The organism is Vibrio sp. R10-SG3-ISO10 (genome assembly GCF_059834185.1).
In genome coordinates, this window is the sequence record NZ_JCBDHG010000002.1 from 455,220 (window position 1) to 512,402 (window position 57,183).

A 57,183-nucleotide genomic window follows, 5' to 3' on the forward strand; every position below is an offset into this window, starting at 1 on the left:
TCGAGATATTCATACCTGCGAAGTATGTGGGTAAAGGCAAACCAACACGCGCATGCACCTCTCCTACATCTCGGCGCTGTTTAACATATTCGTCGTCTACTTTGGCTTTGAAAAATGTACTCCAATACTCAATTTGCGCATTCTGAACCCGTTTCAACTTTTTATCGTCTGCAAAAAACTGTGTATATTCGGGTTGATTCTCTAGCCAGTCATAAAAGTGACCCACATAGTCATGCAGTTTAGGCAACATTAGATCGCCAAACTTACGGATAAGCGCCAAGTCAGCCTCTGTTAAATCGTGCAACTTAAGTAAGCTGTCCGCACTTGTATATGAACCAACCGACTTATTGTTTGACATCCTTGCTTCCTCATCTTTACCCGCCACTTCGTGAAGGCTTCAACTAAAGTCGTAACAATTGACTATGCAATTAAGCTTAGACCACATAATTGACGTGACAAATAACAAAAGAATCAAAAACAAAATTAATCCCTAGTAATTAGGTCAAGTATTCAATTTGTTCATATACTGAATGGAACTCGGTCATTAGAAATCGTTTTATAAAAGGAAGTAATAGGGGAACCTTATGCGCGTAAACCAACCCGTAACCCAAAGGGAAATCACGTATCCGCCAGAATACAATTTACTCTCTATCACTAAGCCAAGCAGCCATATCACCTATGCAAGCCAGGATTTTTGCGAAGTCGCTGGATATACGTTGGATGAGTTAGTGGGCCAACCCCATAACATCGTCCGACACCCAGATATGCCACCAGCAGCCTTTGAAAACATGTGGGGTTATCTAAAACAAGGTAACTCATGGATGGGATTGGTGAAAAACCGCTGTAAAAATGGTGACCACTACTGGGTTGATGCTTTTGCTTCCCCGATAAAAGAGAGTGGCAAAACGGTCGAGTATCAATCGGTGAGACTTGCGCCTAAGAGAGAGCACGTCAAAAATGCCGAAAAGATTTATGCGCAGCTCAATCAAGGCAATACCCCTATTCAGCTTAAACTACCTCGAACTCGGTTGTGGCAACGAATGGCAAGCGTTATGTTGTTGATAGCCATAGCAGCAAGTGCTATCGCCTCCTTTTCCCCCACTACTGCTATCTGGGTATTTTTTGCTCTTAGCACCGCCACTGCCTACGCACAAACAAGGCGCTTAGAAGAACTCTCGGCCCAAGCGCGGAAAGTTTTCGACAACCCTTTAATGGAGTTGGTATACAACAAACGGGTAGACGATATTTCAGAGATTCAACTTGCATTTAAGATGCGCCAATCAGAAATCAATTCCATAGTTGGCCGAATTCAAGACTCCAACCAACAAATATCAAAGGCGGCGAGTTCCTCGGCTAAAAACTGTGAGACAACCGCAGAGAACCTTGTTGGTCAAACTTCGGAGACAGAACAAGTTGCTGCTGCGATCAATGAAATGCACTCTACCGCTAACGAAATAGCTCAAAATGCGCAAAGCGCTTCGGATGTCACAGAACAAGCAAGTACCGCTGCAAATGAAGGTAGAGCTTCCGTTACTCAAACTATCGATTCAATCAGTGAGCTGTCCAAACAACTGGGTGTGGCTTCTGAGGTTATCCAACAGTTGGTAGAGCATGGTAGAACTATCGGCGAAGTTCTGGTCATCATCCAAGGTGTCGCAGAGCAAACCAACTTACTAGCACTCAATGCAGCGATTGAGGCAGCGCGCGCGGGTGAACAAGGTCGAGGTTTTGCCGTAGTAGCAGATGAAGTCCGCCAATTAGCTCAACGAAGCCACGAGTCAACAGAGGAGATCCAGAACATCATCAAGCTCATTCAAGCCAGCACTGAAAAAGCAGTTCAAGCCATGAATGAAGGCAATCAACTTTCAGACATCTGTGTCGATTGTGCTAATACTTCCGGAGATAAACTGGATGCCCTACTTCATCAAGTGACAGATATCTCTGACCGGAACAATCAAATCGCTACTGCGATTGAAGAAATGGCGCGAGTGACAGATGAAATGAACTCTAGCGTTCAATCAATCAGTGATGTTTGCGCAGCAACCAATGTGTTAGCAAGTGATACTAAAGACGAATGTGAAGGACTGGTCGAAAACTTAGACTCACAAGGAAAGCTTGTAACCCAGTTTAGAAAGCTATAGTTACCGATAGTAGGTTTCTATAGGATCAAAAAAGCCTTCCGAAGAAGGCTTTTTTTGACTATTGAGCCATTCGAATCAGTGAACGACCAATTAACCACTCAAGTTCTTTTGCACTACCATCACCGAGCTTCTCTTCACAAACCTTGTAAAGGCGCTCAATACCATTGCTGGCAAACTCATGTGTACTTTGAGAAGTCACAATGTGGTGGAATAGTAGACGTAGGATCGCACGAAACTCTTCGTTATCTAGCGCAGCTACCCAGCTAGATGAAAATGCTTCCAGTCCGTTTTCAAAATTAACGTGCTCGACAAACATTTTAAAAATGCGACCATCCAGTGCAGCAGTGAAGTCAGTCTTCTTCGGAAAGTGGTGACTAATACCTGTTCTTGATACACCTGTCTGTTGGCTTAATGTTGTGTACGACATCTTGTCGTAACCGAGTCGTAATAGTTGGTCTACTACCGCATCCATTATTTTCTGGATGGTGATCTCAGTATCTTCTTTACTACGCTTTGGCATGTTTAGGCTCTTCTCTCTGTATATCCGTCTTTAATTATTGACGTCCAATGTCACTAACTTCCGTTTTAGTATCGTACGTCATTTTTCAACGTAAAAGACCAAACCACAATTAAACCATACGGCTTATCTAATTGTTGTGTAATGCAAGCTAATTTTCCATAAATAACCATTGACGATATTTATGAAATCAAAGGACGTTATCTTTTTGTTTATATAATATTGAGCGACCGATAATCTTACAATTTGTTGGTGCTTACAACTAACTGAATAGCATTCTGACGCGAGAATGACATGAATTTTCGTGATTTATTGATCTAAATCACACTTAGCACTAACCAATTCGTCGTGTTTATGTTTGCGCAAAATTTCAGCAAACAATAGATCATACTGTTATTTACTCTATTGCTAGCAGAGTCCTTTTTATGGATTCAGATCTAATTACTGGGTAATATAGCCCTATTATTTGTAAGAGGATTGATTTGAGATGAGCACTGAACCAGAACAAGTATGCGAAGCATGTGGCTGTGCAGGCGAAATGGGTTTCATCATTAAAGAAGGTGATGATGTTGCCGAAGTAACTATCTTTGCAGCTGGCCAAACACTACTACAGGCAGAACTGGATAGGTATGTTGAGTTAGCCAAGCAAGTTTGTGCGGCTGTTGAATTTGAAGTGTCTCCTATCACTGAAGAATCAACTGAGCTAACGGCTCGTTTTAAGTTTGAGGTAAGTGCTGAGAAACTGATCTTTGAACTAAAAACTCGCTCTCTAGCGCGATAATCAACTATTTGATTTTTATCTAAAACGGGCTATTCAGCCCGTTTTTTTATTTCAACAAGCCAATATCATTGCACTATTTAAGCCTAGACTTAATATTAGGTATCACTCTTACAAACCTCGTTCGACTATGCTGCGTATTCTGTTTTCAATCTTGTTAGTCGTATTCTCTCTGAATACCCATGCTGTCGCTCTAGATCAATTTCGTATTCTTAACCATCTAGATAACTATGGTAACTTAGATCTGCGCAATAAGCCCTATACCGAATTGCCCAGTGGCTTGGTGGTCAAAGGGAATCTGAACATTGCCAAAACCTCGATTAAACGTATCCCCAAAGGCGTGGATATTCAGGGCAGTTTGACTGCGACTAACTGCAGCCTAAGCAAGATTGATAAAGGGGTAAAAATCAAAGGTTATGCTAACCTGCTAGGCTCCAAAATCACAAGGTGGCCTTCTGGCGTAAAAGTCGGCGGCTATATCAACCTAACTGATACCCCGCTCACCTCTTTGCCGCCAAGATTGCGCGTAAAAGGGGATCTCAGCGTGATACGAACTCCGCTTGAAACGTTACCTGAAGGGATAACCATCGATGGCAATCTGTATATCGGCGGGTCAAAGATTACGACATTCCCCGACACCATGACTGTAAACGGCAATATTTTTCTTGGTGGTAACCGTATTTCGAAATGGCCGACGAATTTAACCTTAGGCGGCGCAGTCGCCCCTTAGTAGTAGATACACTTTACAGAATATTGTTTAAGATATTTAGGCGTTACGTAATGAAATGATACAACTGTCATCGCTCACATATCGCACAGCCAGTAGTTATCATGTATAATCTAACGCTAACGTAAGCCGCCACATTTCTGACTTACAATTGACTCAAACGACTAGATTGCATACGCGCTAGTCTTTACACTGTGGCAGAATAAAACATAAGCAATGTCTAAGGCGTTCCGTAGGTTCGCCTTTTTCCCGTCTTCATATTCATAGACGTATAGTAGTGTACTTAATATGGAACAAGATAAATTCACCAATATTTATCGATTGCCAACGGCCGTACAGATCCGTATAGGCAAATGGCAGCAGACGTTCAACGGCACCTCTGATCTTGTCATGCACCAAGCAATCGAAGTTAGGAATAAGCAATACCGCAAACCTAATTTTTTTCCGTCAGGTTGGAGTGTCCAACTTTTTGATAAAAACGATATCTCGATTACCAATCATGGTAAGTACATTCAAACTGCAATGCGCACCATGATGGACCGTAAAGTGTCATACAAGCGTATTTACTTATCAAGATTGCCTTTAGAAGAGGCTGAGCCGGGTTTGATTGCATTTAAACAAGAATGGATTTCGAAGCACAATCGCGTGGCACGTAAATACAATCAAATTAAGAAGAAGCAATTCATCCGCTTCGCTCTTGAAGAAGCAGAGACACTGTATCCTTCGATTGAGAAAGGTGAATTCGATCTTCAATTGTGGAACAAGTTGGTGGTTTCTGAACTGGGAAGCCCTAAAAAGTTCGACAACCCATACTTTGTCAAAAAAGCCAAAGTCTAACCGCATAAGGACAGCGCAACGCTGTCCTTAGTACTTATCGAGTATTTGTTGATAGCGACTGATACCCGACTCATCTTCTTTCTTCAGCAACTCAAGCCCTTTTTGTAGCTTATCGACGATTTCTTTGTCTGTATTGCGATTAACGGCAAAATATAAATCCCCTTCCTTAACCACATATACAGCTTCAAATATGCTTGGGTCTACACCTGCTTGACGCGACCACCAATAAGCAGCGCGATCGGCATAGACAAGCAGATCAATACGCTTTTTCATTAACTGTTCAGCCAAGACGGTGACGTAAGAGGCCTCTTGCATCGAGTTTCTCGGAATACCGAGTTCTAGTAAGCTTTGCTCACCGATATCGTCTCGGATTACACCAATACGGTACTTAGCCATATCAAGCGCATCGTTAATCTTGATGTTTGAGTCTTTTCTTGCAAGGACAACCACTTTGATATCAACGATCGGCCCCACCCACTGAAACAGCTTTTCACGATGTTCAGAACGTGTTGTAGAAAAAAGTACGGAATTCTTGTGTGTCAACACGGTGCGATACGAGCGAGCCCAAGGCTGAAGAGTCATTTGAGAGAGCGTGACAGGTTCGCCAACTAAGGCACTCGCTGCCATCAGAATCTCGACGGAATACCCAGTAATTATATCGTCTTGGAGAAAGTTGGCAGGCGGATAGGCCTCAGTATAAAACGAGACTTCTCGCAGATCGTTTTCCTTACTCAGCACGCTTGGAGATAACAACCAAACGGCAAGCACCATAAGCAAGTGGTAAACAGAGATGTTGTGAATCACAATGTTCTCCCCCTAATTGCCATCTAATACTAAAGTTAGTCTACGGATGACCAGTTCTAAAGGAGGAAAAAGAATTAAATTAGACCGTTTCGACTTAAGCCGCGCTTAACACTTGAGCACATTTTGCCAAATCGACGAATCTCATCGAACTGCGGAGTGATGCCTCTATCTATCGCTGACTCCCAATAACTCAGCTCAGAGTCCACCATTTCTAACAACTTCTTTGGACAACCGACGCAATTACCTTTGGTGCCACAGACAAACGTTTCTGGCGCATAAAGAGGTAAGGTATTTTTTACCTGCTCAATAATCCCTTTCATTGCGGCTACTCGATCTGGTTTTCTACTTTCTTTCACACAAAAAGCTCAAACAACATTAAGGAGCGGGATTATAGATCCTTCACCAGAATTGCCAATACCTACAAAGTGTGTGGCCGACTGAGTTTCTCTTTTCTGCGCTTGAAGATGCTAAACTCAGGCGCTTTGGCAACCAAATAAACCGCCAGAGCTGCAAAGGCAAAGCCAAGCACACCAAGTCCATCGAAAGACTCACCAAACATCAACCAAGCTTGGGCTGCGGTTGTTGGCGGTACTAGGTAAAAGACGGAAGCCACACTGGATGCCGCTCCATGCTCTACCATATAGAGCAGCAGTAAAATCGCAACACATGAAAGAACGACCACTAGCCAAATCATGGTAAGAACAAATGGAAAACTCCAATCCACCTGCATGGATTCAAAACCCACCGCGTAAGGGATAAACAACAGGCTTGCTGCAAAATACTGAACCGCCGCACTCCCTACCATGTCGACGCCTTGGCAGAACTTTTTCTGATACAGAGTGCCAAGGGTGATACCAACTAAAGAGATCAAACAAAGGATGATCGCCGCTGTCTTGTGCGCTTCAGATTGCCAACTTACTTTGCCCATCAAGACTAAACTTATCCCGACAAAGCCAAGCGCCAATCCCAACCATTGAGTAGCCTTAAACGACTGTCCAACGAAAGAGACTAATATTAGCGCCGTTAATATTGGCTGTAGACCGACCAAGAGTGAACTTAGCCCTGCAGGCATACCTAGGTCTATGGCGAGGTAGGTTCCGCCAAGATAGAAGCCATGAATAAGTACCCCAACCACTGCGCAATGCAGCAAAGCTTTACCTGCTGGTAATCGACGACGTAAGAACACAATCAAAACAGCGAACAAGGCAACATTCAGCACCATACGTAAAGAAAGCAATGTCGCGGGTTCGGCATACTGAAGCCCAAACCTTGCGCCAACAAAGCCTGAAGCCCAAAGAACAACAAACACAAATGGGATGAGCCGTACTAACATGAACTTTCCTCTGGATCTAATCGTTAATATAGGTTTACTTTAATAGGTACAGAAAAAGCTTAAAGATACAGATTTAGATTATTTATTGGGTACAGATTAATGAATGCGAGTAATAAGTATCTGATGGTAGAGCAATACATCAGACAGAAGATTGATACTGGCTTGTTGGCAGATGAAGATAAGCTACCTTCGATTCGCTCACTAAGCGATACATTAACCGTGAGTAAAAACACCGTCATTCGTGCTTATCAAGAGCTCGAAGCACAAGGCATGATCTATACGGTGCCTAAATCAGGTTATCGCGTGTCTGCTCGTCACTCTCAAGCGCCGTCGGTACATGCACCAAACAACGTTGATTTGCTTTCGGTTTGTAAAGAGATCCTTACTTACTCACACCAACAGGAGCTCTTGGCGACAGGTTCTGCTCATCCAAATATAGATACGCCTGCGATTAAAAGTCTTTATGCAGAAATAGGTCGCCATAGTCGACGTCAAAGCCATACCCCAAGCCACTATCAACTGCCTCCTGGCAACGAGCTTTTACTCAAACACCTGACTAAGATTAGCCAAGATCTCGGCGTAAATGCTGGCAAAAATGAGATAGCCATTACTCATGGTGCCCAACAAGCCATCAGTTTAGCACTTCGCGCTTTGACCAAGGCAGGAGACATCATTGCGGTTGAGTCACCTTGTTACTTTGGCAACCTACTTTTGATGGAATCATTAGGGCTAAAAGTGGTCGAGATTCCAAGCTGTCCTCGTACTGGTATCGATACTCAGTCATTGCGAGATGCTCTAGATAACTGGAATGTGAAAGCACTGCTCGTCACTCCCAACTTTACCAATCCGACCGGGGCGAGAATGCCTTTAGACAACCGTTTGAAATTACTAGAGGTAACCGGGTCTATTCCCATTATCGAAGATGACGTTTTTGGTGCACTTGCATTTGATGAAGGGATCCCGCCACTGAAGACTCTTGATACGCAAGATCGAGTCATCTATGTGAATTCGCTTTCAAAGATGCTTGATTCTCGCTTACGTATCGGCTGGATACTGGCAGGTCAATACCAAGCGCAAATTGAAAAGTTCCTTGTGTGTGACAACATGGGCAGCCTGAATCTAATGCAATCTGCCGTGGCTGATTTCCTTAGCTCAGGAAAGTATCGCCAACACGTACAAAGAATGAAGCGCTTGTACCAAGGTAACACTAAACTGTTTTATCAGCAGCTAAGCTACTGCCTCAATCAATACCCAAGTTTGAATGGAAAGTTTAAGTTACTCTTGCCGCAAGGTTCGTTTTTACTGTGGCTTGCATTACCAAGTAGTTTCGATAGCAACGCCTTGTATCAGCAAACAAAGTCGCTAGGAATCAGCATCTTGCCCGGAACTATTTTTGACACTTCAGGACAATACTCACATTGCATCCGTTTTAGCTGCTCCAACTTTTTATCGAATCCAGACTGGAAACTTGGGGTTGAAAAGCTCGCCACTCTTATTCATCATCAGTTGACCACCTCATTACACGGATAGAATCATGAGTACACTTCCCAATGCAACAGACGTTCTGAATTTTTGGTTCAACGAGTTAGAGCCAAAAGATTGGTTTGTCAGCAGCTCAGAGTTAGATAAGGCAATCACTTCGCGCTTTGAAGATTTACTGAATAGTGCCGCCCAAAGTGAACTGTTTACATGGAGGAGCTCTAGTCAAGGGCGACTCGCTGAAGTCATCGTACTAGACCAGTTTTCTCGCAATATCTATCGCAACGCACCTAAGGCCTTCGCTCAAGACCCTTTGGCACTCGCCCTCGCACAAGAGGCGATTTCACTTGGGCTGGACCAGGAGTTAGAAACCAAGCAAAGAAGCTTTCTCTATATGCCATTTATGCACAGCGAGTCAGCGTTCATCCATCAACAAGCGGTTGAGCTGTTTAACGCCCCGGGAATGGAAAACAATTACGAGTTTGAACTGAAGCATAAGGTGATCATTGACAGATTTGGACGTTATCCGCATCGCAATGACATTCTTGGGCGAGCGAGTAGCCCTGAAGAAGTGGAGTTCCTAACACAGCCCGGCTCTAGTTTCTAACAATGAGGGGCCTTCATAGCCTCCTACTATAATCCTTGTAATCTAGGTTTAGTAACTGCGACTGACAAACTCTACCTCTTCAACTTCATGAAGCAAATTGGTGTAAGAAGCTAATGTATACATCACGTTAGCGAGCAAGTTAGCGTAGCGGAATAAAATTGGTGCTGGGGACTTTTTACCTGAATGTTCAACAGCGACCAAAGCGCGGACTATTTTCTTTGCCTGAGTTCGGCATAGGTGCAGCTCTGCAGAAATGGGATGACCACCTGGAAGGACAAAACCTCGAAACCCGCCATCTAACTTATCTCGCAATAGGTTATAGTCTTGATAGAGTTCTTGGACTTGCTGCTCATCAATCGCTAATTTACCTCGAACAGAACCGTTCAAGTGATAAACATTTGGCTGCATACGGCTTAAAATATCACGGCACAGCGAGTCTAATTCCATGGTCAGTACTAAGCCGATTCGACTACACAGTTCATCAGCAGCAATTTCGAAATCACACACAGGGCTATCTTCATAGATAAATGGATAACAGATCTCTCCATGCTCTTTACTTACAGGGCGCATTATAAATCCTTGGCAAAAATAAAGGAGCCAATGTGGCTCCTTTGAATAGAAATAGCTTACTAGGCTCTTAAATTTAAAACAAATTTAAGCGTTTGATACCTTCTTATGCCCTTCTTCTAGGTGAACGAAATCTACTAAGTCATCACCTGAAACTTGATATGCCTGACCAAAACCTTTTACAAACAGGCCTTTCTCAGCCTTAAGGTTAAACAGAACGAAGTCTTGTAGCTGGCTTAGACCTTCGATGATTTCACCGAATCGGCCCTGCATTTGTGCAACAACTTGAGTCCACTGCTCGGTATCACGCTCAACTACAGAAGCCACTGCATCAAACGTTAAACGCTTACGTGCAAACAGCTGCTTAGAGGTATCTTCATCTTCAATCATCATGATCGAGACATTCGGGTTTACCTGCAGGTTACGTGCGTGACGAGCAATTTCAGAGATAAGCACGAAATAGCCATCTTGGTTTTGAACATATGGCGCGTAGCTTACGTTTGGACGACCATTTTCATCGACTGTCGCTAGTTGCAGTGTACGTCGCTCTTGGCGAAACTCTTTAATTTCAGGCTCAAGACGTCCTTGAAGGCGTTCTTGTTTAACTTGTTGATCCATGTTGAGGCTCCTAACTTTCTCTTACTATTATTATTCTGAATTACTTTCTAAACTCTTGCTGCCATTGTTTGAATGTCGCTACCTGCGATTCAATCAACTCACGCTTTTCATTACGACCTAAGTAGATCTTAAATATGTTATTTCCCGCTTCACAGAAGAAACCAAAGTAATGGCTTTCTCTACCCATGAAAGGTTTGCTCACTAAAGCAATGTTTTTAACATTATCTAGCTTCAAGTGGCCATGCAGTTCGCCTTCGCGCCCCATCAAGTTATAGTAACCACGCGCTACTTTTCCTTTAGGAAAAGGGGCTTTGACTTCAAAGATTGAGCCAAAAGAATGAACAATTGTCGTTACAGGGCCGAATCCAACCAAGCTCTCTAAGATATGTTGAGCTTGCTCTCCTGCTACTAGAGCAACCATTTCTTCAGGTAAAGCCGCTACCGCTTCAAATTCAGAGACATTCAGTTTCTCCGCAATGGCTGCGGGTAATAGAGTGGGTTCTTGCTCGATAAGCTGAGCAACCTGCTGTTTTAGTGCTTCCATAGTTTTTCCGTTTACATCGCGACTGATTCGAGCGCGTTTTTTTCTTGATACGTTGACTGTAGTACTTGAATGCATGCTTGAGCGAGGCTTACTGCCCAAAATTGCCCAGCCAAAGTTAAAGACAGATAATCACCTTCGACTCGAACTAGCCCTTTTTCTTGCCAGTGGTGGAATAAAGGTAATAAGAAATCAAATGATGATAAGCCTAAGAATTGTGGCATTGCCGCGCGTGATAAAACACCGCGGTCGAAGCCTGATTTCACGACAGAAAAAATCGGTTCCAACGTGTGCTGCTTAGTCATCATCGCGACTAGCGAGTCACCAGATTTCATTGCTGTCATGTAGGTTTCTAGTGTTCGATGATTCATCATACCGTAGCCACCGATGTTGCCGCCTGCCCCGCAGCCAATAGGTAAAACCTCGGCATAGGTTTTTGCTAACGAGTTGTATTGGCTACGTTCACGGTTGTCTCTAGCCCAATGGTTAACGCTTAGCTGTCGCATGTGATGTTTTTGCATAAACGCGGAACCTAGCTCGTACATTGACGCTTTATCAGGCGTTGTTGCTGGCGCGGGGATCTTTCCTTTCTCCACTAGGTTTAACATTGGTGCGTTACCACCAACAACTAGCTGGTATAAATCTAACCCGTGAGCTCCTGTCGACATGAAATCGTTCAGATCTTGCTCAAACACCTCTAAAGTTTGGTAAGGCAAACCATAGAGTAAGTCTAAAATTATTGGCGCTTGGTCAGTGGCACTTAAGGAACTCACACGCTCCAGTACCGCTTCTCGGTCATCAAGGCGTTTTGCACTGCGTCGAACCTGAGTGTTAAAGCTCTGAATGCCGATTGAAAACCGATTGAAACCACCCTCTAAAGCACGCTCAAACGTTTCATCGCTAAAGCGATTAATTCGTCCTTCTAGGGTGAACTCACAATCAGTCGATAGAGGGAAACGCGCTCGAATGGCTTTACCCAATCGTTCGATTTGCTCCGCCGACAGATCTGTTGGCGTTCCACCTCCGATATAAACGGCGTGAAATGTCCCCGATTGTGTCCAAGGCATTGCTGCTTTGTGCTGAATTTCAACCATCAAGGCTTCGAAATAGTCGTCGACAAGCTTTCGGCTGGCGGCATTTTGGAAAAAGTTACAAAACGTACAGCGAACTCGACAAAATGGAATATGAATGTATAAGCAGCGCTTATCTTTTTTTTCCCCTTGTGAGGCATAAAGTCTATTTAATACTTCAGCTTTCTGTTCAGGCAATAAAGGGGCTGCCATACCGCCTGCATGAGGGGAAGACTTTTTGGCAAATGCAAATCGAAGTGGATCAGGCGTATCTACTGCCAAAACTGATTCATCGAAATTATAAATATTAAGCATTTCATAAATCTCTCAGCGCTTGTCAGCTCTAGCCTCGCGCCAAATTCTTAAAAACTGGTAGCGATCATAAATTGGCGGTAATGATAATGCAATTGATAATTGATCTTATTTGCATTGTGAGTAATAATTCTAATCCGTCTGGTAACCGATATGAATCATGGAGAACTCTAGTGAACGTCAAGCGATACACCATTGCAGGTAGCATTTCTTTAGCTATCCACGCTGCGTTCGTGTTCGTTGCACAAGAGCCAAAAGCCTTTGCAATGCCAGCAGGGGCACAATCAAGCTCTGTGTCGATTAATTTTAAGGCAGTCGCAACCAAGCCTGCCACGCCAATAGAACAACCTGTAACACAATCAGAACCAAAAGCTGAACCAGAACCGAGTAAAAAAGAACCAGCTCCTTATGAGCCTAAAAAGGTAGTAAAGCAACCTAAGCCAGTTGAAAAGAAAGTCGTCAAGAAAAAGCCCAAGGTAGAAAAAAAGGTCAGCAAAACAAAACCCGTGCCGAAGAAACAACTGGAGGCTGACGAACCAAAGGAAAAAACTGCGCAAAAGGTGGTTGAAAGAAAACAAGCGCCTAAACAGCACGAATCAAAAGCCCAGCCAGAACTCGTCAATCAGGGCGCAAGCTCTCAACCAGTGATGGTCACCAAACCTTCGTTTCTCACTCGCCCTTCAGCACCTAAGTACCCACGTTTAGCAAGAAAACGCGGTATTGAAGGCATCGCCCTGTATGAAATCTGGCTTGATGAGGATGGTAAACAGGTTAAACAAGTCCTTATTTCATCTTCAGGCACTGACATGCTTGATAAGTCAGCATTAGCGGCCATCAAAAAATGGCGATTCTCACCTCATTCTGTCGATGGGCAAAACATGGCTCATCGCGTCCAAATCCCTGTTCGTTTTAAGTTGGATCGATAATGGAACAATTACAGCAATTGCAACAACAATTAGGTCTTATGGCTTGGCCATTGATCATCTGCTCAGCACTCACATTAATGATTATTGCCGAGCGTCTTTTTCAAGTCATGATTAGCCTAGGTGTTGGCAAACGAGCCATCCGCAGCGAACTAAAGCAGATTAGCCCTAATGACAGCTATCAAATCGAGGCGTTGGCAGAGAAACTCTCACCTCGCCGACCTTTGCTCTATAAAGGTGTGGCCATGCTGCTTGCTCACCACTCATTTGCCAAAGCTCTGCGTGAAGACGCCGCCGGTATGTGGTTACAGGAAAAACGCCACCAGCTTAATTCTGGATTAAGGTTACTCACTCTAATTGGGGTAATTAGTCCACTGATTGGCTTACTAGGCACAGTATTAGGTCTGATAGAGATGTTTAAAGGCGTCGCGGCCTCAACTGGTAACATTACCCCTAATGACCTAGCAGACGGACTTGGCTTGGCAATGAGAACAACTGCCGCTGGTCTTCTTATTGCCCTACCCGCTATTGCCGGAGCCCAGCTTCTCGGCTTGTGGGCCGATAAAGTCATGGCGAAATTAGAGCACACTCTCAACTACGTAAACCTATGGTTGGAAGGTATTAGCCTCCAGCATGTGTCGCCAGATAACGCTTTGACCGCAATAAAGCCATCAATGAACTTAGCAACTGAGGCAGTTCATGATCAAAGTTAAGCAGGAAGAAAATCGCTTCGGATTGACGCCTGATCTTACACCTCTTCTCGATATTATTTTTATCGTAATGGTGTTTTTGATGCTCACTGCAGCAGTAAAGCTCGACTCACTTGAAGTCGACCTGCCGACCACTGACTCTCAAGTTGTGTCAGAAGTAGATACTAAATCGTTAACCGTCAATATCTTGGAGGCAGAACCTCACTGGGCAATTGATGGAAAAGAATACATAGACTGGGAGAATTTCACCCTAGCGTTACTGGAAGAATACAAATCTAACAAACAGCCCATCGTGATAGGTGCGGATAAAACAGCCCAAGTTCAGCACCTAGTGAAGTTGCTCGCCTTTTTGCAAGAAAACGGTATTCAAGCGACACAGCTACTCACGGAAGAATCTAATTAATCGAGTTCAACATGTATAAAAAAGCCTTTTTAAAAACCGTAACAGCCCTTTCTTTATCGTTAATGGCTTCAACATCATTCGCTAGCGAAAGAATTGTCAGTGCAGGAAGTGCCGTTACAGAATTACTTATCGCTTTAAATCAGCAAGATAAACTGGTTGCGGTTGATGTTACTAGTGAACTACCAAGCTCATTGCAGTTGCCTAAAATTGGTTATCACCGACGCTTATCAGCAGAAGGCCTTTTGGCTCTCGGCCCAAATCGCTTGATTGGCTCGGATGAGATGGGACCAGAGACGGCGCTCAGCCAGCTTCGCTCAGCAGGTGTAGAAGTTGATATCGTCAATACAAAACCAACTCCAGAAGGCCTAATTGAGCGCATTGACGAAATCGCTGAACTAACTCATGCAAAGCAGCAAGCAAGCAAATTAAAAAAACAAGTGACAGAGCAGATTGCTCGTTTAGAAAAGAACAAATCCCATCAGAAATCAGCGAAAAAGGTGTTGTTCCTGCTTATTCACGAAGGTAGACCTGCCAACGTCGCCGGCCGCGATACTACACCTAACGCGATTATTGAACTCGCAGGCGGTGTCAACCCAGCCGCTAGCCAGTTAAGTTCATACAAACCACTTTCTACCGAAGCTATGGTCGAAATGCAGCCAGACATTATTTTGGTCAGCGGGCGCAGTTACAACAAACTGGGTGGTGCCGACGAAATATTGAAGAAAATGCCAATGCTCGCGGCAACGCCAGCAGGACAGAACAAACAGTTTATTCAAATTGATGGTCACGCATTAGTCGGCGGACTTGGACTAAAAAGCCTGTCTGAAGCAGATCGCTTGAGCCAGCTTCTGAAGTAATGAGTCACTACTATGCTTTTACGCCGTCTGCCGCTTAGTGCTGCTGTTGCCATATTTGGTTTTGCATTGGTTGCTACTGCGATCAGTTCAGTCACTGTTGGACCAATGAACATTGGCTTTTGGGAAAGTGTCCAAAGCCTAATGTTTCGATCAGAACAATTAGCCCCACACGTGAATTTGGTTATCCACGAAATACGTTTTCCGCGTACCATCTTATGCATGCTAGTAGGCGCTATACTTGCTATCTGCGGAACCGTGATGCAGGGTTTGTTTCGTAACCCTCTGGCTGAACCCGGAATTATTGGTGTCTCTGCTGGTGCATCCTTAGGGGCTGCGTTAGCAATCGTTATGTTTGCTGATCTCATTGAGCAGTACCCGCAGTTTATGAATTTTGCCGCCGTGCCTATATTTGCCTTTCTTGGCGGCGCGCTGACTACAGTTCTCGTCTATAAAATGGGGACAAGTAAGATGGGCACCTCTGTGACTATCATGCTGCTAGCTGGTGTGGCGATTAGTGCTCTATCGGGTGCGGGAATCGGTTACATGAACTTTAAAGCTGATGACCAAATGCTGCGCGACTTATCCCTCTGGTCGATGGGCTCGTTAGCAGGCGCAAATTGGACCAGCATCATTTTATGTGCCGTCACATTGGTTTTGTTGATGTTCATCTTTGTGCGTAAGGCGATGTCTCTTAACGCGCTTTTGCTAGGTGAAGCGGAGGCGAACCATCTAGGAATTCCCGTTCAACGCTTAAAGCGTCAGCTGATTCTGTTAACTGCTGTTGGTGTTGGTGTCACGGTGAGTGTGTCTGGCATGATTGGCTTTATCGGCTTGGTCATCCCTCATCTAGGTAGAATGCTGTCGGGCCCAGATCACCGAACCCTATTGCCAATCTCGGCACTAATGGGCGCTTTACTACTTACGCTTGCCGATATGTTCTCTCGTGTTGCCGTCGCTCCTGCAGAGTTACCTGTTGGTATTGTCACAGCACTCATCGGCGCGCCTTTCTTCATCTATCTACTCTTCAAGCAAAAAGGAAAAATCATCTGATGCGTAAAATTGTTTTATCAGGTAAGCATATTTCCATGAAGTTCGGCGCTCGCAAGGTACTGGATGATATTAATATCGATATTCGTGCCGGAGAAGTCACCACGCTACTAGGGCCTAATGGTGCAGGCAAGAGTACATTACTTAAACTGCTTTGCGGAGAAATACCATCACGCTGTGACATTCACTATTTCAACCAACCGCGACAGCAATGGAAACCTGCTGATTTAGCTAAGCACCTCGGAATGTTGCCACAGCACAGTACTCTGAGTTTTCCGTTTCTCGCCCATGAAGTGGTTGAACTTGGGGCGATTCCGTTGAACGTGCCAAACAAATCTGCACAACAGCTCGCGAATAAGTACATGGAAATGACGGACGTCACTCACTTAAGTGAGCGTTTGTACCCTTCACTGTCAGGCGGTGAAAAACAGCGTCTTCATTTAGCTCGCGTTCTAGTACAGCTTGATCAGGCAGGCGAAAATAAGATCTTAATGCTTGATGAGCCAACCTCCGCATTAGATTTAGCCCACCAGCACAATACGTTGAAGATTGCGCGTAAACTGGCCGATGAACACGATACTGCCGTTGTAGTCGTGCTGCATGATTTGAATTTAGCCGCTCAGTACTCAGATCGCTTAATCGTACTTCATGATGGCAAGCTAGTTTGTGATGATGCTCCATGGAAAGCTCTGCAACCGGAGATGATTAAACGTGTTTACGGTTATGACTCCATTGTTGCACCGCATCCAACGCTCGATTTTCCACTCATTTATCCAGCCGCTTAGGTAATTTAGATGGGGCAGTGAAGCTTGGCTATACTCAAGTTATCGTGCTTGTGGGACGCTATAAGATGGTTCGGATAACTGACCCCTTGATTATTGTTCTTAGCTTATTATTCAGTTTTGGGGCATATGCTGCCCCGAAAGCTGACCTTCCTCATATCCGCGTATGCGGGGATGCTATCGACTGGCCTCCATACACCTATGTACTGAACGACAAAGCACTCGGTTATGATATCGATATTTTGGACGAGGTCTTGACGCAGCGAGGCTTTAGCTATGATATCACTATGACCTCTTGGTCAAGGTGTCTGCGCGGGACAAAAAGCGGAGAGTTCGATCTAGCACTTAGCGCCTCTTTTAATGAGCAGCGAAATAAAGACTACCTTTACACGGATTGGTACTACTCAATTACGCCTCACTATGTCTATTCCAAAAAACGTTTTCCTGACGGTTTGAGAATCTCTGATGTCCAAGAACTTACCCAATTTAGAGTCTGCGGAAATCATGGTTACAATTACTCCGACTTCGGCTTAGGAGACATAATACGTGTAGGAAATTCTATTAACGAATGTATAGAAAAGGTAAAACAGGGCGAATGCGATATCTACCTAAACTGGGAGGAAATCCTATACGCAATTAAAGAGATGTGGGGCATAAACTTGATATCAGATGATTTAGTGTCTGTCGCCGTTCCCAACATGAAACGACACAAATTCCACATGCTAATCTCACGTCAATTAGAGCAAAGGCATGAACTAAAGCGTTATTTAGATCAACACCTTCGCACTATTCGACAACAAGAGTAATACCTATAAAAGCCTTCTTCTAAGTCCCGTTTTCTCTAGTACCCTAGTCGAAATCTCTTCGACCGATAAAGAAGAGGTATTGATGTAAGGAATCGCCTCACGACGAAACAAGGACTCTACCGTTTGAAGCTCGTGTAAACATTGCTCATTACTTGCATACTCACTACCCGCTAATCGGTTTTCTCGTATTTCTGTCAACCTTTCTGGATTGATAGTTAACCCAAATAGCTTGTGACGATGAATTTCAAATTCGGGCAAAAGCCTCATTCGCTTTAAGTCATCATCGATAAATGGGTAGTTGACCACGCGTAAACCAAACTGCATCGCCATATACAAGCTGGTTGGCGTCTTACCGCTTCGAGAAACCCCTAATAAGATGATGTCTGCCTCTTCCAGCCCCTTTAAGGTAATTCCATCGTCATGGGCCAAGGTATATTCAATCGCTGCAATTCGGTCAAAGTACTTATCAGAATCGCGCCCTACACTGCGCGAACGCTGTAACTTCGGCTTTGGCTGCATCTGAATATCATCTTGTACTTTCTGAACAATACTCTCTAACACATCATAACCATACGAGTTCGACTTGAGTAAACGTTGGCGAAATTCAGGAATAACAATTGAAAAAAACACCAACGGCTTTATGCCACTTCTTTGGTATGAAGTTTCGATTTCTTTTATCAGGTCAGATAATTTGTCTTCGCTTTCGATGAAAGGAAAGGTTTTCTCATTGGCTTTAAACGGGAATTGACCCAGAACAACGTGCCCTAATGTTTCACATGTTATAGCCGTTCCGTCAGAAACATAGAATACATCACGACTTTGAATATCAATTTGCATTTTTTTTTAAACTTTAAAATTCTTTTGAGTAGGATAGTAGCCATAATATCGACAATAAAACCCGGGTTGCTGTTACGGCCCCCACAGCTTTGAAAATTCCTTGTGAATTTTTTTAAGCTTTTACGTAATCGTTTGCCCAATCCCTACAAAGCTGCAATGTTTCTGGAGAAAGACATGCAAAAGAACACCCTCTGGTTCGATGGCCTATCCATGGAAGATGTCGACAAAGTCGGCGGTAAGAATGCCTCACTTGGTGAAATGGTTTCTAACCTATCCAATGCAGGCGTTTCAGTACCCAACGGTTTTGCGACCACTTCCTACGCGTTTAACCAGTTCCTAGATTTTGAAGGACTGGATGATCGCATTCACCAATTGCTGGATGAACTGGACGTTGATGATGTAGACGCTCTGCGTAAGACAGGTGCTACCATCCGTCAATGGGTTTTAGAAGCCCCCTTCCCTGCTGATCTAGAGCAGGATATACGTGAAAACTACCAAGAACTTATTGGCGGTAATGATGAGCTTTCAGTTGCTGTTCGTTCATCAGCCACCGCTGAAGACTTACCAGACGCTTCATTCGCTGGTCAGCAAGAGACTTTCCTTAATGTGAAAGGTATCGACGCTGTCCTTGAAGCAACAAAACACGTTTACGCGTCACTGTTTAACGACCGTGCGATTTCGTACCGTGTTCACCAAGGTTTTGACCATCGCGGGATCTCCCTTTCAGCGGGCATTCAACGCATGGTTCGCTCAGACAAAGCGTCTTCAGGTGTTATGTTCACCCTAGATACTGAGTCAGGCTTCGACCAAGTTGTATTTATTACTTCTTCGTGGGGCCTTGGCGAAATGGTTGTTCAAGGTGCAGTTAACCCTGACGAATTTTATGTCCACAAGCCGATGCTTGAAGCGGGTCACTACCCAATCGTTAAGAAGACCTTTGGTTCTAAACTGAGCAAAATGATCTACTCAACCAACCAAGAAATTGGCAAACAGGTAGACATCATTGATACCTCAGAGCAAGAGCGCCAAACGTTCTCTTTAAACGATGAAGAGATCAAAGAGCTAGCGAAGCAAGCAATGATCATCGAGAAGCACTACCAACGTCCTATGGATATTGAGTGGGCAAAAGATGGCATTGACGGCAAGCTGTACATTGTTCAAGCACGTCCAGAAACCGTTTGCTCTCAAAGCGAGCAAAATGTTATTGAGCGTTATGAACTAAACAATAAGGCTGACGTTCTTGTTGAAGGTCGTGCAATCGGTCAACGCATTGGTTCTGGCCCAGTCCGTTTAGTCGACTCGCTAGACCAAATGTCTTTGGTTCAAGATGGAGATGTACTTGTCACAGACATGACAGACCCAGACTGGGAACCTGTAATGAAGAAGGCATCTGCGATTGTGACTAACCGAGGCGGCCGTACCTGTCACGCTGCGATCATCGCCCGTGAGCTAGGCATCCCAGCGATCGTGGGTTGTGGCACTGCAACGACTAGCCTTCAAGATGGCGCGACCGTAACAGTCTCTTGTGCTGAAGGTGAAACCGGTTACGTTTATAAAGGTGAACTTGAGTTTGAAGTTAAGCGCTCTTCAGTCGACGAGCTGCCAATGCTGCCAACTAAAGTGATGATGAACGTAGGTAACCCAGATCGCGCCTTCGATTTCGCACAAATTCCTAACGAAGGTGTCGGCCTTGCGCGTTTAGAATTCATCATTAACAAGATGATTGGTATTCACCCGAAAGCGCTATTGAACTTTGATGAGCAAAGTGACGAGCTAAAAGCTGAAATCAGTCAGCGTATTCGTGGCTACAAAGACCCTATCGATTTCTACGTGAGCAAGCTGACAGAAGGGATTGCCACAATTGGTGCTGCATTCTGGCCTAAGCGTGTGATTGTTCGAATGTCAGACTTTAAGTCTAACGAGTACAGCAATCTAGTTGGTGGTAAGAGCTTCGAACCGCACGAAGAGAACCCTATGCTAGGTTTCCGTGGTGCATCGCGTTACATCTCGCCAGTATTTGAAGATTGTTTTGAACTTGAAACGCAAGCAATCAAACGCGTTCGCAATGAGATGGGTCTGAAAAACGTAGAGATTATGATCCCATTCGTTCGTACACCAAGCGAAGCAGCATCGGTTATTGACCTTCTTGCTAAGTTTGACCTACGCCGTGGCGACCAAGGCTTGAAAGTGATCATGATGTGCGAATTGCCATCGAATGCGGTACTCGCTGATGAGTTCCTAAAATACTTTGATGGCTTCTCTATTGGTTCAAACGACATGACTCAGCTGACGCTTGGCCTTGACCGTGACTCCGGTGATGTTGCCCATCTATTTGACGAGCGTAACCCAGCGGTGAAAGCCATGCTTCAAATGGCAATCGATGCGGCAACCAAAGCGGGTAAATACGTCGGTATCTGTGGACAAGGTCCATCGGATCATGACGACCTAGCTGAATGGTTAATGGCACAAGGTATCAGCTCAGTATCACTCAACCCTGATACGGTTATCGATACCTGGTTGAAGTTAGGTAACGTAAGTAAATAAGCTTGCTTGATATGAAGAAAGGCTTCCAATTGGAAGCCTTTTTTACTTTCTGGTTTAAGCTCGCTTAAAACTTGTAGCCACCACCGATCATAAATACCCAAGGGTCGATTTCGACTTTGGTCGAGTACTCTTGTCCACCAGCCTTATATTTCGCTGTCGTATCAATATCTGCATACCAAACTGAAGCATTTAAGAACCAGTCTTCATTGAGTTTATAATCCAAACCGATGTTTGCTGCTAAGCCCCATGAATCATCAAGTGATAAGTCACTTAAGCCAGCATTGGTTCCTGTACTATTTAGGCTCTCATCAAAGAAAACTGTATAGTTAATACCCGCACCTACATAAGGGCGAAAGTCACTGCCAGATTCACCGAAATAGTACTGAACCATAAATGTTGGCGGTAAATGCTTAGTTTCAGCAATGTCACCTAAGCCACCGTGATTGGTAGAAATTTTGTGCTTAAATGGTGTTGCAGCTAACACTTCAAAACTGATGCTATCAGTAAACATATAGCCTACTGTTAACCCAAGTTGGATATTAGAATCGACCGAAAACTTCGAGCCTGGATTGTCCAAAACATCACCGCTGCTTTCATTCGGTACCACTGCCGCTAAGCCACCACGTACAATAATATCACCCTCCTTATGAGCAAACGCATTTGCTGAAGCGAGTGTTGCTAGAACGGTTAGGCTTAAAAGTGTTTTTTTCATTTTGATTTCCTTTTGTAGGGTTTTGTTTTATTGATTGAAGGAATCATTGTTATTTGCGCCGCAAAGTAGCACATAAAAACCATACAAAATTGAGGGAAATCAATTTGTGAAATTTATTGAGTATGCAGTTACTTTTTTATCGAGACGATCACTAAAAGATGTAACATTGATGACATTTATGTAATGCAACTTTTATGTTCATCACGCACTAAAAAAGCTCCCGAAGGAGCTTTAAACTTAGCTAGTACTCGCACCACTCTGTTGCTTAGCGAGTTCGATTTCCCTTTGCTTGAGCATCTTATCCATATCATCTCGATGAGACTGAAATGATGCCATCTGTTTCTTCGGCACAGAGCTTGCCATGGGGATATTGGCTTTCATCGCATTGACAGGTCTACCACGGTCAATCAACTCATAGTGAATATGAGGGCCAGTGACACGCCCTGTCGCGCCCGATAAACCAATTCTCTGCCCGCGAGAAATCTTCTGCCCCTTACGCACCAAAATCTTACTCAGGTGAAGGTAACGCGTCTTGTAGCGGCTGCCATGTTGGATCACTACGTAGTTACCTGCATAAGGATGTTTACGCGTCATGATCACGACCCCATCACCCGTTGATACAATCGGCGTTCCCGTAGGGGTTGCCCAGTCTGTACCATTGTGAGGTGAAACACGTCCAGTTACCGGGTGCTTACGAGTCGGGTTGAAGTTGGAGCTTAGACGATATCGACCATTAACGGGTTTACGCTGGAAAGCCCGTTGCAGGCTGTCACCATTGTAGTCGTAATATTGCCCGTCACTATGTAGATAAGCAGATAGCACACGACCACGGTTATAGATTTTAATCGCTTGTATTTCTCGATTACCAGTAAGCTGATCTCCAACAAACTGGCGTGACTGAACCACTTCAAACTTATCGCCCGAGCGTAAATCTCGAGCAAAATTGATCTTATCTTTTAGTAGGCTAACCACTTGTTCAATTTCGCTCTTTCCTAAGCCAAGCGCATTGACTGACTGGGAGAAGCTGCCATTAATTTCCCCAACCATAGGGAATGATTTCCAAACACCAGGAATTTTAACGTCGGCAAACTCATAACTGCCATCTTCGAGTCGGCTATAGACCGCGCGTTCAACTAAGCTAAATTCAAGCTCCATTTTGCTTAAATTGCCCGTTTCTTCGTTACGCCAGAATCTCAATGTGTTTCCAGGTTTAAGGGTATCTAAAGCAAGGAAGTTAAGATCGGTTTCCATGATCTTCATGAGCTCGCTATAACCAAAACCTAACTGATCAAAGATCGTGCTTAGGTTATCGCCAGCTTGAATTACGTATTCGTAATCAGGAACGTCACGTACAACTTCATTGTCGAGTAAGAAATCGGATACAAGGGAAGACTCAGGAAGAGAAAGATCAATAGTGCGATGATACTTACCATGCTTAGGTACGCTAGAAATAACGACTGCAGCTAAGAGAGGTAAACTCACCACCATCATTTTTTTTGGTCTAGACAGCTGTTGGAAGCGGGTCTTCAGACTTCTAGTTAGCACAATTTGACCTATTACCTGATATAAACAAAGGCATAAGGTTACGAATTTATCTAGAAGTTGTCACCTGCGAAATGTCAGATTTAAACTAAAAAAGGCGCAGATTGCGCCTTTATTGGTCTAAATTAGCAGTTACTTCTAAAAGTATCGCTGCTATTGATAAGTCGACACTAGACCATTATCTTCACCAAATCCATTCGGTCGATACTGGTCTGCATTCGGATCATTGATCCATTTTTCTTTATCTACCAGATACCTAAATTCGAACTGACTATCTTTTGGCAAACGAGTCTTAAACTTGTAAGACTTCGATTTCGCCACTTTCTTCATTTCCGTTGGCTGCCAATCCAAAAAATCAGCAACGATAGCGACAGATTGACCTACTTCTTCCGCTGCAAGCTCAAAGGTAACTTCTACTTCATTTTTCGTTTTGAAAAAACGTTTATTGATCATAGTTTACTCCGTTAACGACAATTAAATTCCATCTCATAACTTGTTAGGTCAAATCATAAGCAATCTATCACACATACTCAATACTGAATTCAATGCGGATAACTTGGGTCTCTAAACCTATTGCTTTGCTAAGCTATCTTGCTCAGTTACCTTGAAAAGTATAGTGGTTAATTGAGAAGGTTCTTCTGACATTGCTTGATGTTCATCACGTTGTAAGAGTTTCACCGTCACTTGATTTTCATTGACAGAAATATCTTTGATTCGAACTCTATCTCCCAAAAATGCAGAGCCTTTTGTCACCATACGCTGCCGAAACTCATCGTATGTAGAACTGATTAAATAGTAAAACACGCCTGAACCTTGGTTACTTACTACTAATGGCGACACGTAGGTGGTCTCATTTACCTGCGTGATAAAGCGAGTTTCTATCGACACCTCACCACGCTCAGCCCCGTCTTCGTAGGTGCCTTTCACAATCTGTGGTTGCTCCATATCATCAATAAATGTAAAGGCACTACTTTCAGGTATTTTAATCGTCCAAGGATTGACCGTTTTAATCGAAAACAGGGATTGCATTACGCGATCTGACTGAGAGACTTGGCTAGGAAATTTGGCTAAAATTTCTTCATCAGTAAGACTGAACCGATAAACCCCTGCCACAGCAACTATGATTAGCAATACGATAGGAATCAAAAGGATAAGTGGGACAGGTAAAATGCGTTTTTTCATGTGAGTTAAGGTCTTATAAAAGCGATACGTTATTCGCCTCCATGTTAGCAGGACACTATTAGGAGTTAAAATGGAACATCAGAAGAAAATTCGAATCGCAGATTGTAGCTGTGGCCAAGTGAGCTTAGTTTGCCGAGGAGAACCCTCTCGTACTTCAGTTTGTCACTGTTTTGAGTGCCAAAAAAGAACGGGCAGTGTCTTTGGTGTACAAGCGCGATTCGAAAAAGAGCAAGTCTCTTTTAGCGGCGAGTTGATTGAGTACACGAGGATAAGTGACTCTGGCAATGAAGTGACCTATTCGTTTTGCCCTAAATGCAGCACAACGATGTTGCTCCGTCTACAAGCGGCACCTGATGTTATTGTTGTGCCCGTAGGCGTATTCAACGAACATGACTTACCCTCACCAAGCTTTTCAGTTTATGAAGAGAGGAAACATGGTTGGGTCAAATTTGATTGCCAAATGGAGCACTACGATTAGATCTTCTCGACTCATTGTCTCGGATCAATGTTCCCGGTATTTTTCTCCTACCGAACTCAGCATACTCGCTCTATAATTGCGCCCTAATCTAAGGAGTCAACTTTGATCACCAAACTCCCTCGCTGGGTAGAATATGGCGCTTTTCTACTCGCTTTACTCGCTGGCACCGTCAACGCAATCGGTCTGCTCGGCTTCCAGCACCAAGCCGTTTCACACATATCTGGTACAGTCACTCTCTTAGGCACGTCAATCGAAGCCCTCAATACGCAAACAGGCCATCTGTTTCTGATCCTGTTTAGCTTCCTATTTGGCGCGATTCTCAGTGGGCTCTTTATAGAGAGTACAGCACTGAAATTAGGCCGACGATATGGCATTGCCTTGTGCGTTGAAGGCTTTTTGTTGCTTGGAGCTTATTGGCTGCTTGATAACAACTACCTTGCCGGACAGTACTTAGCTTCTGCAGCTTGTGGATTACAAAACGCCATGATCACGACATTTAGTGGCGCTATTGTTCGCACTACGCATATGACAGGGATCATTACTGATCTTGGATTAATGATCGGAGCAAAGTTACGGGGAGAGAGCTTTGACTATCGTAAAGCTAAACTGTTTATGTTTATTTTCTGCGGATTTTTATTCGGTGGTATCGTTGGCGCAAGGGCATTTTCAATCTACTCAATAGCTGCTCTTTTAATACCTGTAGCTTTAGCGTTCCTACTTGCGCTCACGTACTGGCGCTTCCTTTCAAACCATACTGCACACAAATAATGTGCCACTGCACTTGAAACACACACACAAACAATTTAACATTCTCGACACATTTAACCACTAAATTATAAATATTCGACGCTTTATCTTGAATATTTAGCGATATTTATTGAATAGTATTGCAAGGATGCATAAAAGCCATTAATCTTGCGCCAATTTGATAATATATGGACGTTTAGTGAATATATATGCCACCCGATGGCTATACTATTTATCTAGTTGTAACTCGAGAAACGTATGCAAAACAGCGCTCAATCAACCGAACAGCCAAAAAGTAAAGGCAACTTTTGGATGTTCTTTATCCCTTCCTTGATCGGTTTGTTCCTTTTTATGGCTCCGATCAGTTACGAAGGTGATATTACTATCCCTGTCGCAGTACTAGCGAAATCTATCCAAGCTATTTTTGGCGACCACCTAGTTGGCATGGTGACAGCGATCATCGCCTTTATGGCTATTGCGTCTGCCTTGTGCCGTATCAAAACGCCAGCTTTTATTGCTAATAGCGAATTCTTAAACGGATTGTTCAATCCAAGCCCACTATGGTTAGCGGTACGTTTGATTGGTGGTGCAGCCGTTGTTATGACCTTCTTCCAAGTAGGTCCAAATGCGGTATGGGAAGAAAATACTGGCGGCTTAGTGCTAGAAGGACTACTACCGACGCTATTCTCTGTATTCATCTTTGCTGGTTTGTTGCTGCCACTACTATTGAACTTTGGCCTACTGGAACTATTTGGCACTTTGCTGAGTAAAATCATGCGCCCGGTATTCAACTTACCAGGACGCAGCGCTATTGACTGTATGGCTTCATGGTTAGGTGATGGCTCAGTAGGTATCCTTCTGACAAGTAAGCAGTACGAAAACAAATTCTATACCCAGCGCGAGGCAGCAGTCGTTGGTACTACCTTCTCTGCGGTATCGATTACATTCAGCCTTGTCGTAATCGCACAAGTTGAGTTGGAGCATCTGTTCCTGCCGTTCTATGGTGCGATTTGCCTAGCTGGCTTAGTCGCAGCAATCATCATTCCACGACTTCCTCCGTTGAGCTTTAAGAAGAACACCTTTATCGATGGTTCTGAACCTGCTAAGGATGCCGATGCCATTCCTCAAGGGCATACCGCGTTCTCATGGGGCATGGACCTAGCACTTAAGAAAGCAGCTCAGGTGAAGTCGGTTAAAGGCGTGTTTGGCGAAGGCGTACGTAACGCAGTTGACATGGTGTTTGGCGTGCTTCCTGTCGTTATGGGTCTAGGTACGATTGCCCTTGTGATTGCAGAATACACATCTGTTTTCAGCATTCTCGGTCAGCCTTTCATCCCATTCCTTGAATTGCTTGGTGTCCCAGAAGCGGCAGCAGCATCTGAAACCATCGTTGTTGGCTTTGCGGATATGTTTATCCCAGCGATCTTAGCGGCGTCAATTGATAACGAAATGACACGTTTTGTTATTGCAGCAATGTCGGTAACACAGCTTATCTACATGTCCGAGGTTGGGGCTCTGCTTCTAGGTAGCCGTATTCCAGTAAACATTTTTGAGCTGTTCGCAATATTTATCTTGCGTACCTTGATTACCCTGCCAGTGATTGCGGGTGTTGCTCACCTAATATTCTAAAGTAAACAGACTAAGCCCCTTCGGGGGCTTTTTTGTACCTAGTAAACAACCTCTACCACTAATTGGTTAGCCAATATTCTCCTTAGGAATTAAAATTCCCTTAACAATCATCTCATCATATAATTAATGATACATTACATAATAACCTTAGTTACAAGGAGTGCTTATGAGGTGGACGCTGGTATTTGTATCACTGTTATTGAACTTTCAAGCAATAGCTTCTCAACTGGTTATTCGAGTTGGCGATGAGCAAGCAGTTCATCTATCTTATGCTGATATTACAACCAAACTCTCCCCTGCCTCATTTACCACTAAGCTGCCTTGGTACGCCAACACCAATAAGTACACAGGTTTTAAAGTCTCTGAGTTATTGCAGTATCTTTCAATAAATGATGCTTTCTCCGTCTCTTTCATCGCCCTCAATGATTACGCAGCCAGCTCTCAAATTGAGGATATTTTAAAGTATGAGCCTATAATTGCATATAAGATGAACGATAAAAAGATGAAGGTCCGAAATAAAGGCCCGTATTGGCTGGTCTTTAACTTAGATGAAAACCCAGAGATCGATAACGCTGTTTTTCATTCGCAAATGGTATGGCAAATCGATGAGATAATGGTACATAGAAAACAAGATGTGGAAAATAAATAACGATAATGACCCATCCACCCTACTAAAACGAGCAAAGTACCTGCTGCTGTTGCTCAGTGTTATATTGATTGCTGCCAACCTTTACTTCCTTTCGGCTACTCGGCAACATGCGCATTCATATAGTGAGCAGCAAAATCAGGCCACTTGGTTCCTCCTACAGCTTACCAAAGAGTTTACTGAGCTCAATACCATCACTCCATTTGCCGCCGATGGCCAGAATTATCGCGATAAAGTCCTGCTAAAGTATGAATTGACTTGGTCTCGTTTCGATTTGCTTCTTACCAGTGGAGAAGCTGATTCTTTTATCTCACTACCAGGAGCGCGAGAGTTTTTTCTGACTTTATTTAATCATTTTCAGTCACTGGAGCCTAAACTGGAGCAGCTAAAAACTAAAGAGCAAGCACAATTGCTAGGAAGAGAACTTGATGCTGTTTACCGTTCAATGGTTAAGTATGTAAACACCAATTTCCGTGTTAAAAGCCCGCTATATGAACACCAACAGCGTGCAGCTAACGATTTAAATCAGTTCCAGCTGACCTCAATGCTCTTACTGATCGTTTGTGTTGTACTTGTCACGTTCATTTTACACAAAGAATCCGAATACCATCGTCAGCAATCTTTAACTGACTCTCTCACCGGCATTGCCAATCGCTTGGCATTGTTCAATGACCTAAAATGGCGAGTACATAACGACTATCCTTTCCATCTATTCCTGCTCGACCTAAATGCGTTTAAAGCCGTCAATGATCAGTATGGTCACCAAGCTGGTGATCGCGTACTGAAAGCTTTTGCTGAACGCTTAAGTAGCCTAGATACTCAATGCTATCGAATTGGAGGGGACGAATTTGCGATTATCAATGATAAGATCGCTGTGAATGAGCTGCATTCTATTACCGAAGCAATACACAACCAAATGAGAGCGTCCATAATAGTCACAGATGGCTGTGTGATTCATATTGGTACCAGCATTGGCAGTGCGCGATTCCCAGAAGATGCAGATGAGATCAACGACCTAATGCAACTCGCCGATAATAAAATGTATGTAGAGAAGCACACTGCACGTAGAATCAAGATATCTGAAACTATAGGTTAAAGTACTTGGTGAGTTTGCCTTGCGTATTTCTGCAATACCTCATGCTTAACGTCCTTGTCGCTTTGCGGTTGCCATATACCTCGCCCAATACCACCGACGATCATATGGATTACTGCCGCATCAATTGCTGACATCACGGCGACATTAACAGGTTCATTGTTGCCAACTAATACAGTTAACATGCTAAACCTAAAGCACCGGATACAAAAAAGCCCCTCACGAAGAGGGGCAAAGTACCATCGCTTATAGTTATAATTTTGTCTTGCCAGTATTCGATATCAACCAAAGTCACCGTTCACATAACCACGAGTTCGGTCGTCTTGAGGATCGCTAAATATCACTTGGGTATCATTGTGTTCAACCAATTCTCCCATTAAGAAAAAAGCGGTACGGTCTGAGATACGGCGTGCTTGCTGCATAGAATGCGTCACGATAACGATCGTATAGTTCTTTTTCAGCTCTTCCATCAGCTCTTCGATCTTATGCGTTGCGATTGGGTCAAGCGCTGATGTCGGCTCATCCATCAAGATGACATCAGGCTCCATCGCGATTGTGCGCGCAATACATAAACGCTGCTGTTGGCCACCAGACAAACCAAATGCGTGAGATTTCAAACGGTCTTTAACTTCATCCCAAAGCGCTGCGCCACGTAGAGATTGCTCTACAACTTGGTCGATGTGTTTTTTATCTTTAATGCCTTGAGCTCGTAGACCATATGCTACGTTCTCGTAGATGCTCATTGGGAACGGGTTTGGCTTTTGGAACACCATGCCCACTTTAATGCGCAGATCTGCGACATCAATGTTGCCATAGATATCATCGCCATCCATATCTAGGCGACCGGTGATTTTTACGCCTTCAATCAGGTCGTTCATGCGGTTCAAGCAACGCAATAGTGTTGACTTACCACAACCAGATGGACCGATCAGCGCCGTGACTTGACGCTCTGGTACTGGCAGGTTGATTGATTTCAGTGCTTGGTTTTCGCCGTAAAATAGATCTAGATTTTCAATATCAAATTTGTTCATTGTCTTAATCTCTTAAATTCTGTAATTCGTGTCTAACTATGCTGACTAGGGCTAGGTTTAGTAGGTGGCTTTATTAAAGCGGCTAGCGATAAATTTGGTTGTCATATTGATCAATAAGACCACGACAATCAGCACTGTTGCTGTACCGTATGCTTGATTCCACTCTTCAATAGTGAACAGCTCGGTAGTTAGCTTATAAAGGTGAACAGTTAGTGTACGTCCTGAGTCGAGAAGAGAATCTGGAACTCGCGCAACCATACCTGCTGTTAGGAACACAGGTGCGGATTCACCAATTACACGACCAATACTTAGAATGACCGAAGTTAAGATACCTGGTGTCGCGCTCGGTAGAATAAGACGCCAGATAGTATAGATTTTTGAAGAGCCTAGTGCATATGAGCCTTCACGATATGTTTGTGGTACTGCCATCAACGCCTCTTCCGTCGTACGGATAATGACTGGCAGAATAAGAATACTCAGAGTTAAAGCACCCGATAGAATCGAGAAGCCAAGACCAAGAATCGCCACGAAGAAGGTCATACCAAATAGACCAAAGATAATCGATGGAATACCGGCCAATGACTCTGTACAGAAACGAATAACCTTAACTAATCGGCTGCCCACCTTCGCATACTCAGTAAGGTAGATGGCCGTCATAATGCCGAGTGGCGCCGCAACCGCGATCGATGCGATAACCATGTATATGGTCGATACGATCATCGGGAAAATACCCTTTTCTTCGCCGGTCGCGGTGTAGTTATCGGTAATGAACGCCCAGTCCACATGCTGGAGGCCATTGGAAAGAATGTACCAGATAATCCAGAACAGGAATCCAACCGTTAGCGCCGCAGCAGCCCAAATGAAGGCATTTAGGATATTGTCTTTGGTCTGACGAGCTTTCTTAAGTTTTGCTGTATCCATTTGCGAGGCCTTTGTCTTATTAGGTGATTGATTTACTTGAGACATAGTCGTTACTTCGCTTTTTCACGGTTAAGGTAAAGCAGAACCGCATTCAGAGACATAATAAACACCAGCAGAACAACACCGGTTGCGTAGAGTGCGTTCGCGTGGACACCACTTGCGTAAGACATTTCAATCGCAATGTTCGCTGTTAGAGTACGTGCAGAGTCAAGGATACCCTCAGGCATCGCTGGCGCATTACCCATAACCATGATGATTGCCATGGTTTCACCCAGCGCGCGGCCGATACCCAAAATCACACCTGTCATGATACCGCTTCGAGCAGCAGGCACTAACAGTTTGAAGATAGTAAAGATCTTCGAAGCACCTAGTGCCAATGAGCCTTCTTTATAGGTTCTTGGTACTGCGCGAATCGACGTTTCAGATACCGTGATAACCGTTGGAAGAATCATCACACCTAGCACGATGATACCCGCTAGAATCGTGTTACCAGCCGGAACATTGAAGATATTTTGAATCAGAGGAACGATGATTACCAAACCGAAGAAGCCGTAAACGACCGAAGGGATACCCGCCAACAGCTCTACCGCAGGGCGAATAATGTCAGCAACACGTTTAGGCGCGATTTCAGCAATATAAATCGCCGTTAGAACGCCAACTGGGACACCAACCACAACCGCACCTAAGGTGGATACCACAGAGGCAACGATCATAGTAGCAACGCCGTAAAGCGCTGGTGGTAGCCAATCTTGGCCGAGGACGATGCCAGAAACGCCCGCTTCTTGGAACGCAGGGATACTTTCTTTAACAATGAAGTAAGCGATAACCGCTAGAGAGACAATACCGATAACCGCACTGGTTAAAAACAGGCCGTGGAAGATTCTTTCTTTCCAATCTACACGTTTTTGGGCACGCAGACCTGACTTGTTTAGTTGAGTCGCTTCAGTATTCATAAGCTTTTCACTATTTGCGATGGTCATATGAAAATCTCACAGTTCGAGCTGCAAAGCAGAGTCGAAATGGATTGAAAACGCTCAGCCCGAAAAGGTGGGCTGAGCAAATTTAGTAAGTGGGGTTAACTGTTATTAGTTAACTGAGATGTAGCCTTTGTTATCAACAAGAGCTTGTGCTTCATCAGAAACCATCCAGTCTAGGAACTTCTGAGTTTCAGCAGATGGCTTACCTTCTTTGTAAAGAACTAGGAATGGACGAGCAACTTTGTAAGAACCGTTCTTAACGTTGTCTACGTTCGCTGCCACACCGTCGATTGAAAGCGCGTTTACAGAGTTATCAACTGTACCTAGAGAGATGTAGCCGATAGCGTAAGGGTTTGAAGCAACCATGGTTTTCAGTGCGCCGTTACCGTTTGCAACTTGAGCACGTTGAGAGATTGCAGAAACCTTCTTACCAGAGATTTTCTTCTTAAGCTTCATGATGTCTTCGAATGCACCACGAGTACCAGAAGCTGTGTCACGAGTGATTGCTACGATTGGCTTGTCAGCACCACCAACATCTTTCCAGTTCGTGATGTCGCCTTTGTAAATCGCCGTTACTTGTTCAGCCGTTAGCTTGTCTAGACCATTTTTTGGGTTAACAACCACTGCGATACCGTCTAGTGCAACTGTTAGTTCTTTAAGAGCTGGCTCTTTTTCAGAATCTTTCAGGTTACGTGAAGACATACCAAGGTCAGCACTGCCGTTTTTCGCTGCTTTTACACCAGCAGAAGAACCAGGGCCTTGAACTTCGATAAACACGTTGTTGTGTGTCTTCATGTATGTTTCAGAGAAAACTTCCATCAGTGGAGTTACGCTGCTAGAGCCCACTGCAGAGATAGTTTCTTTAGCAGAAACTGAAGTCACTGCCATTGCGCCTAGAAGTGCGATTGCACCGATTACTGTCTTTTTCATCACAATTTCCTTAAGTGGCTTTATTGCCGTTGTGTTTCACTTGAACGGTGCCCACTTTAGGACTCAAATATGACAGTTGTGTTTCACTTCGTTGAAGCCTGTATGACAGATTAAATTTTTCTTTTTCGCCGTCCCAGAACGAATATTAGAGTAGATCGTACTGTTTGAAATTCGGCTGACTGTGTCCAAATGTGACAAATCGAACACATTTTAACCTAATGAAAAATATGAATAATTTAGTTGCATAATGCCTCTTCAAAATTTGTAAAAACCCTGCTGATTTCAACTTTGATTTATAGATCAAAGGAATTAGAATCACTCTCATTATAACAATTATAAAACTATTAATATTTCATCGGAGAGGACTATAAATGCGCCAGTTACTAAACGGCTTATCCATTAAGCTACAGGTCGTCGTACCTGTAGTATTCACATTGTTACTACTCATTGTCGGCATCACCTACAGCACCACCAGCTTAAAACATGCGTTCAATCAAGTGACCATTTCCACTGAAAACGTGGTTAAGCATAAAGACGAGCTGACAAAAATCATCGACAACACTTATGGCATGCGTATTAAAGCTATCTATAGTTTGTTTCGTGCCGAGGATGTTGCCCAGCTTCAATCTACTCTTCTCGCAAAGCAGAACGACAACTTACGCTTACTAGACTCTCTGCGTGATATCGATGGATTACAACGAGAAGTAAAACAGATGGAAGAGGCGATTGAAGGGTATGTTAGTTACTCAATCAATACCATGGTTCCACTACTCAATACTAAGCATGGTCAGTCATCAGTGTCTGCTGAGTTCCAGCGCAAATATGATCAAGCTTCTTCGCTCTATCGCGACAAAGGTAATCTCATGGTCAAAGCGATTGAAGACCTTTCGAGCAAGCTTAACCTTCTCGCTTTAGCAGAGGTAGAACACAACGGTGAAATCCATTCAGGCGTGATGACCAAATCTATCATTGGCTTGGGTTTTGTGTTGCTGGGTGCTTTTGCTATTAGCTGGGTCCTTGCGGGAATTATCGTTACTCCGATTAGAAAGCTACAAAAAGCGATGCAGGAGCTTGCTCAAGGTAACCTTAAGGTGAGCGTTGCCGAGCAAGGTAATAATGAGATCACCGCCCTATCAAAAGACTTCAACTCGACGGTGGCACAGCTTAAAACAACCGTCGATTCACTGGTGCGCATTAGTGTCGACGTTGCTTCGGCTTCAACAGAGCTTGCCGCTGTAATGACGCAATCAACGGCCAACTCAGATCAAGAGAAGAACGAAGTTGAACAGGTTGCTTCAGCTATCAACCAGATGGAAAGTACCGCATCCGAAGTTACACAAAATGCTAACCTTGCGGATCAAGCTTCTAGCAGTGCAGATAAACTGGCACGTGAAAGCCTTGCGATCTTTGAACAAAATACTCGCCAAAGTGAAAAGATGGCCGACCAACTTAACCAGGCCGCAGGCGTAGTAAACACATTAAAAGATCAATCGGAACAGATTGGTAAAGTGATCGAAGTGATCGAAAGTATTTCAGAGCAAACCAACCTACTTGCACTCAATGCTGCGATTGAAGCAGCGCGAGCAGGTGAAAGTGGCCGTGGATTTGCAGTGGTTGCCGATGAAGTACGTATGCTTGCGGCACGCACTCAAGAATCAACCAAAGAGATTCAAACCATAATCGAAGAGCTTCAAAGACAGTCTGGTAGTGCAAACGACAGCATGAACTCTAGCCTAGAGATGCTCTCTCAAAACCAGCAACAAGCTGCGCAGGTAAGTGAAGCATTAGGTAACATTAGCTCTTCGATATCGGAGCTTACCACGCTTAACGCACAAGTCGCCGTCGCTTCTGAAGAGCAAGGTCAAGTGACTTCTGACATCAACAAGAACCTTGGCAACATCTACGAGCTTGTCAGCCAAAACGTGACCGGTATTACTCAATCAGCAGCAGCAAGCCAAGAGCTGTCTAACTTAGCCGAGAATCAAAAGCAGCAGCTTGGGTTCTTTAAGGTGTAACTATCGCCACTCTAAAAAGAGGCTCTTTAGAGCCTCTTTTCATATTACTTTCTCGCGTACTTAATTACCGACAATACGCTACCGAGAGGGTCGCGAAATGAAGCAATGCGACCAATACGTTCTATATCCATCGGCTCGATGACCACTTGCGCACCATTTTCTAATGCTTTCTCTAACGTCGCATCCACATCCTCTACGGTCACATAGGCTTGCCAAAAACTTGGTACGCCACGCTCTTTTAAAGGCTCTGGCATCGTCAGAATGCCAGCAAACGGCTCTGAACTATTTTCATTCATGACTAAGGCATAGCGCGATTGATTTCGCCCAGGTACTTCTCTCAATGTCCAGCCCAACACATTTGAGTAAAACTCGAAAGACTTATCAAAATCGGTCGTCATCAGTTCACACCAACTAAACAAGCCGTGATCTTCGAATGGTTTATCCATTATTTTCTCCTAGTAAGTTCTCCACAAACATGTTGAGCAATTCGTGAAGTTGTTGTTGTTGTTGACTATCAAAATTGTGCAGCGCTTTACCCAATACACCAAATGCGACTTGTTTCGAGGACTCGATCATTGCTACCGCTTGTTGTGTCGCGACTATCGAATAACTTCTTCCATCTGTTTCTGAGGTAATACGGTGTATTAACTCGCGCTTTTCCAATCCTTTAATCAGACTAGTCACCGAACCCCGATTCTTTAGCAACCGCTTTGACAGCTCGAGCGGAGTAATGCGCTCTGCATCGATGACTGTCATCAAGAATATCCATTGCTCACGGGTCAAATTAAGCCCACTTTGGCTAAATTGCGCTTCAAGCTCATTAGTCAGTACTCTTGAAGCTAAGCCAACCAATCCGCCTATCGTATCTGTTGGTTTCATAGTGCTACACTTTAGTTTGAATTTAAACTAGTTTATTAGATTTAATGTCAAACCACAATGTTTTTGTGGAACGAGTTGGTGGAAGAAGGTGTAAGAAAGAAAAAAGGCACGCAATACGTACCTTTTGAAAGATTAGTAACGAGAAGAAGCGCTCAAGATTCTTTACCAAAGATATACTTATCCATCATGGTCACCATTTTACCTAACTCAGGTTTGGTGATTGTATCGTTCGCTCCCAAAGCCAGTGCTTTAGTACGATTATCCTCACTCATAAGAGATGAGAACATCACAATAGGAACAGACGAATAAGCGTCACTGTCGCGCAAGCGTTTAACTAAATGCATACCATCCATACGTGGCATTTCAACATCGGTCACTACACCGTCAATGAACTCGCTAACTGGAAGCCCTTCTTCTTTGGCAACGTCTATTAGACCCATTAATTTATCATGAGCCTCTCCACCATCTTTACAAGCAATAATGTTGTACCCAGCAGAGCTCAAGGTATCTTGGATCATAGAACGTATAAAAGCAGAATCGTCCACCACCATGATGGTTTTCGCATTTCGCTTAGCCACCATACGCTGATTTAAGTCGACACTTTTATCTAAAGTGACATCGTATTTTTCCATACTCAGTTCTGGGTTGATGTCAGCGATGATCTTCTCGAAGTCGAGAATCATGATTAAGTTGCCATCTTTGCGCACTACCGCGACCACACAGTCTTGCTCACCGGCTTCAAGGAATTGACTCGGAGACTCTACATCATTCCAAGAAATGCGATGGATTCGGCTAATACTGTCGATCAGGAAACCATTAGTCATATTGTTGAAATCGGTAACAATGACAAACTTTTTCTGCAGATCTTTCGACGTTGGTACACCCAACCAACCAGCGAGGTCGACTAAGGGTGTTAAAATATCCCGAGACGAGAATACGCCCACCATATGTGGCTGCGCGTTGGGATAATCCGTCGTGTCCGGGACTTGGATAACCTCTCTCACCTTAGCGACGTTAATACCGTAATAGCACGTCTTCTTGCTGCCGTCTGGCAGCTCCTTAACCAAATGGAACTCGATAATCTCAAGTTCATTGGTACCACTTTCCGTTAAAATCGTACTGGTTGATCCGCTCATAATTCTACTTTCTTAGTTTGATCACTTTATATTATCGTCATCAATTACAAATTCTTTTGCTCTTTTTATCTGTAATCCCGTGATTTGTAAATCAATTGCTCCGACATAGTTCAAACTTCTCTATATCCGCGCCTGAGCAAATAACAATTTAGTCAATTGAACGCCAGTGGGATGGCATTTCTATATTCCATCTCGCTCGCTCTGATTCTGCATAGATAGCCTTGCCCTGATTACCTGTCACAATAGGAATCGGTTTACTATGCCCATTGTTAATTATTTGAGTGACCAAGTTGGCAGCTTGCTCACCCTGGCTATAGCCAAACAATACTACGCCACCGACGGCTTTCTTTTCACCGACAGCAAAGTCCCAAAACGCAAAAATCGGTAACTCTGAATGTTGGTTGGTCCAATTAATGACCTGTTCGGCGGGAACATTTTTGCCTTGTTCATCGACAAGCGTTTGATACAAGCCAACAATGATGACCGTAAAACCGTCATTCTTTGCCCCTTTGACTTGGCTATGCCATTCATTTTTGGTCGAAATGGCTTGGATATCAACATCAATCCCAAGGTTGTCCCTAATCAAAGTGTACTGTTTTTCTATATAGCTTTTGGCGATTTGAGACGTCACACCTGAATCAAACAACACCTTCACCTTGAAATCTTGATCATCAAATAGCTTCCTAAGCTCCCCTAAAGATTTAGTAAAAAGTGGACGCTCCAGCACGCCCGTTACTTTTGCCTGACCGCGATACTTCGAGAGTAGCTTTCTTGGGTTGGAGTTAATCCCCAGAAACACAACTGATATGGGCTCATCAAACAGCTTAGGCAGCATATAGGACAAGGCATTGTCATCACCTAGCATGACAATATCAGGCTTATAGCTCTTATATTTAGCAAAAGCCTCCATCGCTTTTCCCGCATAATCTGCCTTAGGGATACGTTTGGTATCCATCTGAAAAGTTTCCAGCTCTACCGTGCTGGCTAGGGTAGCATTGATACCTTCCACATAACTTTTATCCCAAGGATACTCGGAATGATAACTTTCGATGAGCAATACTTTAGTTGCAAATACTTGGGACGAAAAAACTAAACAAAGTAATATCCAACGCATGAGTGTTTCCTCTTGCTTTACTATTAGTGTAGTTGTCTCCGCTCAAGTCTCCACTGGCATTCCCATTCAATTAGTCTTTGAACGTCTATACTCAAAAATAAACTTTAGAATTAATGCCATGACGCGTAGTAAAGACATCGAACAAAGCCAAAATAGCCCTTTTTATAGCAGGATCGGACGACGTATTATTCTGATCATGGTGCTTCTGAGCGGCCTTATCACTGTGTTTACCACATTACTGCAACTGTCGTGGGACTATAAAAAAGAGTTTGATACTGTTAAACAACGTCAGCTTGAAATCCGAGATATTCACGCCCCTTTAATCGCTTCTTCAGTCTGGGATTTTGACCTATTGGTTCTACAGCAAGAGATAGATGGCCTGGTGAACCTACCCAGAGTGGATTACCTAAGAGTAGAAAGCGGAGGATACACTTTTGAAGCGGGCACAGAAGTAATGGAAAACGCGCTAACCAAAAAATACCCTTTGGTCTACAAGCACCCGAATACTTCGCGTGTCGAGGAAATCGGACATATTTTTGTTCAGTCTGATGCTCAAGAGATATATGACTATCTAATTTGGCAAGCAGTTTACACTTTACTTCTCAATGCCGGCAAGACGTTACTGGTGTGTTATCTGGTGTTGATGGTATTCCATCGCAGTGTCAATCAAAGGATCTTCGCAATCGCTAAGTACCTTCGTAAATACAACCCGCGCCACCCCGCCGATCCTTTGGAACTTGAACATCAAGCTTGGATCTCTGAAAAGGATGACGAGTTGGACTGGCTTGCCGAAGAAGCCAATAAAATAACCAGTAACGTCACTCGTCTATATGACAATATCAAGCAAGAGCAAGAGCGTCTCAAAGAATTTGCCCATGTCTCTTCAGACTGGCTATGGGAGACTGATGAGTTAGGGCATCTTGTTTATTGTTCAGACAGCATGAGACAAGCGCTTGGCATAGACAGTCTCAGCAAGCCTCTATTGAATCAACTAACCGCGTTGGAGCATTGCACTTCACTTCATGAAAAGCTTCGCCAAAGAAGCACCTTTTCGATGTGTGAAGAGACCATCACACTAAACTGCATTACCCAATACCTGCTGTTTCAAGCAAAAGCGCGCTATGAAAGTGATCGTTTCCTTGGGTTTCGCGGCACTGCCATCAACATTACCGAGTTGAAGCTGACCCAAATCGAACTTGAAGAACTGAACCAAAATCTTGAACACACAGTGGCGACTCGAACCTTAGATTTGAAACAAAGCATGGAGCAGCTTAAACATACCCAAGAACAGCTTGTCGAGTCAGAAAAGCTCGCGGCCCTCGGTGGGCTTGTTGCGGGTGTTGCTCACGAAGTGAATACACCGTTGGGTATAGCAGTGACAGCGACATCAGTCATTCGCGATGTGACACATGAAGCGAATCAAGCTTTTGCCAATCAAACTCTCACGACAGAGCAGTTCAAATCCATTATGGAGCGAATGTCAGACAGCAGCACCATGTTGGAACATAACCTAAACAGAGCCGCGAAACTGATTCGAGACTTCAAGCAAACCGCGGTCGATCAAGTGTCAGAAAGCCGTAGCCAGTTTCAAGTATATCAGGTGTTGGATGCCTTAATCGCCAGTCTACACCCAGAGACACGCAAACTCCCTGTAGTTCCGGTACTTGAGGGCGATACCAAATTAACGATGAACAGTCTCCCGGGCGTATTAACTCAGGTTATTTCTAACCTAATTATGAACAGCATCAACCACGCTTTTCACGATCAAAGCACACCGCAAATATCGATTCAATTCCATGAAGACGAGGCAACTATGGTGTTTGAGTACAGAGACAACGGCAGTGGGATTGATGCCTCATTACATCAGAAGATTTTCGAGCCTTTCTACACGACAAAGAGAGGTAAAGGTGGCTCAGGCTTAGGGTTGAACTTGGTGTTTAATCTGGTTAAGCAGAAGTTGAAAGGTGAACTGATATTCGAATCTGAAGTCGGTCAAGGGGTTCACTTTGAACTAAGGCTGCCAAGGAACTTACCCGCTAATGACTCTCCCGAACACCATTTAGATTACAACATCTAGTCGGGCAGAGAGTTGCGGATTTCGATGAACTCCTCCCAATGGTTAATAAGCAATTCGACCAGTTGCGGCTCAAAATGCGCCCCTTTTTGTTTCACGATCTCCGCACGGATATCTTCATCACTCCACGGCTCTTTGTAACTTCGTTTTGCGCCCAGAGCATCAAACACATCAGCAAGCGCGGCGATACGTCCGCTAATTGGTATTTCCTCACCTTTCAGTCCATTAGGGTATCCCGAGCCGTCCCACTTTTCGTGGTGGTAAGCAGCAATTTCTTTTGCCATCACAATCAAACGTCGTTTTGAACGGCTTAATATTTCCACTCCGTAGTCGACATGTTTCTTCATGATCTCCCACTCATCAGCATCAAGTTTGCCGGGTTTATGAAGAATCGAATCTGGTACCGCGACTTTACCGACATCATGTAAAGGCGAAGCGTGCTTCATCATACTTGCTTCATGTTCGTTCAAACCATAAAGAAGTGCGAGTTTTTCACAGATAAGTGAGACTCGCTGAACATGCGCACCAGTCTCTCGGCTACGCGCTTCTACAGCGTTAGCGAGGTTATAGACAAGTTCTTTTGATGTTTCTTTAATATCGATAAGAAGACTCAGATTCTCGAAGGTTAGACCGATATTCTGCATGTAAATCTCAAGCAGCTGCACATCCAACTCGGAAAGGTCTTTATGGAAATTGACGTACAAGAGACTATCTACACCCTGCTCATCACTAGTATAGAGAATAAACGCATCGCCAAAATGTTGCGAATGTCGCTGCTCAAGGGCTTGTTGGCAACGATTAGCGACCTCTTCAGGCAACTTATTGAATGCGCACTCACTATAGCAATCGACATACTCACCCGTTGCGGCTAAAGTCAATGCTCGTGTCACTTCACCATTAGGCCTTGGCTTTACTAGACAGTAAAAGGCTGATTTCTCTAGCTGTAGTAGCGAGGTAAGCTGTTCCAAAACAGAGGCAGCATAAGCTTGTAACGTCGTAGTATTTTGAACTTTTGCGGAAGACTCAATCACTTTCTTAAGCCCTGATTTCTGTTGGTTAATAAGGCATAAGTCGCGATAAGAGCGCAGCATCGAATAGAGCAAGGTTTTGAGTTTTTGGGTAGTGAGCTCCGTCTTCTCTTTATAGTCGTCAATTTCATACTCACGAATAACGATATCTTCTGGAGCCTGGCCAGCCTGACCTGTACGCAAAACAACTCGCATCAAGCTGTTACCTAAATCTTCACGAATAAACTTAACAAGCTCCAGTCCAGCGTGTTCTGTTTCCATCACGACATCCACTAGAGCCAGAGCGATTTCACTATTTTGCTGGCAGACAGTTTTTGCTTCTTGCGCCGAATGTGCAGAAATAAGATTGAGCTTACGACCTTCAAAAGTAAAGCCAGATAATGCCAAGCGAGTGACTTGGTGCATTTGGGCATCATCATCTACAAGCAGTACTGTCCATGGTACTGAGGGAATAACCTCATCAATCGGGCCATCACTCAGAGGACTTTCTTGCTGTCTTTGGTCGGCAAACAACTCCATGTAGTACCTAATATCGCAAATGAGTTCATTCTTTAGGTTTAGCACAAATTTGCAGATATTTACTACTTACTCATTAAGCAAAGACTAATTCACTGTACTCATTGTTTGACGCTTGATTTTGCCTTTATCACAACTTAAGAACGGTTGCTCTGCTAACCAAAGTTGGTTCGAGTTGAACCACCTGAGTATCTGTTGATTCACCTTCTAATTTCTTGAGCAGTGCTTCTACGGCCGCTTTACCTAATCGGTATTTAGGTTGATGAATTGTGGTGAGAGACGGGCTCATAAATTTTGCGATATGGATATCATCGTAGCCAATAATGGACAGTTCCTCCGGAATCTGGATACCTTTCTCGTTTGCGGCATTGATCACCCCCATCGCCATCATGTCATTGCAGACAAAAAGTGCACTTGGTAGTGCTCCTTTCGCGACCATTTTATTGAACGCTTCGTAGCCGCCTTCACACTCAAAGTCGGACTCGATGATCCAATTGGCTTTGAACTCCAATCCGTGTTCGTTAAGTGCTCGTTTATACCCTTCATAACGCATTTGAGCTTGGTGTTTGACCAATGGGCCGGTGATACAACCAATCTGTTTATGGCCTGACTCAATTAAGTGCTTCGCCGCAAGGTATCCCCCGCGTAACGAGTTGTCTTGAATTTTATCGCTGGTAAACAGCATCGGTCCCCAGTCCATGACAACGACTGGAATGTCTTGGTATTGCTCAAAGACTTCTAAGCGCTCACCCTCGAGCGAAGAACACATCAAGATCAAACCATCGACACGTTTTTGCAGCAAGGTATTAATCGACTCACGCATCCGTTCGTGGTCACCCTCGGTATTACATAGGATCAGGCTATAGCCTTGTTGATAGCAACTGCGCTCGACCCCTTTTACCACTTCGCCAAAAAACGGGTTGGTCGAGGTTGTCACCAACATGCCGATGGTTTTGGTGCGATTGACTTTAAGGCTGCGTGCTAAAGCAGACGGACGGTAATTAAGCTCGCGAGCGGCGTTGTTAACGCGCTCAGAGATCTCTTCACTGACAAAACGAGATTTATTGATGACATGGCTCACCGTAGAGGTCGATACACCTGCAACTCTTGCGATATCTTTCATTGTCGCCATGTCATTCTCTCCTTGCTTATAGCGATAAGTTAGCTTCGCTCTGCTAAGAAGGCATCGACTTCGTCTCTAGATGGGATTGATGTCTGAGCACCAAAACGCGTCACTGAGATAGCCGCTGCTGCATGAGCAAATTTGATCGCTGATTCTAAAGGTAAATCTTCTAGCAAACCAGTGACCAATGCCCCATTAAAGGTATCTCCCGCCGCCGTTGTGTCTGTCGCATCAACCTTGAACCCAGAAATTAACTCTCCACGGCCATTTTGACTTAGCCAAACCCCTTTCGCGCCAAGGGTAATCATAACAATTTCAATCCCTTTACGATGCAGTTCATTCGCCGCTTCTTGCGCACTATCATTATCTGTCACTGTAACCCCTGTAAGGACTTCTGCTTCCGTTTCGTTTGGTGTGATCACATCGACACAGGCTAGCAGTTCATCAGAAAGTGGGCGAGCTGGCGCAGGGTTTAAAATCACATTGGTGCGCGCCTCTTTCGCCACTTTGGCCGCTTTTTCAATGCCACAAATCGGCGTTTCCAATTGGGTCAGTAGGTATTTGGCCGAACGAATCTGGTCCAAGTCTGACTCAATAGCGTCAGCAGTCAGTTTTGCATTCGCTTCTGCAGAAATACAAATACTGTTTTCACCGCTATCGGCAACCTGAATCATTGCAATACCTGTAGGGCAGTTTGGCTCCATTTTGACGCCAGCAATGTTGATATTATCCATCTTGAAATTTTCACGAATATTGATGCCAAACGCATCATCACCAACACAAGCAATAAAGCCGATATCCGCATTTAATCGCGCAGCCGCTACAGCTTGGTTTGCCCCTTTACCACCAGGAATAACTTGATAGTTTCGACCATGTAACGTCTCGCCAGGGCGAGGGAAAGAAGGCACTTGAAGAACATGGTCAGCGTTTACACTACCTAACACCACTAACTTATTCATAAGGTAATCCTCGGCTTGTTAGAGCCACTTATATGTGAACAGGAGTAATAGCGATGAGCTCTGTAATAAAACTCATGGCTATTCGCCCTTCTCCCCTAAACGACAGATATAAACGGAGAGAAGGGCAAAATTGGCTAACTCACTACTTAGTGATAACTTTCAGTGGTACCGGGATGTACTCTTCTACTTGAGAACCTTTCAGTACTTTGTCAGCCGTTTCGATACCTAGCGCACCGATAAGATCCGGTTGCTGTGCAATTGTCGCAGAAAGCTTGCCACGGTTAACGGCTGCAATACCATCATCTGTACCATCGAAACCAACGATCATCACATCTTTACCCGATGCTTGAACCGCGCGAAGGGCACCTAGGGCCATCTCATCATTTTGAGCAAATACCGCTTGCACATCTGGGTTAGCCGCTAGCAGGTTTTCCATTACGTTAAGACCTTTAGTACGGTCGAAGTCTGCAGGTTGGCTCGCAAGAACGTCCATGTCACTGCCTTTAACCGCATTCATGAAGCCTTCACCACGCTCGCGTGCCGCTGAAGTACCCGCAATGCCTTCAAGTTGAATAACTTTCGCTTTCATACCCACTTTTTCAACGATGTAGTTACCCGCCATTTCGCCGCCAACAACGTTGTCTGAAGCAATGTGGCTCACCACTTCACCACGGCTCGCACCACGGTCTAGTGTCAGTACTGGGATGTTAGAACGGTTTGCCATGCGAATCGCGTTAGATACCGCATCTGAATCTGTTGGGTTGATTAGAATCGCCTTAACACCACGGATAGTCAGATCTTCGATGTTTGACAGTTCTTTGCTTGGGTCATTTTGCGAATCTAGTACGATTAGGTCATAACCTAACTCTTTGGCCTTTGCTTCAGCACCATCTTTCATCGTAACGAAGAAAGGGTTGTTTAGCGTAGACAGTACGATTGCCATCGTGTCCTGAGCTTGCGCTGAAACGGAAACGGTTGACGAAAGTAGTGCAGCAGAGATAAGAGTCGTTAGTTTTTTCATTTTCTCAGTCCTTGTGTAGGGTGAGCCAAGACACGTCACTTGGCTCGATTTAGTTATGATTTACTTGTTTTTGTTGTCTACCAGTACCGCAAGTAGAATTACCACTGCTTTAGCGATCATTTGGTAGTAGGAGGAAACGTCGAGTAGGTTTAGGGCATTGTTTAGGAAGCCGATAATCAGCGCACCGATAAGTGTGCCCATGATGCGGCCCTTACCACCCATTAGGCTAGTGCCACCCAGTACAACTGCGGCAATCGCGTCTAGCTCGTAACCCATACCCGCAGTCGGTTGTGCCGACGAAAGGCGTGAGGTAACGATGATGCCAGCCAGAGCAGCAAGCAAACCACAGATGGCATAGACACCAATTTTTACGCGATCAACGTTGATACCAGATAGGCGCGTTGCTGATTCATTACCACCTAGGGCGTAGACATAGCGACCAAAGCGAGTGTGGTTAAGCAAGTACCAAGCGGCTGCAAATACGATAACCATTAGCCAAACTGGAACAGGGATACCTAATGCGTAGCCAGTACCAAACCAAGCGAATGCATCTGCCGTATCAGTAAAGCCAGTAGAAATTGGTCGACCGTCGGTATACACCATGGTCACGCCTCGTAGCAGCGTCATAGTCACCAAGGTAGCAATAAAGGCTTGAACCTTACCCTTAGCGATAATGATGCCGCTGATTGCCCCTAGCGCGGCACCGGCGAATAATGCGGTTGGTACTGCAATTAGAACAGGTACTTCCATCGCGATTAAGCTCGCAGCGAAGGCACCACAAAGGGCCAATACTGAGCCAACGCTCAAATCGATACCCGCGGTCAAGATAACCAGAGTCATACCGACGGCGATGATGGCGTTAACCGATGTCTGGCGCAGGATGTTGAGTATGTTATCGACCGTAAAAAAGTTCGGATTTAAAAATGATACGACAACAATCAAAAACAAGAGTGCAATCAAAGACTTCTGTTCAATTAACCACTCTTTGCTAAACAGTTTTTTGCTGTTTGTTTCCGTTGGTTTGCTCATGGTATTGGTACTCATGCTGCTTCCTCATTAATCTTTTTGCCTACGGCACAGGCGAGTAGTTTTTCTTGGTCGGCGTCTTTTGCATCGAACTCGCCGCTAATTCGACCTTCGTGCATCACGAGGATGCGGTCGCTCATGCCTAACACTTCGGGCATTTCCGATGAGACAAGGATGATGCTCATGCCATCGGCTTTAAATTTGTTGATAAGTTGGTAGATCTCTTTCTTCGCTCCGACATCAACACCGCGAGTCGGCTCATCCAAGATCAATACTTTAGGTTTGGTCATTAACCCTTTAGCAATCGCTACTTTCTGCTGGTTACCACCAGATAGGTTGCCTATGATTTGGTCGCGAGTCGGGGTTTTGATATTGAAAAGCTTGATGAAGTCTTCAACAGCAACCACTTCGTCATTGTGCTGAATGCGACCACCCTTGGTCAGCTTATCTAATGCGCAAAGAGACATATTCTCTTTAACCGAAAGCCCTAGTACCAAGCCATCCCCTTTTCGGTCTTCAGAGATATAGGCGATACCATTCGCAAGTCCATCTTGCGGGCTAACTGGATTAATGGTTTTGTTGTCGAGGTTAATCACACCACGTTCACTCGGCAGTGCGCCGTAGATGACTTTCATTAGCTCAGTGCGACCTGCGCCCATCAAGCCAGACACACCCAAGATCTCGCCTCGTTTAAGAGTAAAAGTAACGTCTTGGACACCTGAACCTGTCAAACCAATCACTTCTAGGCAGGTTTCACCATGACGAACGTCGATACGCGGATATTGCTCATCAAGCTTACGACCAACCATCATCTCGATCAGGCCATCTTCATCGGTATCAGAAACTTGGCATTCTCCGATAAATTTGCCATCACGAAGAACGGTAATGTCGTCGCAGATTTCAAAGATTTCTTTGAGACGGTGAGAGATATAAACAATACCGCAACCTTGAGCCCGAAGCTCGTTGATCACTTTAAATAAAGATTCGGTTTCGGTATCGGTTAAGGCATCCGTAGGCTCATCCATAATGATGACTTTGGATTCAAACGACAGTGCTTTCGCAATCTCGACCATTTGCTGCTCACCTAGGCTCAGGTCACCCAGTAAGGTCTTAGAGCTGTGTTTGACGTTCAAACGTGCCAGTAATTTGTCCGCTTCGTCATACATTTTTCCCCACTGAATGCCACCAAATGCGCTGGTAAATTCTCGACCAAGGAAAATGTTTTCAGCAATAGTCAGTTCCGGAATGAGGTTTAATTCTTGGTGAATAATACTGATCCCAGCTTCTTGAGAATCTCTTGGGCCTTTAAAGGCCGCGGTTTCACCTTGATATTGAATGCTGCCGCTGTCTTTGGTGTAAATGCCCGTAAGCACTTTCATCAAAGTCGACTTACCTGCTCCGTTTTCTCCCATCAATGCCATAACACGTCCGGGGTAAACATTCAGGCTTGCTTTGTCCAGAGCTTTAACACCTGGGAAAGCCTTTTCAATGGAGCTCAGCTGAAGAATGGCTTGAGTCATAATTCTTCCCTACGATCCCGCGGCTTAAAAAACCACACCTGCTTGAAATATAACGTTCGCATAAGGTGTGCATTCACCAGTACGAACGACCGCTCGACTCTGCTTTGTGCGAGCTTTGAAGTCTTCATGAGACACATACATCACTTCAATTTTCTTACCGCTTAGCTCACTTTCTGTCGCAAGCTCTTTAATTAAAGCCTCGTGATGAGCCGGGCTCACCTTGGCAAACTCCTCGGCAATAATAACGCCCTCAATCTGGGACTCTGTTAATAGCACTCTTACTGTTTCTAGAAATGAAGGAACACCATGTGTCAGTGCTAAATCAATACGTTGCACTTCATCAGGAATAGGTAAGCCTGCATCACAAACCGTAATCTCATCGGTATGACCCAATGTCGCCACCAAGTAAGAAAGTTCTGAATTTATAAGGGTACTTTTCTTCATCTCATCGACCTTTCAAAAACACGTTTATCGTACGGCAAGCTTTATTTTCTCTGCCTCGGCAGTTATTGAGAAAACACTCATCGAAACGTTTCGATAGCATAATAATCCGTCACTTCAGAAATTCGAGATTCGATTCTACAGAGTGTGAAATTGATCCACTTTGATAGTGACTATTCTATTATCAAAGTGACTAAGATCACCCATCGAAACGTTTCGATATGCCATTTTCTTTATTTATTGACTCTATTAAGCGGCGCTATGCTTGTTTTAAGGTATAGTGTGAGGCAGAGATAAGATTTGGAAGTTGAAATGAAAAAAATTGTATTTTCTTTCGTAACGCTGCTAATGCTAAGCGCCTGCCAAACTGAGGTGGGAACGCAAGCTTGGTGTGACGAGATGGCTGATAAGCCTAAAAGCGAATGGAATGCTCAGGGAGCGGTTGACTACGCTAAACACTGTGTGTTGCAAGACGCTGTCGGAAGTGAAGGATGGTGTAATGATTTAGAAGACAAGCCAAAGGGCGATTGGAGCGCTAACGACGCAACGAGTTACGCCAAGCATTGTGTGTTCTAACCACCCCTAGTGAGTATTTGTTCTCAAGCAAATGCTCACTCTTCCGGTTCAATTCGGTTTTCAAGAGTAATAACAAATTTCGTTCCCATGCCTAAGGCGCTCTCCACTTCAATGTTTGCGCTTAGTTTCTGAGTACATATGTTGTAAACCATATGCATCCCTAATCCCGTTCCTCCTTTAGCTCTAAGCGTAGTAAAAAAAGGTTGAAATATTTTCGACTGATCTTGCTCACTGATCCCTTTACCGTTGTCCTCAACGCAGATATAGGTATGTTGATGATCTTGGCTAGCGACGAGCTTAACTTTTCGCTGAGAATTTTGTTCGTCAGAGAATGCATGCAAAGCGCTATTGGTCAAAAGCTCCTCAATAACACACGCCAACGAAATCGGCGCAACATACACACGAAGCTTGTTATCGCACTCTAACTGGGCAGAGATATTGTGTTCATCAAATAACTCTTCTGTGTGAGTTAACACGTCTGAAAACAGTTGCGACAACTCAATCAACTTGGGTTCTTCGACGGTCATTTTCTGGTCGACACTTTTCAACTTACTCACCAACTCAACAGAGCGATTGATGTTAGCGATAAGCATCTCCATACATTGGTTGGCCACTGAGAGGAACTCGGTGAGATCGTCCTGAGAAATCGTTTTATCCACGAAGCTTTTTTGTATCGAAAACAGTCGTTCATTTAAAATCGATAAACTCGTGACCGAGACCCCTAAAGGCGTATTCAGTTCATGCGCAACCCCCACCACCATACCGCTCAATGCGGACATTTTCTCAGCTTCCATGAGCTGATCTTGAGTGCGCTTAAAACGTTCGATTAACGCTTGCAAAGTGTGAGTATCTCCCGATGAAACTTGTTTTTGTAATTGGCCTTCAACATCATCGATCAATGATCGCAACCCAACGATCATTGCTTTTAGTGAGTTGGACATAATGTCCCTATCACTGCTCGGCGTCACATCTAGATCTTCGAGGTTACCTTTAGCAACCTGGTGGAGTACATCAATGTTGCTCTCTAGACGATCCATCAAGTTATTAAATGAAATCGCCACATCACCCGCTTCGGTTCCAAATTCAATCGGAACCCGTCGTGAATAGTCCCCATGCTGGCTTATTTGCTCAATGGTATTCACAGTTTCCAGCCAACTCATTCTGACGCCATGCTCACTGACATTGAGACCCACCTCCTCTTCGCTTTCAGTCACACGATCCAAGTGCATTTTTCTCAATAACATAAATATGGCAACAGAATTGAGTGCCGCCCAACCCGTCACCATCACTAAGCCAATGGCTTGAATGAGTAATTGATTGACTAAGTCATGGCTCTCCATCCATCCCAGTTTGAACCCCGCATACAATGTTCCAACAACACCGCAGAATAGGTGGACAGGAATCGCCCCCACCGGATCATCAATTTTCGCTTTGATCAATAGTCGGTCACCTAAAATGACACACGCTGATGCAAACATACCTAGTAGCAATAAGTCGACGATTCCCATAATGTCGGCACCCGCCGTGACGATCACCAAACCACCAAGAACACTATTGAGAACGACAAAGACCGGAACATACCTATAGTGATGTAACCAGAGCAAAGTCGTACATCCAGCAATAGCACCGCAAACTAAAGTGTTGAACAGAATTTTTGGTACTCGCAGATCAAAGGTATATAGGCTCCCTCCGTTAAATCCAAGCCAAGCAAACAGCATTAAGAATACGCCCAAAGTGACTAGCGTATGGCTATAAGAGGGGATTTCTCGAACCGTCTTCTTATCAAAGCGGCCTTTTCTCGGCCCGACGATAATAGTCCCCACCAAACCGACTATCCCGCCTACAACATGTACGGTTGCCCCACCTGCGAAGTCATAAAAGCCGCTTGAGTTAAGCCAAGAGTATGGGTTCCATGTCCAGTATGAGGCTATTGGGTAGGTGATTACAGCGATGAGAAAGGACGTATAGATATAACCTTTGTAACTCATTCGTTCCGCGACACATCCAGAAACGATCGTCGCTGCGGTCGTGACAAACATGACGTTAAATAGCAGTTTCGGTAAGTGCTCATTATCCATAGCTAGAGTTGTAAAAGAGAGCAAGCTCTCTCCCTGGCTCAGATGATAGCCAAACACGACATAAGCCACCGTCACGACAATAAAATCGGCAAGGTTTTTCATCGCGACATTGACTGAGTTTTTAGCACGTACACTGCCAGTCTCAATCAAGGTAAATCCTGCCTGCATAAACAACGCAATACAGGTACACCCTAGCAACCAGAGCAATGAAATCAGCTCTTTGTCTGCCATTCGACACCTAATGGTTAACCACTCACTTTACTAAGCGTAGTTTAGCCTCATTGCACCATCCAACAATGCAAGGTAGTTTGTTGTTTATCGTCGAAGTTTTTCAATAAAAAAGGCCAAGCTTGTTGCTTGGCCTGGCAAGGAAAATTAACTATTAACGCGATTACACTCGCTCTTCTAGAGCAATATTATTGTTTGCCCACAGCAGGGCCTGTAATCGGTTTTTAGCGTTAATTTTCTTAAAGATATTATGTAAGTGCGTTTTCACCGTGTTTTCACTGACAAACAGCTCTTCCGCGATCTGAATATTGGAAGCACCATGCCCGAGCAAGCGCATGATTTCTTTTTCGCGCTTAGTCAAATTTGCGTATGCTTGAGAAGTCGTGACCGTGTTAGCGCAGCGGAAGTGTTCAATGTAGTCTTGAGCAACTTTACGCGATAGCCACATCTCATCGTTCATGATCTTTTCCATGCCTTTGAGAAGCAAAGAAACTTCATCATCAACATAGAAAACTCCGACGAGATTACGCCATTTAAACAAATGGCTTGAAGGCGCTTCAGTTGGGCAGTTGAATACAATTTCTTTCACTGTGTATTGACTGGCTATTTTCGCTTGGTTGTACGACTCGAACTTACTGTCATCAAGGTAGTGGTAGTCGATAAGTACTAGGTTGCCTAAAAGTGAACAGCCTTCTTCCATTTCTTCTAAGGCATCTGACGTAACCATAGTAACTTGTAGCGAGAGCCCTTTTTCCAAAGAATCTTTCAGCAGTTTTGACTGCATCGTTACATCAGAAATAAGCGTAATTCTGTAGATATCATTATTCATCGTGGCGATCCCTAAACGACTTACCGATGATTTAAAACTATCGTTTAGGAAGAAATAGTCAACACAGCAATCTACTCATTCAAGAGCTGTTCAGCAAAAACAACCCATAGTTTCAATGAATTAATAAGCCATTCTCATTTGTAAGAACAATGTTAAATGAATACTCGTAAGGACATTATCGAATCGCGACGTACTAAAAGTACTACTAGAAGGTATAGCAGGCTTAACACACCTAAAGAACCACCGCCATCGCCACCACCACCGCTGACGGACACACTCGAACCGGAATCGTTGTTGATTAAGGTCCTCACACCGTTGATTGTGGTCACATAAGCTTTTGGTGTTTCCAGTCCATTAATTACTCTTGATATCCACGTTTGATAGTCATGCACATCAGTAAAAATGGAAGTGGCATTTACGCTTGTATCTCCACAGGTAGTAGGGCCGAAACTTGTGATACCAATTTGGATGTACTGGGATCCATTGTACCAATAAACTGGCCCCCCTGAATCTCCTCGACAGGTAGAGTTACGGTAGCCACCGTTAATTGCACCACTGAAGCATAAATGACTTGAAGTCAGCTTGCTGCCGTATTCCGCCTGACATGTAGCGGTATCAACATAGATAAGAGCCGTTTCAAGTAAGTTTGTACCACCAGAGACGTTACCCTCAATTAAGCCATGCCCGATGGCTTTATAATCTCCGCCTCCGGGAAATGCATTGTTGATTGTCACATTGAGCAAAGACGAGTAATCGGCTACCGCCAATGGATTTTCCAACTTAATTATTGCAATGTCATCAGGCCAAAGCTCTGCTGATGAATCAATATAAGTATCTGGATAGTAGAATTCTAAAGCCTTGGCTTGTTGATTAGAGAGGAAGTTACTTTCATCATCTAGTTGGGGGGCGACAACGGTGTATAACATTAAGTTGTCGTCACCATAAACACAGTGCGCTGCTGTTAAAACATACTGAGAATTAATCATGGTCGCGCCACAAAACGCAGAAGTACTGTAGACGTTACCATTGCGGAAAAACAGACTCGCGAAGGAAGGATAATTGACTATATTAGCGTCGCTGCCATTGACGATATACGGAGTCACTTCAATGGCATAGCTTAACTTGGTAAACAATAGCAGGCAAAACAACCGAGCTGACGCTTTCATACTTTCTTCCTACATTGTAATCACCTTTTAAGTGTAGGTTACGGTTGAAAGAGTTTGCCAGATCAGTTGACGCTCACCCACCCAGTGCTGCGCTTTAAGTTAGGTTAGCCTGTGTATATACGGCTCAAGCTAAGAGACAGAAAAAAACCTCTCCTAAGAGAGGTTTTAACACACTAAATGCACCATGCCATGCAATAATTAGCCACGATAGTAACGCTGTGGCACAAATGGCATTTTTTCAATTGTCATCGGTAGTTTCTTACCGCGCACATCAGCAAACAATTCTGTACCAACCGCTGCAAGGTCAGCACGTACGTACGCCATTGATACCGGTTTACCGGCATTAGGGCCTGCTGTACCACTGGTTACTACGCCGACTTTGTTGTCTTCCGCGTCAAACAGCTCAGCGCCTTCACGCACTGGCGCTTTAGTTTGCCCAACTAAGCCAACACGCTTGCGTGAAACATCTTTAGTTTCAATTTGCTTCAGAATGATGTCGGCACCTGGGAAACCACCAGCGCGCTCACCATCTGTACGACGAATTTTCTGAATACCCCAAAGAAGGCTTGCTTCTACAGGTGTCGTTGTTGTATCAAGATCATGTCCGTATAAGCACAGGCCACACTCTAGACGAAGCGAATCACGTGCGCCTAGGCCAATCCATTCAACTTCTTCTTCGTCTGTTAGTTTTTGCGCCAACTCTTGCGCATGTGAATTTGGAACTGAGATTTCATAGCCATCTTCACCCGTGTAACCACTGCGGCTAACGATGCACTCGACACCCAAAATCTCTAGCTTCTTCACATCCATAAACAGCATGTCAGCAACTTCGGCATTGAAACGCTTAAGCACATCTACCGCTTTAGGGCCTTGTAGTGCTAACAATGCGCGATCATCAATAATCTCTAGCTCAACACCTGATGGTAAATGCGCTTCTAGATGATTGATGTCTTGTTCTTTACATGCTGCATTGACAACAACAAATAGATGGTCGCCTAGATTAGCCACCATTAAGTCATCCATGATGCCGCCTTGCTCATTGGTAAAGAAAGCATAGCGCTGGTTGCCTTGTGGCAAATCAACAATGTCGACAGGAACTAATGACTCAAGGAATGCTGCCGCGCCCTCACCGTGTAAGCTTAGTTGCCCCATGTGCGAAACATCGAACAGACCCGCTGCATCACGCGTATGTAAATGCTCTTTCTTAACACCAAGCTTGTATTGAACAGGCATATCGTAGCCAGCGAAAGGAACCATCTTCGCACCAGCTTCAACGTGCAGTGCGTGTAGAGGGGTTTTAAGTAGTTCTTGAGTCATTGTTGTCTCCATTTAATCAGGTTCGTTTTCCGTTCGAGGAAACCTTGTTTCCAATAATAAACATGAGTGAGAATTTTTTGCACTCTTAACCTAACGATGAACATTCAAAATGTGACATTTAACATCATATTCACAATAAACAGAAAAAACAAAAACGCCATTTCGGATATAAACCATCCAAAATGGCGCTAAATCATACTCTAACAAAATAAAAGCAAACGGTTGCATTCACTATAAGAAATTCACATTAAATCTACATTATTTCGCAGTGACCCAAAGAATGTGTGCATCTTGTTCACTGGTCGATATCAGCATATGACCCATATTTGCATCATAATAAACACTATCGCCTTCATTCATCTCTACGGGTTCGTAGAATTCAGAGTAAAACATCACTGAACCAGATAAGATAAGAAGGAACTCTTCTCCGTCATGTCTGACCCAATCTCCATACTCTTCAAAGTTGCGCGCGTGAACCTGGCTCTTAAAGGGCATCATCTTTTTATTAGATAGTTGTGTCGCCAAAAGTTCATGCTCGTAAGTCGGGGTCGGATGGGGTTTGCCTTGATTCGCCTTGGTGATATCTCGACGACCTGTCGCGACTTTTTTTCTAGGTGGTTCAAAGAGTTGTGGCATATCTATCTGTAAGCCCAACGCTAATTTTTGCATTGCTTGGAAGGTCGGCGAAATCTGCTCGTTCTCTATTTTGCTTAACGTAGAACGCGCTAATCCGGTGCGCTGACTGGCCTCTTCTAACGTTAACCCAAGCTTGCCTCGAATGTCTTTAATTCTCTGGCCGAGCTTTAATGGCTCAATATTCTCGTCCACTGACTCTTTCGCAAGAGTCAAAGATGGATACTCATCATAGATATCTTCGGGCATGCTTCCCTCTACTTATTACTGCGACTTCCTGTTTCATTTTCATTGTGCACGAAGCAGATAGTGGAAGAAAGCGCCGAACAAGAAATAAACCGTGCTCTTGTTAACAAAATTAGAAACCTTGTTTCCAATAGGAAATTTTTGGTTGATTGTTCTTGCCACAACCGCTATGTTACCAACTTGTTAGTTGTAGAGATGTTATTTCCGAACTCAGTGTTTGACTGTTTTAACGCTCAGTTTCGGTTTTCCCCACTATTTTGGGGTTGGAAATTCACCCTGCTCTTACCTAGTGAAGAGTAGTAATAGAAGTAGAACTAACGAGAATAATGAACAACATAAGAATCTCGTTGGCATGAATGGAAGGTCATCTACCATGAACAAACCGTTTCAAAATCACAGCCTAGAGAACTTTTTCTCTACTAACCTTGCTGCTACTGACGACGCTGTCTTTGCTGGAATCCAAGCAGAATTCACGCGTCAAAACGAACAAATCGAACTTATCGCTTCTGAAAACATTGTCTCTAAAGCGGTAATGCAAGCTCAAGGTACTTGCCTAACCAACAAGTACGCAGAAGGCTATCCGGGCCGTCGCTATTACGGTGGTTGTGAACATGTCGATACAGTAGAAGCGATTGCAATCGAACGCGCTAAGCAGCTGTTTAAATGTGAATATGTAAACGTTCAGCCACACTCAGGCGCGCAAGCAAACGGCGCTGTGAAACTGGCTCTACTTCAACCTGGTGATACCATTTTAGGTATGTCTCTTGATGCAGGTGGTCACCTTACTCACGGCGCGCGCCCTGCACTGTCAGGCAAATGGTTTAATGCAGTTCAATACGGCGTTGACCGTGAAACTCTAGAAATCAACTACGAAGACGTTCGTGCGCTTGCTGTTGAGCATAAGCCAAAGATGATCATCGCAGGTGGTAGTGCAATTCCTCGCACTATCGATTTCGCTAAGTTCCGTGAAATCGCAGATGAAGTTGATGCCATTCTAATGGTTGATATGGCGCACATTGCTGGCCTAATCGCGACAGGTGCACACCCTAGCCCAATTCCGCATGCGCATGTTGTTACGACAACAACGCACAAAACACTGCGCGGCCCTCGTGGCGGTATGATTCTGACTAACCACGAAGACATCATCAAGAAAATCAACTCAGCAGTGTTCCCTGGCCTTCAAGGTGGCCCTCTAATGCACGTTATCGCTGCAAAAGCGGTTGCATTCGGCGAGGCATTAGGTCCTGAATTTTCAACTTATATCGATTCAGTGATCAATAACGCAAAAGTTCTTGCTGAAGTGTTGCAAACTCGCGGTTGTGACATTGTGACTGGCGGAACAGATACGCACCTAATGTTGGTTGACCTTCGTCCTAAGGGCTTGAAAGGTAACAAAGCTGAAGAAGCATTAGAGCGTGCAGGGATCACATGTAACAAAAATGGCATCCCATTCGATTCAGAGAAGCCTATGATTACATCGGGCATCCGTTTGGGTACGCCTGCGGGTACAAGCCGCGGCTTTGGCGCTGAAGAATTCAAACTCATCGGTAATTGGATTGGCGACGTACTAGATGGGCTAGTAGATAACCCTGAAGGTAACGCAGAAGTAGAACAACGCGTTCGCAAAGAAGTGAAAACACTGTGTGCTCGCTTCCCACTTTACCAATAAACAAATTAATCAAAGTTATTTTTTGGAGATTAAGCAATGGACAAAACACTGAAGTTTGCAGATAGCCACGAGTGGGTACGTGACAACGGTGACGGCACAGTAACTATCGGTATTTCAGAGCACGCTCAAGAAATGCTAGGTGACGTAGTATTCGTTGACCTACCTGAAGTAGAAGATGAAATCGAAGCAGGCGATAGCTTCTCTCTGGTTGAGTCTGTAAAAGCAGCTTCAGACATCTACGCGCCAATCACTGGTGAAATCGTAGAGATCAACGAAGAACTAGAAGATAGCCCAGAGCTTATTAACGAAGAACCTTTTGAAGGCGGCTGGATTGTTAAAGTGAAGATGTCTGACGCATCTGAACTAGACAACCTTAAAGACGCAGAAGAGTACCTAAACTCAATCGAAGACGAGTAATTAGGAAGATGCAGAAAGCTGCCCCCGACTCGGGTGGCAGCTTT

At 44.2% G+C, this 57,183-nt stretch carries 59 protein-coding genes (1 of these 59 cut by a window edge); 24 read left to right on the forward strand and 35 right to left on the reverse strand.

Annotated features, from left to right (window positions below):
• Positions 1-358, reverse strand: the beginning of a protein-coding gene (locus tag AC6R16_RS02885; RefSeq protein ID WP_500641381.1) for a protoglobin domain-containing protein. It extends 557 nt beyond the left edge of the window; the window shows 358 of its 915 coding nt (coding positions 1-358); its start codon is at positions 356-358; its stop codon lies off the left edge, out of view.
• Positions 359-584: 226 nt separating this feature from the next.
• Here AC6R16_RS02885 and AC6R16_RS02890 point away from each other — a divergent pair, with 226 nt between their 5' ends.
• The gene (locus tag AC6R16_RS02890) at positions 585-2,141 is read left to right on the forward strand and encodes a methyl-accepting chemotaxis protein (RefSeq protein WP_500673536.1); all 1,557 of its coding nucleotides are present in this window, start codon (positions 585-587) and stop codon (positions 2,139-2,141) included.
• A 58-nt stretch (positions 2,142-2,199) separates the two neighbouring features.
• Here the strand turns inward: AC6R16_RS02890 and AC6R16_RS02895 are convergent, their stop codons facing one another.
• A complete protein-coding gene (locus AC6R16_RS02895; protein ID WP_500641383.1) occupies positions 2,200-2,661 on the reverse strand; it encodes a TetR/AcrR family transcriptional regulator in 462 nt (153 codons plus the stop codon).
• Between the two features lie 484 nt (positions 2,662-3,145).
• On the opposite strand from AC6R16_RS02895, the gene AC6R16_RS02900 reads away from it, so the two are divergent.
• From AC6R16_RS02900 to AC6R16_RS02910, 3 genes are all read left to right on the forward strand, one after another.
• Positions 3,146-3,439: a YfcZ/YiiS family protein gene (locus AC6R16_RS02900; protein WP_500641384.1), complete on the forward strand. Its 294-nt coding sequence runs from the start codon at positions 3,146-3,148 to the stop codon at positions 3,437-3,439.
• 127 nt (positions 3,440-3,566) lie between these two features.
• Positions 3,567-4,166, forward strand: a complete 600-nt coding sequence (locus AC6R16_RS02905) for a hypothetical protein (protein WP_500641385.1) — start codon at positions 3,567-3,569, stop codon at positions 4,164-4,166.
• Positions 4,167-4,451: 285 nt separating this feature from the next.
• Entirely contained in the window at positions 4,452-5,000 is a 549-nt protein-coding gene (locus tag AC6R16_RS02910; protein WP_500673537.1) for an MSHA operon transcriptional regulator, read from the forward strand.
• A gap of 27 nt (positions 5,001-5,027) precedes the next feature.
• Here the strand turns inward: AC6R16_RS02910 and AC6R16_RS02915 are convergent, their stop codons facing one another.
• The 3 genes from AC6R16_RS02915 to AC6R16_RS02925 form a co-directional block, all read right to left on the reverse strand.
• Positions 5,028-5,771 (reverse strand): substrate-binding periplasmic protein, encoded by a 744-nt coding sequence (locus tag AC6R16_RS02915; RefSeq protein ID WP_500673595.1) that lies wholly within the window; start codon positions 5,769-5,771, stop codon positions 5,028-5,030.
• 107 nt (positions 5,772-5,878) lie between these two features.
• Complete coding sequence (locus AC6R16_RS02920) at positions 5,879-6,124, reverse strand: hypothetical protein (protein WP_069669160.1); 246 nt, start codon at positions 6,122-6,124, stop codon at positions 5,879-5,881.
• Positions 6,125-6,222: 98 nt separating this feature from the next.
• The gene (locus AC6R16_RS02925) at positions 6,223-7,137 is read right to left on the reverse strand and encodes a DMT family transporter (protein WP_500673538.1); all 915 of its coding nucleotides are present in this window, start codon (positions 7,135-7,137) and stop codon (positions 6,223-6,225) included.
• A gap of 99 nt (positions 7,138-7,236) precedes the next feature.
• Here AC6R16_RS02925 and AC6R16_RS02930 point away from each other — a divergent pair, with 99 nt between their 5' ends.
• On the forward strand, positions 7,237-8,667 hold the full coding sequence (locus AC6R16_RS02930) for an aminotransferase-like domain-containing protein (protein WP_500641388.1): 1,431 nt from the start codon (positions 7,237-7,239) through the stop codon (positions 8,665-8,667).
• A 4-nt stretch (positions 8,668-8,671) separates the two neighbouring features.
• Positions 8,672-9,223, forward strand: coding sequence for a DUF924 family protein (locus AC6R16_RS02935; RefSeq protein ID WP_500673539.1), 552 nt, complete (start codon positions 8,672-8,674; stop codon positions 9,221-9,223).
• A gap of 48 nt (positions 9,224-9,271) precedes the next feature.
• On the opposite strand, the gene AC6R16_RS02940 is transcribed toward AC6R16_RS02935, so the two are convergent.
• The 4 genes from AC6R16_RS02940 to hutW form a co-directional block, all read right to left on the reverse strand.
• The gene (locus AC6R16_RS02940) at positions 9,272-9,793 is read right to left on the reverse strand and encodes an ATP:cob(I)alamin adenosyltransferase (RefSeq protein WP_500673540.1); all 522 of its coding nucleotides are present in this window, start codon (positions 9,791-9,793) and stop codon (positions 9,272-9,274) included.
• A gap of 84 nt (positions 9,794-9,877) precedes the next feature.
• Positions 9,878-10,408: a heme utilization protein HutZ gene (gene hutZ / locus AC6R16_RS02945; RefSeq protein WP_049843195.1), complete on the reverse strand. Its 531-nt coding sequence runs from the start codon at positions 10,406-10,408 to the stop codon at positions 9,878-9,880.
• Between the two features lie 40 nt (positions 10,409-10,448).
• Positions 10,449-10,952, reverse strand: a complete 504-nt coding sequence (gene hutX / locus AC6R16_RS02950; RefSeq protein ID WP_500673541.1) for a heme utilization cystosolic carrier protein HutX — start codon at positions 10,950-10,952, stop codon at positions 10,449-10,451.
• Between the two features lie 11 nt (positions 10,953-10,963).
• Complete coding sequence (gene hutW / locus AC6R16_RS02955; RefSeq protein WP_500673542.1) at positions 10,964-12,334, reverse strand: heme anaerobic degradation radical SAM methyltransferase ChuW/HutW; 1,371 nt, start codon at positions 12,332-12,334, stop codon at positions 10,964-10,966.
• Positions 12,335-12,504: 170 nt separating this feature from the next.
• Here hutW and AC6R16_RS02960 point away from each other — a divergent pair, with 170 nt between their 5' ends.
• From AC6R16_RS02960 to AC6R16_RS02990, 7 genes are all read left to right on the forward strand, one after another.
• A complete protein-coding gene (locus tag AC6R16_RS02960; RefSeq protein ID WP_500673543.1) occupies positions 12,505-13,257 on the forward strand; it encodes an energy transducer TonB in 753 nt (250 codons plus the stop codon).
• On the forward strand, positions 13,257-13,967 hold the full coding sequence (locus AC6R16_RS02965) for a MotA/TolQ/ExbB proton channel family protein (protein ID WP_500673544.1): 711 nt from the start codon (positions 13,257-13,259) through the stop codon (positions 13,965-13,967). The genes AC6R16_RS02960 and AC6R16_RS02965 overlap by 1 nt, the downstream gene beginning before the upstream one ends.
• A complete protein-coding gene (locus AC6R16_RS02970) occupies positions 13,954-14,367 on the forward strand; it encodes an ExbD/TolR family protein (RefSeq protein WP_500641395.1) in 414 nt (137 codons plus the stop codon). The genes AC6R16_RS02965 and AC6R16_RS02970 overlap by 14 nt, the downstream gene beginning before the upstream one ends.
• Before the next feature lie 11 nt (positions 14,368-14,378).
• Positions 14,379-15,224, forward strand: a complete 846-nt coding sequence (locus AC6R16_RS02975) for a heme/hemin ABC transporter substrate-binding protein (RefSeq protein ID WP_500673545.1) — start codon at positions 14,379-14,381, stop codon at positions 15,222-15,224.
• Positions 15,225-15,236: 12 nt separating this feature from the next.
• Positions 15,237-16,274 (forward strand): FecCD family ABC transporter permease, encoded by a 1,038-nt coding sequence (locus AC6R16_RS02980; RefSeq protein WP_500673546.1) that lies wholly within the window; start codon positions 15,237-15,239, stop codon positions 16,272-16,274.
• The gene (locus tag AC6R16_RS02985; RefSeq protein ID WP_500673547.1) at positions 16,274-17,056 is read left to right on the forward strand and encodes a heme ABC transporter ATP-binding protein; all 783 of its coding nucleotides are present in this window, start codon (positions 16,274-16,276) and stop codon (positions 17,054-17,056) included. The genes AC6R16_RS02980 and AC6R16_RS02985 overlap by 1 nt, the downstream gene beginning before the upstream one ends.
• Before the next feature lie 65 nt (positions 17,057-17,121).
• Positions 17,122-17,859, forward strand: a complete 738-nt coding sequence (locus AC6R16_RS02990; RefSeq protein ID WP_500673548.1) for a substrate-binding periplasmic protein — start codon at positions 17,122-17,124, stop codon at positions 17,857-17,859.
• A 3-nt stretch (positions 17,860-17,862) separates the two neighbouring features.
• Here the strand turns inward: AC6R16_RS02990 and ppsR are convergent, their stop codons facing one another.
• On the reverse strand, positions 17,863-18,696 hold the full coding sequence (gene ppsR, locus AC6R16_RS02995) for a posphoenolpyruvate synthetase regulatory kinase/phosphorylase PpsR (RefSeq protein ID WP_500673549.1): 834 nt from the start codon (positions 18,694-18,696) through the stop codon (positions 17,863-17,865).
• Between the two features lie 174 nt (positions 18,697-18,870).
• Between ppsR and ppsA the strand changes: the two genes are divergently transcribed.
• Positions 18,871-21,240 carry a phosphoenolpyruvate synthase gene (gene ppsA / locus AC6R16_RS03000; protein WP_500673550.1) on the forward strand — a complete coding sequence of 790 codons (2,370 nt, stop codon included), beginning with the start codon at positions 18,871-18,873 and terminating at the stop codon, positions 21,238-21,240.
• Positions 21,241-21,304: 64 nt separating this feature from the next.
• On the opposite strand, the gene ompW is transcribed toward ppsA, so the two are convergent.
• The 4 genes from ompW to AC6R16_RS03020 form a co-directional block, all read right to left on the reverse strand.
• On the reverse strand, positions 21,305-21,952 hold the full coding sequence (gene ompW, locus AC6R16_RS03005) for an outer membrane protein OmpW (protein ID WP_500673551.1): 648 nt from the start codon (positions 21,950-21,952) through the stop codon (positions 21,305-21,307).
• A gap of 237 nt (positions 21,953-22,189) precedes the next feature.
• Positions 22,190-23,497, reverse strand: a complete 1,308-nt coding sequence (gene shyA / locus AC6R16_RS03010; RefSeq protein WP_500641403.1) for a peptidoglycan DD-endopeptidase ShyA — start codon at positions 23,495-23,497, stop codon at positions 22,190-22,192.
• Between the two features lie 150 nt (positions 23,498-23,647).
• Positions 23,648-23,947, reverse strand: a complete 300-nt coding sequence (locus AC6R16_RS03015) for an isoamylase early set domain-containing protein (RefSeq protein ID WP_004745615.1) — start codon at positions 23,945-23,947, stop codon at positions 23,648-23,650.
• Positions 23,948-24,064: 117 nt separating this feature from the next.
• Positions 24,065-24,676 carry a hypothetical protein gene (locus AC6R16_RS03020; RefSeq protein ID WP_500673552.1) on the reverse strand — a complete coding sequence of 204 codons (612 nt, stop codon included), beginning with the start codon at positions 24,674-24,676 and terminating at the stop codon, positions 24,065-24,067.
• 70 nt (positions 24,677-24,746) lie between these two features.
• Here AC6R16_RS03020 and AC6R16_RS03025 point away from each other — a divergent pair, with 70 nt between their 5' ends.
• From AC6R16_RS03025 to AC6R16_RS03045, 5 genes are all read left to right on the forward strand, one after another.
• Positions 24,747-25,154 carry a GFA family protein gene (locus AC6R16_RS03025; RefSeq protein WP_239853461.1) on the forward strand — a complete coding sequence of 136 codons (408 nt, stop codon included), beginning with the start codon at positions 24,747-24,749 and terminating at the stop codon, positions 25,152-25,154.
• 102 nt (positions 25,155-25,256) lie between these two features.
• A complete protein-coding gene (locus tag AC6R16_RS03030; RefSeq protein WP_500673553.1) occupies positions 25,257-25,922 on the forward strand; it encodes a YoaK family protein in 666 nt (221 codons plus the stop codon).
• Between the two features lie 237 nt (positions 25,923-26,159).
• Positions 26,160-27,530 (forward strand): YjiH family protein, encoded by a 1,371-nt coding sequence (locus AC6R16_RS03035; protein ID WP_500673554.1) that lies wholly within the window; start codon positions 26,160-26,162, stop codon positions 27,528-27,530.
• A 166-nt stretch (positions 27,531-27,696) separates the two neighbouring features.
• Positions 27,697-28,179, forward strand: a complete 483-nt coding sequence (locus tag AC6R16_RS03040; RefSeq protein WP_500673555.1) for a putative pterin-binding protein — start codon at positions 27,697-27,699, stop codon at positions 28,177-28,179.
• Positions 28,163-29,272 (forward strand): GGDEF domain-containing protein, encoded by a 1,110-nt coding sequence (locus AC6R16_RS03045; RefSeq protein ID WP_500673556.1) that lies wholly within the window; start codon positions 28,163-28,165, stop codon positions 29,270-29,272. Before AC6R16_RS03040 ends, AC6R16_RS03045 begins: the two co-directional genes overlap by 17 nt.
• On the opposite strand, the gene AC6R16_RS03050 is transcribed toward AC6R16_RS03045, so the two are convergent.
• The 5 genes from AC6R16_RS03050 to AC6R16_RS03070 all read right to left on the reverse strand — a co-directional run bounded on the left by AC6R16_RS03050 (position 29,269) and on the right by AC6R16_RS03070 (position 33,128).
• Positions 29,269-29,454 carry a CsgG/HfaB family protein gene (locus AC6R16_RS03050; RefSeq protein WP_500641408.1) on the reverse strand — a complete coding sequence of 62 codons (186 nt, stop codon included), beginning with the start codon at positions 29,452-29,454 and terminating at the stop codon, positions 29,269-29,271. The two genes, AC6R16_RS03045 and AC6R16_RS03050, sit on opposite strands and share 4 nt — an antisense overlap.
• A 96-nt stretch (positions 29,455-29,550) precedes the next feature.
• On the reverse strand, positions 29,551-30,300 hold the full coding sequence (gene pstB / locus AC6R16_RS03055; RefSeq protein ID WP_069669129.1) for a phosphate ABC transporter ATP-binding protein PstB: 750 nt from the start codon (positions 30,298-30,300) through the stop codon (positions 29,551-29,553).
• A 57-nt stretch (positions 30,301-30,357) separates the two neighbouring features.
• Positions 30,358-31,221 carry a phosphate ABC transporter permease PstA gene (gene pstA / locus AC6R16_RS03060; protein ID WP_004745606.1) on the reverse strand — a complete coding sequence of 288 codons (864 nt, stop codon included), beginning with the start codon at positions 31,219-31,221 and terminating at the stop codon, positions 30,358-30,360.
• A gap of 50 nt (positions 31,222-31,271) precedes the next feature.
• The gene (gene pstC / locus AC6R16_RS03065) at positions 31,272-32,201 is read right to left on the reverse strand and encodes a phosphate ABC transporter permease subunit PstC (protein WP_004745605.1); all 930 of its coding nucleotides are present in this window, start codon (positions 32,199-32,201) and stop codon (positions 31,272-31,274) included.
• Between the two features lie 105 nt (positions 32,202-32,306).
• Entirely contained in the window at positions 32,307-33,128 is an 822-nt protein-coding gene (locus tag AC6R16_RS03070) for a phosphate ABC transporter substrate-binding protein (protein WP_272788094.1), read from the reverse strand.
• A 371-nt stretch (positions 33,129-33,499) separates the two neighbouring features.
• Between AC6R16_RS03070 and AC6R16_RS03075 the strand changes: the two genes are divergently transcribed.
• The gene (locus AC6R16_RS03075; protein ID WP_500673557.1) at positions 33,500-35,143 is read left to right on the forward strand and encodes a methyl-accepting chemotaxis protein; all 1,644 of its coding nucleotides are present in this window, start codon (positions 33,500-33,502) and stop codon (positions 35,141-35,143) included.
• Positions 35,144-35,187: 44 nt separating this feature from the next.
• Here AC6R16_RS03075 and AC6R16_RS03080 read toward each other — a convergent pair whose 3' ends face one another.
• The 4 genes from AC6R16_RS03080 to AC6R16_RS03095 all read right to left on the reverse strand — a co-directional run bounded on the left by AC6R16_RS03080 (position 35,188) and on the right by AC6R16_RS03095 (position 38,272).
• The gene (locus AC6R16_RS03080) at positions 35,188-35,589 is read right to left on the reverse strand and encodes a VOC family protein (protein ID WP_500673558.1); all 402 of its coding nucleotides are present in this window, start codon (positions 35,587-35,589) and stop codon (positions 35,188-35,190) included.
• Positions 35,582-36,022 (reverse strand): MarR family winged helix-turn-helix transcriptional regulator, encoded by a 441-nt coding sequence (locus AC6R16_RS03085; protein ID WP_500673559.1) that lies wholly within the window; start codon positions 36,020-36,022, stop codon positions 35,582-35,584. Before AC6R16_RS03085 ends, AC6R16_RS03080 begins: the two co-directional genes overlap by 8 nt.
• Positions 36,023-36,174: 152 nt before the next feature.
• The gene (locus AC6R16_RS03090; protein WP_425667271.1) at positions 36,175-37,158 is read right to left on the reverse strand and encodes a chemotaxis protein; all 984 of its coding nucleotides are present in this window, start codon (positions 37,156-37,158) and stop codon (positions 36,175-36,177) included.
• A gap of 148 nt (positions 37,159-37,306) precedes the next feature.
• Entirely contained in the window at positions 37,307-38,272 is a 966-nt protein-coding gene (locus tag AC6R16_RS03095; RefSeq protein ID WP_500673560.1) for an ABC transporter substrate-binding protein, read from the reverse strand.
• 118 nt (positions 38,273-38,390) lie between these two features.
• Between AC6R16_RS03095 and AC6R16_RS03100 the strand changes: the two genes are divergently transcribed.
• Positions 38,391-40,349, forward strand: coding sequence for a PAS domain-containing sensor histidine kinase (locus AC6R16_RS03100; RefSeq protein ID WP_500673561.1), 1,959 nt, complete (start codon positions 38,391-38,393; stop codon positions 40,347-40,349).
• Here the strand turns inward: AC6R16_RS03100 and AC6R16_RS03105 are convergent.
• From AC6R16_RS03105 to rbsD, 7 genes are all read right to left on the reverse strand, one after another.
• Entirely contained in the window at positions 40,346-41,893 is a 1,548-nt protein-coding gene (locus AC6R16_RS03105) for a DUF3369 domain-containing protein (RefSeq protein WP_500641414.1), read from the reverse strand. The genes AC6R16_RS03100 and AC6R16_RS03105 overlap by 4 nt on opposite strands.
• 127 nt (positions 41,894-42,020) lie before the next feature.
• On the reverse strand, positions 42,021-43,022 hold the full coding sequence (locus tag AC6R16_RS03110) for a substrate-binding domain-containing protein (RefSeq protein ID WP_500673562.1): 1,002 nt from the start codon (positions 43,020-43,022) through the stop codon (positions 42,021-42,023).
• 29 nt (positions 43,023-43,051) lie between these two features.
• Positions 43,052-43,972 carry a ribokinase gene (gene rbsK, locus AC6R16_RS03115; protein ID WP_500673563.1) on the reverse strand — a complete coding sequence of 307 codons (921 nt, stop codon included), beginning with the start codon at positions 43,970-43,972 and terminating at the stop codon, positions 43,052-43,054.
• A 142-nt stretch (positions 43,973-44,114) separates the two neighbouring features.
• Entirely contained in the window at positions 44,115-44,993 is an 879-nt protein-coding gene (gene rbsB / locus AC6R16_RS03120; RefSeq protein WP_500641417.1) for a ribose ABC transporter substrate-binding protein RbsB, read from the reverse strand.
• Positions 44,994-45,053: 60 nt separating this feature from the next.
• Entirely contained in the window at positions 45,054-46,037 is a 984-nt protein-coding gene (rbsC, locus tag AC6R16_RS03125) for a ribose ABC transporter permease (RefSeq protein ID WP_004745593.1), read from the reverse strand.
• Positions 46,034-47,539 (reverse strand): ribose ABC transporter ATP-binding protein RbsA, encoded by a 1,506-nt coding sequence (gene rbsA, locus AC6R16_RS03130; protein WP_500673564.1) that lies wholly within the window; start codon positions 47,537-47,539, stop codon positions 46,034-46,036. The genes rbsC and rbsA overlap by 4 nt, the downstream gene beginning before the upstream one ends.
• Positions 47,540-47,563: 24 nt before the next feature.
• Positions 47,564-47,983 (reverse strand): D-ribose pyranase, encoded by a 420-nt coding sequence (rbsD, locus tag AC6R16_RS03135; protein ID WP_500641419.1) that lies wholly within the window; start codon positions 47,981-47,983, stop codon positions 47,564-47,566.
• A 309-nt stretch (positions 47,984-48,292) separates the two neighbouring features.
• Here rbsD and AC6R16_RS03140 point away from each other — a divergent pair, with 309 nt between their 5' ends.
• Positions 48,293-48,556: a DUF3012 domain-containing protein gene (locus AC6R16_RS03140; RefSeq protein WP_500641420.1), complete on the forward strand. Its 264-nt coding sequence runs from the start codon at positions 48,293-48,295 to the stop codon at positions 48,554-48,556.
• Positions 48,557-48,591: 35 nt separating this feature from the next.
• Here AC6R16_RS03140 and AC6R16_RS03145 read toward each other — a convergent pair whose 3' ends face one another.
• The 5 genes from AC6R16_RS03145 to AC6R16_RS03165 all read right to left on the reverse strand — a co-directional run bounded on the left by AC6R16_RS03145 (position 48,592) and on the right by AC6R16_RS03165 (position 55,056).
• Positions 48,592-50,865, reverse strand: a complete 2,274-nt coding sequence (locus AC6R16_RS03145; protein WP_500673565.1) for an ATP-binding protein — start codon at positions 50,863-50,865, stop codon at positions 48,592-48,594.
• Between the two features lie 160 nt (positions 50,866-51,025).
• Positions 51,026-51,691: a LuxR C-terminal-related transcriptional regulator gene (locus AC6R16_RS03150; protein WP_500673566.1), complete on the reverse strand. Its 666-nt coding sequence runs from the start codon at positions 51,689-51,691 to the stop codon at positions 51,026-51,028.
• 152 nt (positions 51,692-51,843) lie between these two features.
• On the reverse strand, positions 51,844-52,857 hold the full coding sequence (locus tag AC6R16_RS03155; protein ID WP_500673567.1) for a S1 family peptidase: 1,014 nt from the start codon (positions 52,855-52,857) through the stop codon (positions 51,844-51,846).
• Positions 52,858-53,055: 198 nt separating this feature from the next.
• Complete coding sequence (gene gcvT / locus AC6R16_RS03160; RefSeq protein WP_500673568.1) at positions 53,056-54,174, reverse strand: glycine cleavage system aminomethyltransferase GcvT; 1,119 nt, start codon at positions 54,172-54,174, stop codon at positions 53,056-53,058.
• Between the two features lie 258 nt (positions 54,175-54,432).
• On the reverse strand, positions 54,433-55,056 hold the full coding sequence (locus AC6R16_RS03165; RefSeq protein ID WP_239824188.1) for a helix-turn-helix domain-containing protein: 624 nt from the start codon (positions 55,054-55,056) through the stop codon (positions 54,433-54,435).
• Positions 55,057-55,426: 370 nt separating this feature from the next.
• Between AC6R16_RS03165 and AC6R16_RS03170 the strand changes: the two genes are divergently transcribed.
• The gene (locus tag AC6R16_RS03170; protein ID WP_239824186.1) at positions 55,427-56,722 is read left to right on the forward strand and encodes a serine hydroxymethyltransferase; all 1,296 of its coding nucleotides are present in this window, start codon (positions 55,427-55,429) and stop codon (positions 56,720-56,722) included.
• 36 nt (positions 56,723-56,758) lie between these two features.
• Entirely contained in the window at positions 56,759-57,139 is a 381-nt protein-coding gene (gene gcvH / locus AC6R16_RS03175) for a glycine cleavage system protein GcvH (RefSeq protein ID WP_004744041.1), read from the forward strand.
• The last annotated feature ends 44 nt before the right edge of the window (positions 57,140-57,183 follow it).

Bases quoted from the DNA above. Each gene is read 5' to 3' on its own strand.
- hutX (WP_500673541.1), bottom strand. From the start codon at position 10,952: ATGGAAGCACTAAAACAGCAGGTTGCTCAGCTTATCGAGCAAGAACCC.
- AC6R16_RS03090 (WP_425667271.1), bottom strand. From the start codon at position 37,158: ATGAGCGGATCAACCAGTACGATTTTAACGGAAAGTGGTACCAATGAA.
- AC6R16_RS02930 (WP_500641388.1), top strand. From the start codon at position 7,237: ATGAATGCGAGTAATAAGTATCTGATGGTAGAGCAATACATCAGACAG.
- AC6R16_RS03075 (WP_500673557.1), top strand. From the start codon at position 33,500: ATGCGCCAGTTACTAAACGGCTTATCCATTAAGCTACAGGTCGTCGTA.
- AC6R16_RS03020 (WP_500673552.1), bottom strand. From the start codon at position 24,676: ATGAAAAAACGCATTTTACCTGTCCCACTTATCCTTTTGATTCCTATC.
- hutZ (WP_049843195.1), bottom strand. From the start codon at position 10,408: ATGGATCAACAAGTTAAACAAGAACGCCTTCAAGGACGTCTTGAGCCT.
- AC6R16_RS03145 (WP_500673565.1), bottom strand. From the start codon at position 50,865: ATGGCAGACAAAGAGCTGATTTCATTGCTCTGGTTGCTAGGGTGTACC.
- rbsK (WP_500673563.1), bottom strand. From the start codon at position 43,972: ATGAATAAGTTAGTGGTGTTAGGTAGTGTAAACGCTGACCATGTTCTT.
- ppsA (WP_500673550.1), top strand. From the start codon at position 18,871: ATGCAAAAGAACACCCTCTGGTTCGATGGCCTATCCATGGAAGATGTC.
- hutW (WP_500673542.1), bottom strand. From the start codon at position 12,334: ATGCTTAATATTTATAATTTCGATGAATCAGTTTTGGCAGTAGATACG.
- AC6R16_RS02925 (WP_500673538.1), bottom strand. From the start codon at position 7,137: ATGTTAGTACGGCTCATCCCATTTGTGTTTGTTGTTCTTTGGGCTTCA.
- AC6R16_RS03015 (WP_004745615.1), bottom strand. From the start codon at position 23,947: ATGATCAATAAACGTTTTTTCAAAACGAAAAATGAAGTAGAAGTTACC.
- AC6R16_RS03040 (WP_500673555.1), top strand. From the start codon at position 27,697: ATGAGGTGGACGCTGGTATTTGTATCACTGTTATTGAACTTTCAAGCA.
- AC6R16_RS02980 (WP_500673546.1), top strand. From the start codon at position 15,237: ATGCTTTTACGCCGTCTGCCGCTTAGTGCTGCTGTTGCCATATTTGGT.
- ompW (WP_500673551.1), bottom strand. From the start codon at position 21,952: ATGAAAAAAACACTTTTAAGCCTAACCGTTCTAGCAACACTCGCTTCA.
- AC6R16_RS02970 (WP_500641395.1), top strand. From the start codon at position 13,954: ATGATCAAAGTTAAGCAGGAAGAAAATCGCTTCGGATTGACGCCTGAT.
- AC6R16_RS03155 (WP_500673567.1), bottom strand. From the start codon at position 52,857: ATGAAAGCGTCAGCTCGGTTGTTTTGCCTGCTATTGTTTACCAAGTTA.
- rbsC (WP_004745593.1), bottom strand. From the start codon at position 46,037: ATGAGTACCAATACCATGAGCAAACCAACGGAAACAAACAGCAAAAAA.
- AC6R16_RS02920 (WP_069669160.1), bottom strand. From the start codon at position 6,124: ATGAAAGGGATTATTGAGCAGGTAAAAAATACCTTACCTCTTTATGCG.
- gcvT (WP_500673568.1), bottom strand. From the start codon at position 54,174: ATGACTCAAGAACTACTTAAAACCCCTCTACACGCACTGCACGTTGAA.
- AC6R16_RS02915 (WP_500673595.1), bottom strand. From the start codon at position 5,771: ATGGTGCTTGCCGTTTGGTTGTTATCTCCAAGCGTGCTGAGTAAGGAA.
- AC6R16_RS03025 (WP_239853461.1), top strand. From the start codon at position 24,747: ATGGAACATCAGAAGAAAATTCGAATCGCAGATTGTAGCTGTGGCCAA.
- AC6R16_RS02985 (WP_500673547.1), top strand. From the start codon at position 16,274: ATGCGTAAAATTGTTTTATCAGGTAAGCATATTTCCATGAAGTTCGGC.
- AC6R16_RS02895 (WP_500641383.1), bottom strand. From the start codon at position 2,661: ATGCCAAAGCGTAGTAAAGAAGATACTGAGATCACCATCCAGAAAATA.
- AC6R16_RS02910 (WP_500673537.1), top strand. From the start codon at position 4,452: ATGGAACAAGATAAATTCACCAATATTTATCGATTGCCAACGGCCGTA.
- rbsB (WP_500641417.1), bottom strand. From the start codon at position 44,993: ATGAAAAAACTAACGACTCTTATCTCTGCTGCACTACTTTCGTCAACC.
- AC6R16_RS02935 (WP_500673539.1), top strand. From the start codon at position 8,672: ATGAGTACACTTCCCAATGCAACAGACGTTCTGAATTTTTGGTTCAAC.
- ppsR (WP_500673549.1), bottom strand. From the start codon at position 18,696: ATGCAAATTGATATTCAAAGTCGTGATGTATTCTATGTTTCTGACGGA.
- AC6R16_RS03170 (WP_239824186.1), top strand. From the start codon at position 55,427: ATGAACAAACCGTTTCAAAATCACAGCCTAGAGAACTTTTTCTCTACT.
- AC6R16_RS02900 (WP_500641384.1), top strand. From the start codon at position 3,146: ATGAGCACTGAACCAGAACAAGTATGCGAAGCATGTGGCTGTGCAGGC.
- AC6R16_RS03140 (WP_500641420.1), top strand. From the start codon at position 48,293: ATGAAAAAAATTGTATTTTCTTTCGTAACGCTGCTAATGCTAAGCGCC.
- AC6R16_RS02975 (WP_500673545.1), top strand. From the start codon at position 14,379: ATGTATAAAAAAGCCTTTTTAAAAACCGTAACAGCCCTTTCTTTATCG.
- AC6R16_RS03080 (WP_500673558.1), bottom strand. From the start codon at position 35,589: ATGGATAAACCATTCGAAGATCACGGCTTGTTTAGTTGGTGTGAACTG.
- AC6R16_RS02940 (WP_500673540.1), bottom strand. From the start codon at position 9,793: ATGCGCCCTGTAAGTAAAGAGCATGGAGAGATCTGTTATCCATTTATC.
- AC6R16_RS02905 (WP_500641385.1), top strand. From the start codon at position 3,567: ATGCTGCGTATTCTGTTTTCAATCTTGTTAGTCGTATTCTCTCTGAAT.
- pstB (WP_069669129.1), bottom strand. From the start codon at position 30,300: ATGAACAAATTTGATATTGAAAATCTAGATCTATTTTACGGCGAAAAC.
- AC6R16_RS03070 (WP_272788094.1), bottom strand. From the start codon at position 33,128: ATGAAAAAGACAGTAATCGGTGCAATCGCACTTCTAGGCGCAATGGCA.
- AC6R16_RS02965 (WP_500673544.1), top strand. From the start codon at position 13,257: ATGGAACAATTACAGCAATTGCAACAACAATTAGGTCTTATGGCTTGG.
- AC6R16_RS03110 (WP_500673562.1), bottom strand. From the start codon at position 43,022: ATGGCGACAATGAAAGATATCGCAAGAGTTGCAGGTGTATCGACCTCT.
- AC6R16_RS03165 (WP_239824188.1), bottom strand. From the start codon at position 55,056: ATGCCCGAAGATATCTATGATGAGTATCCATCTTTGACTCTTGCGAAA.
- AC6R16_RS03105 (WP_500641414.1), bottom strand. From the start codon at position 41,893: ATGGAGTTGTTTGCCGACCAAAGACAGCAAGAAAGTCCTCTGAGTGAT.
- AC6R16_RS02890 (WP_500673536.1), top strand. From the start codon at position 585: ATGCGCGTAAACCAACCCGTAACCCAAAGGGAAATCACGTATCCGCCA.
- rbsA (WP_500673564.1), bottom strand. From the start codon at position 47,539: ATGACTCAAGCCATTCTTCAGCTGAGCTCCATTGAAAAGGCTTTCCCA.
- AC6R16_RS03150 (WP_500673566.1), bottom strand. From the start codon at position 51,691: ATGAATAATGATATCTACAGAATTACGCTTATTTCTGATGTAACGATG.
- AC6R16_RS03085 (WP_500673559.1), bottom strand. From the start codon at position 36,022: ATGAAACCAACAGATACGATAGGCGGATTGGTTGGCTTAGCTTCAAGA.
- AC6R16_RS03095 (WP_500673560.1), bottom strand. From the start codon at position 38,272: ATGCGTTGGATATTACTTTGTTTAGTTTTTTCGTCCCAAGTATTTGCA.
- AC6R16_RS03050 (WP_500641408.1), bottom strand. From the start codon at position 29,454: ATGTTAACTGTATTAGTTGGCAACAATGAACCTGTTAATGTCGCCGTG.
- AC6R16_RS03035 (WP_500673554.1), top strand. From the start codon at position 26,160: ATGCAAAACAGCGCTCAATCAACCGAACAGCCAAAAAGTAAAGGCAAC.
- gcvH (WP_004744041.1), top strand. From the start codon at position 56,759: ATGGACAAAACACTGAAGTTTGCAGATAGCCACGAGTGGGTACGTGAC.
- pstC (WP_004745605.1), bottom strand. From the start codon at position 32,201: ATGACCATCGCAAATAGTGAAAAGCTTATGAATACTGAAGCGACTCAA.
- rbsD (WP_500641419.1), bottom strand. From the start codon at position 47,983: ATGAAGAAAAGTACCCTTATAAATTCAGAACTTTCTTACTTGGTGGCG.
- AC6R16_RS03045 (WP_500673556.1), top strand. From the start codon at position 28,163: ATGTGGAAAATAAATAACGATAATGACCCATCCACCCTACTAAAACGA.
- AC6R16_RS02990 (WP_500673548.1), top strand. From the start codon at position 17,122: ATGGTTCGGATAACTGACCCCTTGATTATTGTTCTTAGCTTATTATTC.
- pstA (WP_004745606.1), bottom strand. From the start codon at position 31,221: ATGGATACAGCAAAACTTAAGAAAGCTCGTCAGACCAAAGACAATATC.
- AC6R16_RS03100 (WP_500673561.1), top strand. From the start codon at position 38,391: ATGACGCGTAGTAAAGACATCGAACAAAGCCAAAATAGCCCTTTTTAT.